52 protein-coding genes (2 of these 52 running past the window's edge) are annotated in these 57,671 nt (G+C 60.1%); 22 read left to right on the top strand and 30 right to left on the bottom strand.

The window, feature by feature from the left end; genetic code table 11:
• The 6 genes from RBH20_RS16760 to RBH20_RS16735 form a co-directional block, all read right to left on the bottom strand.
• Nucleotides 1–339 carry the 5' end (the start) of a hydantoinase B/oxoprolinase family protein gene (locus RBH20_RS16760; RefSeq protein WP_306710742.1) on the bottom strand. Its footprint begins 1,290 nt before the window's first position, so only the first 339 of its 1,629 coding nucleotides appear in the window; its start codon is at nt 337–339; its stop codon lies off the left edge, out of view.
• The gene (locus tag RBH20_RS16755; RefSeq protein WP_306710739.1) at nt 336–2,330 is read right to left on the bottom strand and encodes a hydantoinase/oxoprolinase family protein; all 1,995 of its coding nucleotides are present in this window, start codon (nt 2,328–2,330) and stop codon (nt 336–338) included. Before RBH20_RS16755 ends, RBH20_RS16760 begins: the two co-directional genes overlap by 4 nt.
• On the bottom strand, nt 2,331–3,539 hold the full coding sequence (locus tag RBH20_RS16750) for an Nramp family divalent metal transporter (protein ID WP_306710737.1): 1,209 nt from the start codon (nt 3,537–3,539) through the stop codon (nt 2,331–2,333).
• A 180-nt stretch (nt 3,540–3,719) separates the two neighbouring features.
• Nucleotides 3,720–4,265, bottom strand: coding sequence for a ribbon-helix-helix protein, CopG family (locus RBH20_RS16745; RefSeq protein ID WP_306710735.1), 546 nt, complete (start codon nt 4,263–4,265; stop codon nt 3,720–3,722).
• Nucleotides 4,266–4,365: 100 nt separating this feature from the next.
• Nucleotides 4,366–5,619 (bottom strand): Glu/Leu/Phe/Val dehydrogenase, encoded by a 1,254-nt coding sequence (locus RBH20_RS16740; protein WP_306710733.1) that lies wholly within the window; start codon nt 5,617–5,619, stop codon nt 4,366–4,368.
• Nucleotides 5,620–5,739: 120 nt separating this feature from the next.
• The gene (locus RBH20_RS16735; RefSeq protein WP_306710730.1) at nt 5,740–5,979 is read right to left on the bottom strand and encodes a hypothetical protein; all 240 of its coding nucleotides are present in this window, start codon (nt 5,977–5,979) and stop codon (nt 5,740–5,742) included.
• 396 nt (nt 5,980–6,375) lie between these two features.
• Here RBH20_RS16735 and RBH20_RS16730 point away from each other — a divergent pair, with 396 nt between their 5' ends.
• From RBH20_RS16730 to gdhB, 3 genes are all read left to right on the top strand, one after another.
• Nucleotides 6,376–9,243, top strand: coding sequence for a bacterio-opsin activator domain-containing protein (locus tag RBH20_RS16730; RefSeq protein ID WP_306710728.1), 2,868 nt, complete (start codon nt 6,376–6,378; stop codon nt 9,241–9,243).
• A gap of 127 nt (nt 9,244–9,370) precedes the next feature.
• Nucleotides 9,371–9,514 (top strand): rubrerythrin-like domain-containing protein, encoded by a 144-nt coding sequence (locus RBH20_RS16725; protein ID WP_306710726.1) that lies wholly within the window; start codon nt 9,371–9,373, stop codon nt 9,512–9,514.
• A gap of 2 nt (nt 9,515–9,516) precedes the next feature.
• Complete coding sequence (gene gdhB, locus RBH20_RS16720; RefSeq protein ID WP_306710724.1) at nt 9,517–10,812, top strand: glutamate dehydrogenase GdhB; 1,296 nt, start codon at nt 9,517–9,519, stop codon at nt 10,810–10,812.
• A 76-nt stretch (nt 10,813–10,888) separates the two neighbouring features.
• Here the strand turns inward: gdhB and RBH20_RS16715 are convergent, their stop codons facing one another.
• Nucleotides 10,889–14,788: a PAS domain-containing protein gene (locus RBH20_RS16715; protein ID WP_306710722.1), complete on the bottom strand. Its 3,900-nt coding sequence runs from the start codon at nt 14,786–14,788 to the stop codon at nt 10,889–10,891.
• 231 nt (nt 14,789–15,019) lie between these two features.
• Between RBH20_RS16715 and RBH20_RS16710 the strand changes: the two genes are divergently transcribed.
• On the top strand, nt 15,020–16,975 hold the full coding sequence (locus RBH20_RS16710; protein WP_373567971.1) for an ATP-binding protein: 1,956 nt from the start codon (nt 15,020–15,022) through the stop codon (nt 16,973–16,975).
• Nucleotides 16,976–17,819: 844 nt separating this feature from the next.
• On the opposite strand, the gene RBH20_RS16705 is transcribed toward RBH20_RS16710, so the two are convergent.
• Entirely contained in the window at nt 17,820–18,914 is a 1,095-nt protein-coding gene (locus tag RBH20_RS16705; protein WP_373567975.1) for an ABC transporter substrate-binding protein, read from the bottom strand.
• A gap of 328 nt (nt 18,915–19,242) precedes the next feature.
• On the opposite strand from RBH20_RS16705, the gene RBH20_RS16700 reads away from it, so the two are divergent.
• On the top strand, nt 19,243–20,352 hold the full coding sequence (locus tag RBH20_RS16700; protein ID WP_306710719.1) for a guanosine monophosphate reductase: 1,110 nt from the start codon (nt 19,243–19,245) through the stop codon (nt 20,350–20,352).
• A 60-nt stretch (nt 20,353–20,412) separates the two neighbouring features.
• On the opposite strand, the gene RBH20_RS16695 is transcribed toward RBH20_RS16700, so the two are convergent.
• Both RBH20_RS16695 and fdhF read right to left on the bottom strand, forming a co-directional pair.
• Nucleotides 20,413–20,691 (bottom strand): hypothetical protein, encoded by a 279-nt coding sequence (locus RBH20_RS16695; RefSeq protein WP_306710717.1) that lies wholly within the window; start codon nt 20,689–20,691, stop codon nt 20,413–20,415.
• A 329-nt stretch (nt 20,692–21,020) separates the two neighbouring features.
• Nucleotides 21,021–23,081 carry a formate dehydrogenase subunit alpha gene (fdhF, locus tag RBH20_RS16690; protein ID WP_306710715.1) on the bottom strand — a complete coding sequence of 687 codons (2,061 nt, stop codon included), beginning with the start codon at nt 23,079–23,081 and terminating at the stop codon, nt 21,021–21,023.
• A gap of 205 nt (nt 23,082–23,286) precedes the next feature.
• On the opposite strand from fdhF, the gene RBH20_RS16685 reads away from it, so the two are divergent.
• The 3 genes from RBH20_RS16685 to RBH20_RS16675 are packed head-to-tail and all read left to right on the top strand — an operon-like array spanning nt 23,287 to nt 26,731.
• Complete coding sequence (locus tag RBH20_RS16685) at nt 23,287–25,200, top strand: NosD domain-containing protein (protein WP_306710713.1); 1,914 nt, start codon at nt 23,287–23,289, stop codon at nt 25,198–25,200.
• Nucleotides 25,197–25,922 carry an ABC transporter ATP-binding protein gene (locus RBH20_RS16680; RefSeq protein ID WP_306710711.1) on the top strand — a complete coding sequence of 242 codons (726 nt, stop codon included), beginning with the start codon at nt 25,197–25,199 and terminating at the stop codon, nt 25,920–25,922. Before RBH20_RS16685 ends, RBH20_RS16680 begins: the two co-directional genes overlap by 4 nt.
• Nucleotides 25,919–26,731, top strand: coding sequence for an ABC transporter permease (locus RBH20_RS16675; protein WP_306710709.1), 813 nt, complete (start codon nt 25,919–25,921; stop codon nt 26,729–26,731). The genes RBH20_RS16680 and RBH20_RS16675 overlap by 4 nt, the downstream gene beginning before the upstream one ends.
• Nucleotides 26,732–26,806: 75 nt before the next feature.
• On the opposite strand, the gene RBH20_RS16670 is transcribed toward RBH20_RS16675, so the two are convergent.
• From RBH20_RS16670 to RBH20_RS16650, 5 genes are all read right to left on the bottom strand, one after another.
• Complete coding sequence (locus tag RBH20_RS16670) at nt 26,807–27,334, bottom strand: helix-turn-helix domain-containing protein (RefSeq protein WP_306710707.1); 528 nt, start codon at nt 27,332–27,334, stop codon at nt 26,807–26,809.
• A gap of 70 nt (nt 27,335–27,404) precedes the next feature.
• Nucleotides 27,405–27,971: a nitrous oxide reductase accessory protein NosL gene (locus RBH20_RS16665; RefSeq protein ID WP_306710705.1), complete on the bottom strand. Its 567-nt coding sequence runs from the start codon at nt 27,969–27,971 to the stop codon at nt 27,405–27,407.
• Nucleotides 27,972–28,029: 58 nt separating this feature from the next.
• Nucleotides 28,030–28,350, bottom strand: coding sequence for a hypothetical protein (locus tag RBH20_RS16660; RefSeq protein ID WP_306710703.1), 321 nt, complete (start codon nt 28,348–28,350; stop codon nt 28,030–28,032).
• A gap of 139 nt (nt 28,351–28,489) precedes the next feature.
• Nucleotides 28,490–28,912 (bottom strand): universal stress protein, encoded by a 423-nt coding sequence (locus RBH20_RS16655; protein WP_306710701.1) that lies wholly within the window; start codon nt 28,910–28,912, stop codon nt 28,490–28,492.
• Between the two features lie 171 nt (nt 28,913–29,083).
• On the bottom strand, nt 29,084–29,563 hold the full coding sequence (locus RBH20_RS16650; RefSeq protein WP_306710699.1) for a pyridoxamine 5'-phosphate oxidase family protein: 480 nt from the start codon (nt 29,561–29,563) through the stop codon (nt 29,084–29,086).
• Between the two features lie 283 nt (nt 29,564–29,846).
• Between RBH20_RS16650 and RBH20_RS16645 the strand changes: the two genes are divergently transcribed.
• From RBH20_RS16645 to RBH20_RS16635, 3 genes are all read left to right on the top strand, one after another.
• Nucleotides 29,847–30,749, top strand: coding sequence for a universal stress protein (locus RBH20_RS16645; protein WP_306710697.1), 903 nt, complete (start codon nt 29,847–29,849; stop codon nt 30,747–30,749).
• Between the two features lie 126 nt (nt 30,750–30,875).
• Nucleotides 30,876–31,310 (top strand): pyridoxamine 5'-phosphate oxidase family protein, encoded by a 435-nt coding sequence (locus tag RBH20_RS16640; RefSeq protein WP_306710695.1) that lies wholly within the window; start codon nt 30,876–30,878, stop codon nt 31,308–31,310.
• A gap of 241 nt (nt 31,311–31,551) precedes the next feature.
• Entirely contained in the window at nt 31,552–34,134 is a 2,583-nt protein-coding gene (locus RBH20_RS16635; protein ID WP_306710692.1) for a calcium-translocating P-type ATPase, PMCA-type, read from the top strand.
• A gap of 15 nt (nt 34,135–34,149) precedes the next feature.
• Here the strand turns inward: RBH20_RS16635 and RBH20_RS16630 are convergent, their stop codons facing one another.
• The 3 genes from RBH20_RS16630 to RBH20_RS16620 form a co-directional block, all read right to left on the bottom strand.
• Nucleotides 34,150–35,574: an FAD-dependent oxidoreductase gene (locus RBH20_RS16630; protein WP_306710690.1), complete on the bottom strand. Its 1,425-nt coding sequence runs from the start codon at nt 35,572–35,574 to the stop codon at nt 34,150–34,152.
• Between the two features lie 227 nt (nt 35,575–35,801).
• Nucleotides 35,802–36,161 carry a thioredoxin gene (gene trxA / locus RBH20_RS16625; protein WP_306710688.1) on the bottom strand — a complete coding sequence of 120 codons (360 nt, stop codon included), beginning with the start codon at nt 36,159–36,161 and terminating at the stop codon, nt 35,802–35,804.
• 160 nt (nt 36,162–36,321) lie between these two features.
• On the bottom strand, nt 36,322–36,726 hold the full coding sequence (locus RBH20_RS16620; RefSeq protein WP_306710686.1) for a helix-turn-helix domain-containing protein: 405 nt from the start codon (nt 36,724–36,726) through the stop codon (nt 36,322–36,324).
• 383 nt (nt 36,727–37,109) lie between these two features.
• On the opposite strand from RBH20_RS16620, the gene RBH20_RS21355 reads away from it, so the two are divergent.
• From RBH20_RS21355 to RBH20_RS16605, 3 genes are all read left to right on the top strand, one after another.
• On the top strand, nt 37,110–37,697 hold the full coding sequence (locus tag RBH20_RS21355; protein WP_373567970.1) for a hypothetical protein: 588 nt from the start codon (nt 37,110–37,112) through the stop codon (nt 37,695–37,697).
• A gap of 591 nt (nt 37,698–38,288) precedes the next feature.
• Nucleotides 38,289–38,729, top strand: coding sequence for a DUF302 domain-containing protein (locus RBH20_RS16610; RefSeq protein ID WP_306710682.1), 441 nt, complete (start codon nt 38,289–38,291; stop codon nt 38,727–38,729).
• A gap of 1 nt (nt 38,730) precedes the next feature.
• Complete coding sequence (locus tag RBH20_RS16605; protein ID WP_306710680.1) at nt 38,731–39,291, top strand: class I SAM-dependent methyltransferase; 561 nt, start codon at nt 38,731–38,733, stop codon at nt 39,289–39,291.
• Between the two features lie 92 nt (nt 39,292–39,383).
• Here RBH20_RS16605 and RBH20_RS16600 read toward each other — a convergent pair whose 3' ends face one another.
• The 7 genes from RBH20_RS16600 to RBH20_RS16570 are packed head-to-tail and all read right to left on the bottom strand — an operon-like array spanning nt 39,384 to nt 44,675.
• On the bottom strand, nt 39,384–40,073 hold the full coding sequence (locus tag RBH20_RS16600; protein WP_306710678.1) for an urease accessory protein UreF: 690 nt from the start codon (nt 40,071–40,073) through the stop codon (nt 39,384–39,386).
• Complete coding sequence (locus RBH20_RS16595; protein WP_306710676.1) at nt 40,070–40,654, bottom strand: urease accessory protein UreE; 585 nt, start codon at nt 40,652–40,654, stop codon at nt 40,070–40,072. The genes RBH20_RS16600 and RBH20_RS16595 overlap by 4 nt, the downstream gene beginning before the upstream one ends.
• Nucleotides 40,654–41,553 carry an urease accessory protein UreD gene (ureD, locus tag RBH20_RS16590; protein WP_306710674.1) on the bottom strand — a complete coding sequence of 300 codons (900 nt, stop codon included), beginning with the start codon at nt 41,551–41,553 and terminating at the stop codon, nt 40,654–40,656. Before ureD ends, RBH20_RS16595 begins: the two co-directional genes overlap by 1 nt.
• Complete coding sequence (gene ureG, locus RBH20_RS16585; RefSeq protein ID WP_306710670.1) at nt 41,553–42,176, bottom strand: urease accessory protein UreG; 624 nt, start codon at nt 42,174–42,176, stop codon at nt 41,553–41,555. The genes ureD and ureG overlap by 1 nt, the downstream gene beginning before the upstream one ends.
• A complete protein-coding gene (locus tag RBH20_RS16580; RefSeq protein ID WP_306710668.1) occupies nt 42,173–42,559 on the bottom strand; it encodes an urease subunit gamma in 387 nt (128 codons plus the stop codon). The genes ureG and RBH20_RS16580 overlap by 4 nt, the downstream gene beginning before the upstream one ends.
• Nucleotides 42,556–44,262 carry an urease subunit alpha gene (gene ureC / locus RBH20_RS16575; protein WP_306710666.1) on the bottom strand — a complete coding sequence of 569 codons (1,707 nt, stop codon included), beginning with the start codon at nt 44,260–44,262 and terminating at the stop codon, nt 42,556–42,558. The genes RBH20_RS16580 and ureC overlap by 4 nt, the downstream gene beginning before the upstream one ends.
• Complete coding sequence (locus RBH20_RS16570) at nt 44,259–44,675, bottom strand: urease subunit beta (protein WP_306710664.1); 417 nt, start codon at nt 44,673–44,675, stop codon at nt 44,259–44,261. The genes ureC and RBH20_RS16570 overlap by 4 nt, the downstream gene beginning before the upstream one ends.
• 632 nt (nt 44,676–45,307) lie before the next feature.
• Here RBH20_RS16570 and RBH20_RS16565 point away from each other — a divergent pair.
• From RBH20_RS16565 to RBH20_RS16540, 6 genes are all read left to right on the top strand, one after another.
• The gene (locus tag RBH20_RS16565; RefSeq protein ID WP_306710662.1) at nt 45,308–46,615 is read left to right on the top strand and encodes an urea ABC transporter substrate-binding protein; all 1,308 of its coding nucleotides are present in this window, start codon (nt 45,308–45,310) and stop codon (nt 46,613–46,615) included.
• A 2-nt stretch (nt 46,616–46,617) separates the two neighbouring features.
• Entirely contained in the window at nt 46,618–47,556 is a 939-nt protein-coding gene (gene urtB, locus RBH20_RS16560) for an urea ABC transporter, permease protein UrtB (RefSeq protein WP_306710660.1), read from the top strand.
• Nucleotides 47,557–48,711 (top strand): urea ABC transporter, permease protein UrtC, encoded by a 1,155-nt coding sequence (gene urtC, locus RBH20_RS16555; protein ID WP_306710658.1) that lies wholly within the window; start codon nt 47,557–47,559, stop codon nt 48,709–48,711. It abuts the gene before it with no gap.
• Entirely contained in the window at nt 48,711–49,517 is an 807-nt protein-coding gene (locus RBH20_RS16550) for an ABC transporter ATP-binding protein (RefSeq protein ID WP_306710656.1), read from the top strand. The genes urtC and RBH20_RS16550 overlap by 1 nt, the downstream gene beginning before the upstream one ends.
• Nucleotides 49,517–50,215 carry an ABC transporter ATP-binding protein gene (locus tag RBH20_RS16545; RefSeq protein WP_306710654.1) on the top strand — a complete coding sequence of 233 codons (699 nt, stop codon included), beginning with the start codon at nt 49,517–49,519 and terminating at the stop codon, nt 50,213–50,215. The genes RBH20_RS16550 and RBH20_RS16545 overlap by 1 nt, the downstream gene beginning before the upstream one ends.
• A 176-nt stretch (nt 50,216–50,391) precedes the next feature.
• Entirely contained in the window at nt 50,392–51,807 is a 1,416-nt protein-coding gene (locus tag RBH20_RS16540; protein ID WP_306710651.1) for a sodium-dependent transporter, read from the top strand.
• Between the two features lie 211 nt (nt 51,808–52,018).
• Here RBH20_RS16540 and nth read toward each other — a convergent pair whose 3' ends face one another.
• The gene (nth, locus tag RBH20_RS16535) at nt 52,019–52,720 is read right to left on the bottom strand and encodes an endonuclease III (RefSeq protein ID WP_373567969.1); all 702 of its coding nucleotides are present in this window, start codon (nt 52,718–52,720) and stop codon (nt 52,019–52,021) included.
• Nucleotides 52,721–53,177: 457 nt separating this feature from the next.
• On the opposite strand from nth, the gene RBH20_RS16530 reads away from it, so the two are divergent.
• A complete protein-coding gene (locus tag RBH20_RS16530) occupies nt 53,178–53,804 on the top strand; it encodes a hypothetical protein (RefSeq protein WP_306710648.1) in 627 nt (208 codons plus the stop codon).
• Nucleotides 53,805–53,856: 52 nt separating this feature from the next.
• Here the strand turns inward: RBH20_RS16530 and RBH20_RS16525 are convergent, their stop codons facing one another.
• Entirely contained in the window at nt 53,857–54,546 is a 690-nt protein-coding gene (locus RBH20_RS16525) for a hypothetical protein (protein ID WP_373567968.1), read from the bottom strand.
• Nucleotides 54,547–54,639: 93 nt separating this feature from the next.
• Here RBH20_RS16525 and RBH20_RS16520 point away from each other — a divergent pair, with 93 nt between their 5' ends.
• Nucleotides 54,640–55,113, top strand: coding sequence for a hypothetical protein (locus RBH20_RS16520; RefSeq protein WP_306710643.1), 474 nt, complete (start codon nt 54,640–54,642; stop codon nt 55,111–55,113).
• A 90-nt stretch (nt 55,114–55,203) separates the two neighbouring features.
• Here the strand turns inward: RBH20_RS16520 and RBH20_RS16515 are convergent, their stop codons facing one another.
• From RBH20_RS16515 to RBH20_RS16505, 3 genes are all read right to left on the bottom strand, one after another.
• Nucleotides 55,204–56,232 carry a hypothetical protein gene (locus RBH20_RS16515; protein WP_165897456.1) on the bottom strand — a complete coding sequence of 343 codons (1,029 nt, stop codon included), beginning with the start codon at nt 56,230–56,232 and terminating at the stop codon, nt 55,204–55,206.
• Nucleotides 56,233–56,398: 166 nt separating this feature from the next.
• A complete protein-coding gene (locus RBH20_RS16510; protein WP_306711218.1) occupies nt 56,399–57,307 on the bottom strand; it encodes a permease in 909 nt (302 codons plus the stop codon).
• Nucleotides 57,308–57,607: 300 nt separating this feature from the next.
• A protein-coding gene (locus RBH20_RS16505; RefSeq protein ID WP_306710637.1) for a hypothetical protein crosses the window boundary here: on the bottom strand, nt 57,608–57,671 show its end. It continues 287 nt past the right edge of the window; the window shows 64 of its 351 coding nt (coding positions 288–351); the start codon falls outside the window, past its right edge; it ends in the stop codon at nt 57,608–57,610.

Raw genomic sequence — 57,671 nt, 5'->3', positions numbered from 1 at the left:
GAGCGTGATGTCCGGGAGGTGTGTCCCGCCCGCGAACGGGTCGTTAACGATGAAGACGTCGCCCGGTTTCGGGTCATTCTTGAGGACAACATCCACTGCATCGGGCATCGCGCCGAGGTGGACCGGGATGTGTTCCGCCTGTGCGACCATCCGACCCGACGCGTCGAAGAGCGCCGTCGAACAGTCCTGTCGCTCCTTGATGTTCGGGGAGTACGCCCCCCGGATGAGCACGTGGCCCATCTCGGTTGCGACACTCTCGAGCTGGTTCCTGAGGATTTCCAGCGTTACAGGGTCGATTGTCTCCTGTCCGTCACTCGATGTCGTAGCTTCGTCGTTCATGTGTCGCTCACCGCCGCTGTCAGTGTCCCGTCATCGCGCACCTGGACGTTCCACGTCGGTGGGATGACGATTGTGCTCTCATCGCCCTCGACAATCGCGGGGCCGTCGATGCTATTCTGTGGTTGCAGTTTCGCTCGCTCGTAGACCGGGGTTTCGCGGACCTCGTCGGCGAACACCGCCTCCCGAGAGCCCTTCTGTGGGTCGCCTTCGGCAGTGTACTTGACCGGCGGCGCGCTCCGTTCGACGGTCGTCGTCACGCGACAGTTCACCAGGTCGACCGACTCGTCCGCTCGATAGCCGTACGCGGACTCGTGGGCTGACCCGAAACGCTCGCGGGCGTCCGCGGTGTCGAACGGCCGGTCGACGTCTACGGTAAGTTCGAAACTCTGGCCGGCGTACCGGAGGTCGGCTGAGTGTCGCACTGTCGCTGCCTCGCGGTCGCTAACCTCAGCCAGAAGTTCTTCGGACAACTCCTCGTAGACTGTGTCGACCTCGTCGGGGTCGACCGCGTCGAGCGAGCGCTGATACGTCCGTACTGCGTCGCGCTTCTCGTCAGCTGCGAGCAAACCGTATGCCGACAGCACGCCTGAAGCGCGCGGAATCACCACTCGATCGATATCGAGGCTGTCCGCGATTGCCGCCGCGTGCATTGGCCCGGCACCCCCGAACGCGGCGAGCCCGAACTTCCGCGGGTCGTACCCACGCTCGACGGTCACGGAGCGAATGGCTCTGGTCATGTTCGCGTTCGCGACGCGGTAGACGCCACGGGCGGCTTCCAGAGGCCCACCGAGACCCGCCTCGTCGGCGAGGTCCGCAAGCGCGTCGTAGGCGGCATCCGCATCGAGTGAGAGTTCACCACCCAGACTTGTGCTTTCGCCGATATAGCCCAGCACGAGATTCGCGTCAGTGACGGTCGGCTCAGTTCCGCCTTCCCCGTAGCAGGCTGGACCGGGGGTAGCTCCGGCGGAACGCGGGCCGATTCGGAGTGCGCCCCCGGCGTCGACCCAGGCGATGGACCCGCCACCTGCACCGACTGTTTCGACGTCGACCATCGGTGTCTTGATCGGCCGCTCGTTGATGACGCCCTCTGTCGTCCGTTCCGCTTCACCGTCGCGGACGAGACTAACGTCACTAGAGGTCCCACCCATATCGAACGTGACTAGCCCGTCCTGTTCCTCAGACGCCATCGACCCTGCCCCAACGACCCCGGCGGCAGGGCCCGAAAGGACGGTTGTCACGGCGTTCCGTCTGACGGTAGCAGTGTCGGTGATACCGCCGTTCGCCTGCATAATTCGGGGCTGTGGAACGCCGAGGTCCCGCGCACGGTCGGTCAGACGGCTGACGTAGTGGTCAATCGCCGGCCGTACGTAGGCGTCGACGGCTGTCGTCGACGTTCGTTCGTACTCGCGGAACTCGGCGAGGACTTCGTGCGAGGCCGAGACGGGCACGTCGAGTTCATCCCGCAGGATGTCTGCGACGCGTGTTTCATTTTCGGGGTGTGCGTACGCGTGCAAGAGCGAGACGGCGACAGACTCGACATCCATCTCGCGTAGCTGCTCGGCGATTGCCCGGACTTCGTCCTCGTCGACGGGCTGTTCGATACCGTCGGTGATCGTCCGTTCGGACACTTCGAAGCGGCGGCGGCGGGGAACCAACGGTGTCGGCTTTTCGGCCGACAGGTCGTACAGCGACGGGCGGTCCTGCCGACCGATCTCCAGAACGTCCCGGAACCCGTCTGTCGTGACGAGTGCGGTCTTTGCGCCGTCCTCTTCGAGCAGTGCGTTGACCGAGACGGTCATCGCATGAGAGAACTCGCTCACGGTCTCAGGGTCGATATCAGCCGCTTCGCAGGCCTTCTCGATCCCGGCGATAACGCCCTCGCTCTGGTCTTCAGTGCTCGGGACTTTCGCGGTCACGAGCTCCCCATCGAGCGACAGCGTCACGTCAGTGAAGGTTCCACCGACGTCGACACCGACCCGCCGGCCGCCCATCTACAGCACCCCCGCGACGCTGAGTAGCGTCCGAACCCCGAGCCACACGACGATAAGCGTCACAATCGCGCCGAGGGCGTTCGCTATCGACCCGTTCGTGTACTCGCCGAGGAGGTCCCGCTGGTTCATCGCGTATATCAGGAATACCGCGACGATCGGCAATAAAATCCCGTTGACCACCTGTGCGAACACGATGATCTGGACGGGACTGCCACCCAGCAACACCGAGAGAACCCCGACGCCGAGGATGGTCCCCCAGACGGCACGGAACTGTGTGCTCTGCATATCCGAATCCCAGCCGAGTGCACCTGTTGTCGCCCACGCGCCCGCGAGCGGTGCTGTCGTGGCACTCGTGAATCCGGCGGCGAAGATGCCGATGCTGAAGAACAGTTCGGCGTACGGACCCGCGATGGGGCGCAGCTGTTCGGCCATCCGACCGATATCGCTGATCTGCGTTCCGGGCTCGAATGCTGCGGCCGCGGTCACCATGATCGTAATCGTAATAATGCCGCCCGCAACGATCGACACCACCGTGTCGATACGGGAGTGGCCGATATCGTCGGGACCGCTCCACCGCTCTTGGACGTTACTCGCGTGCAGGAACAGATTATACCCGACGATGGTCGTTCCGATGAGGCCGGTGATGAGGTACAGCGACCCCGAGGGGATACCGGGGACGAACCCCATCGCAATCGCACTGGGGTCGGGACCGATAAGCACCGCCGATGCTACGAACGAGAACGCCATCACGGCGACCAGACCAATGAGCGCTCGTTCGATCAACTTGTAGCGCCCAGTGTAGAGCAGGAGTCCGGCGACGAGTCCCATCACGACCCCCCACACCGTTGAGTCGATACCCGTGATCGTCGCGAGCCCTGCGGCACCGCCGAGGATATTCCCAGCCTCATAGGCGGCGGTCCCGACGCCGATCGCGCCGACAACGAGGAATATACTCACGTACTCGACGATTTGATTGTCGAACCGTTCTCGAAGTGCTTCCCCGAGCCCCTCCCCCGAGACAAGGCCAAGCCGCGCACTCATCTCTTGGAGAACGATCGTTGCCACAATCGAGAAGACCATGGTCCACAGAAGCGCGTAGCCAAACTCCGCTCCGGTGACGCTCGCAGTCGTGACCGTGCCAGGACCGATAAACGCGGCGGCGACCATCGCCCCCGGGCCGACGGCTTTGAGTCGTTCTGTAATGCTCATGATTGTTGGTTTTGATAGCCACTGTCACGGTCCCGGCAGGTAAGGAAAAACATTGTTAAGACCTGTGTGTGGCCGGAACATCGGTCGTATGAACCCTGTGTATACGTCACCAAGTGTGTGAAATAGTAAGAAATACCCAACCCCCAGATTCGAGTCGGTTTGCGTTCCGTGCAGAGGTATTCACGGTTCTCGTTCTCTTAATAGTACTTTCGAAACACTCTCTTCGATTTCAATTTCGAACGGAAGGTCGGCGATGCTACCGCGGATGAACCGAATCATCAACCACCGCACCGATTCGGATGGGAACACCACGTGGAAACTCCCCTTTTCGTCCCGCCGAACGGTCAGGAACCCACACAGTGAGAGCCATTCGAGAACATCTTCGAGCGAATCGAACCGCTCGGCATACTCTTGAGCGTGGTACTGTGCCACCTGATCGATCATATTGAGAACCTCCTCGTCCCGCTCATCCGGGTCAGTAAACTGACGCAGGAGTGCGTGCAGCAGGTCGATGTCCAGCAGGACGTGTTCGCCCGTCGAGAGCATTTCGTAGTACGTCTGGAGGTGATCGCTATCACTTGCGTGCGCCGAGTCGAAGTTTGCCGCGTAGAACGCGATTGCCTCGCGGATCAACTGGCTCTGGCTTTCCCCAGTTCGGTCGGTTAGCCCTTCTAACGTCTCCTTGGTCTCCTCGTCGAGAGAGACGGTGACGCGGTCGGTTGGCATAGTGCCTCTGCTCACTGGATGGTCTTAATATCGTGTCGTTTGGTGACAGAGGGCTCTCAACATGGCAGCGAGAACGGCGGCCGATGTGGTTCAGAACCCGTTACGGCCAAGTGCCGCTCTGCTCGCCGGCGTTCATCACCCGCTGGAGTGCAACGACGTATGCGGCGGTTCGGAGCGAGGAGAGGTTTCGCTCCTCGTAGGCGTCGACGAGGTTCCCGAACTGCTCGACGATAATCGAATCCAGTTCCTCGTTCACACGCTCTCCGGACCAGTAGAAGCGCTGCCTGTTCTGGACCCACTCGAAGTACGACACGATGACGCCGCCCGCGTTCGCGAGGATATCCGGAATGACCAGCGTCTCGCGGTCGCTGAGAACGTCGTCTGCTGCGGGAGTAATCGGTCCGTTCGCAGCCTCAGAGATGACATCGGCAGAGATGTCATGTGCCAGCGACTCATCGATGGCGTTTTCGAGTGCGGCCGGGATCAACAGGTCGACGTCGAGCGTGAGCAGTTCATCATTCGTGAGTTCCTCCGCCGCGTCGGTATATCCGACGACGCTCCCGGTTTCGCGTTTGTAGTCCTTGACTGCGACGGGGTCGAACGACGCGTCGCTGTATATCGCGCCGCTCGAATCGGACACGGCGACGACGTTGGCCCCCATTTCGTGAATGAGTTTCGCTGCGATCCAGCCGGCGTTCCCGTAGCCCTGAACCGCGACCGTCGCGCCTTCGATGTCCTTGTCAAGATACTCGAAGGCTTCACGTGCTGCGACGACCGTCGAACGCCCGGTCGCTTCGACGCGGCCTTCACTGCCACCGCTTGCGAGGTCCTTCCCGGTTATCACGCCGGGCTCTGTCGTGTTTTCGAGTGTCTCGTAGGTGTCTTTGATCCAGTTCATCTCGCGCTGGCCCGTGTTGACGTCAGGTGCGGGCACGTCACGGTCGGCCCCAATCAGTGGCGTCAGTTCCTTCGCAAATGAGCGTGTGACCCGCTCCAGTTCGCTCTCGGAATAGTTCCTCGGGTCGATGACGATTCCGCCTTTGCCACCGCCGAGCGGGATATCGCTCGCCGCCGTCTTGTAGACCATCCACCCGGAGAGCGCCTTGACCTCGTCGCGGTCTACCTGTGGATGATAGCGGATTCCGCCCTTGTACGGGCCACGGTCGCCGTTGAACTGTGACCGATACGCACGGAATACCTCCACCGACCCATCGTCCATCTCAACAGACAGATTCGTTTCCAGTATCCGCTCAGGGGTTTTCAGCCGTTCCAGTTGTCCCTCTGAGATGTCTAAGTATTGTGCTGCTGCGTCGATTTGCGTCCGCAGGCTTTGGTACGGATTTACATCAGACATATATCGACGGGATTCATCGAGATACCAAAAGCTACCCATTTCTACCAGGAAAATTACTATATCATTCGATATAGAAGAGGCTAGATGAGGGGCTTACAACCGCGAATGGGTCCGAATCGTTTATCCTATCTTCACATTTTTGTCGAATTCTGACATAACTACGCTTCCTGTATTGTCCGTCACCCGAACAGTGGTATCCGTATCGAGTGCCACAGCGTCCGCAACCTGTTCCGTTCCATTGACTGGCACGTCGATCCGGTCGACGTCCGGGATCAGACAGTCACGATACCCGTCACGTTCGAGCAAGGCATCTCCGCTGGGAAAATGCCAGACCCGCGTCACAGCTCGGAACACTGGCATCGACGCCGGCGCTTCGACGTGCCTGATAGCTCTCTTCTCCGTCAAGCGACGTTGTACGTCCATCATAGCTGTGCAGAATCGGCAGGAGCTATTGGCTCGCGACTATCTGAACGACGGGCAGGGACCGACCGTGTCGGCGTCTGTGTGATGTCCGTCATGTGTCTTCGCGAGTACCGGCCGTCGACCGATGGCACTCTGCCGAAATAACCGCAGGAATGAGGAAATACTAAACTGTTTAGCAACGAAGTATTTTGAACGCAGGTGTTTATTATTGAACCCTCCATCGAAAACACGGCAACTGAACCACTCCGTTCACGGTAGATGGCGACAACTCGAACGAGTGTCCACGTATCGCGCCAGTGTTCTCAGTGATCACTTCGTGCCCGGGAGCAGCAGATGAGAGACGCCGGGAGCCCATTCGACACGGCTCAGGTTCTCGTTGTTGGTTCTACAGGCTGGACCGAGCCGCTCTCAGAAGCGCTTAGAGCGAGCACAGAGGCTACTATCCTCGCTGCTGAGACGATATCGGACGCCCTCGAGACGGTTCGGAAGCGCTCGGTCGACTGTATTGTCACGAGAAAGACACTCGATGACGGGAGTGGCATTGAACTGACCCGACAGCTCCGAGACTTGGCCCCGGATCTCCCTGTCATCCTCGGGACTACGGACGGAAGCGAAGCCCTGGCGAGTGAGGCAATCGAGGCCGGCGTTTCCGACTACGTACCCCTCGCAGGGACAGACGGCCTGCGGATAGACGAGGTAATTGAGCGAACCGAGAAGACGCTCCAGTCCGCCCGGCGAACGATCACACAGCGCGAACGGGCACGGCAGTTCGACGCCGTCTTTCACGACACACAGACGGCCACGTGGGTCCTCGACCCGGATGGCTCGCTCGTCCGTGTGAATCAGACAGGACGAGCAATGATTGACGAGGACGTGGACACGGCCATCGGTGACCTGTTCTGGACGCTGCCGTGGTGGTCACAGTCCGATGCGACAGAACGCGACATCCGGCAACTTGTCGAGGCTGCACGCGACGGGCAATTCGGCAACGTCGTCGTTCATCAGCCGTCCACGGCCACGGACCGCGTTATCGAGCTGTCAGTTCGTCCGGTCGAGAACGACTTCGGCGATGTCACCTCGATCGTGATCGAAGGGATCGACATCACGGAGCAGGTCACCCTCGATCGTGACCTCCGTCAATCTGAGGAACTTCACCGGGTCACGCTCAGCAATATGACCGACACCGTCCTCATGACGAACGAGGGCGGGGAATACACCTACGTCTGCCCGAACGTCCACTTCATTTTTGGCTACACTGACGACGAGATTTGCGAGCAGGAAACGATCGACACGCTCCTTGGCGAGGACCTGTTCGACCGGGCGGAACTCGCTGAGAAGGGCGTTCTGAAGAACATCGAGTGTACAGTCACCGACAAAGCTGGTCACGAGCACACGTTGCTGGTCAACGTCCGCGAAGTCTCAATTCAGGACGGCACACTGCTGTATAGCTGCCGGGATATCACGAAACGGAAACAGCGCGAGGAAGCGCTGACGACGCTGCAGGAGACCGCACGGAAGTTCCTCTACACGGAGACCAATCAGGAAATCGCCCAACACATCGTCGATGACGTGCTCAGTGTGTTCGACGTCTCCGCGAGCGCAATCTATCTGCACGACGCCGAGACGAACGAACTCCTCCCTGTTGCACAGTCACGGGCGATGACCGAACACCACGGACCGCTTCCGGCTGTCCGCACGAACGATGACACGCTTCCGAGCTACAGTTTCGTCAACGACGAGACACTCGTGTTCGACGATGTTCACACGTCGGATCGATTGGAAAACCGGGCAACTGACCTCCGGAGTGTTATGTTCATTCCGCTCGGCACCCACGGCGTGTTCGTCACCGGGTCGACGGCTGTCGGAGTGTTCGACGACCTGACACAGGAACTCACCGACCTGCTCGCAGCAACTGCCGAGGCTGCTCTCGACCGAGTCGTCCGGGAATCCCAGCTTCGGGAACAGGACCGTGAACTCCAGCGGCAAAACGAGCAACTGACTGCTCTGAATCAGATCAACAACACGATTCGGGAGATAGACCAGACGATCGTCAGTGCGGAAACACAGGAGGAGATCACTCATACCGTCTGCGAACGGCTGACTGACACGGACCGATTCAAGTTCGCATGGATCGGGAGCGTCGACCCGGGCGGTACTACCGTCGAACCGCGAGCCTGGGCCGGCACTGACCAGGGGTATCTCGACAGTCAATCAATCGCCGTTGCGGCCTCCGAGACTGAGCCCGCGGGCCAGACGGCTGCGACCGGCGACGTGACGATGATCCCAAATGTCGCCGCTGATCTCCGGAACGCGCCATGGCGGTCGGACGCGCTCACGCGTGACTTCCTCTCTGTGCTGAGTATCCCACTGGTGTACAACGACCTCAGGCATGGAATCCTCACCATCTATGCCGACACGAAAGACGCGTTCGATGAGACAACGCGCACCGTGTTGCGTGAACTTGGCGAGACGATCGCCTCGGCACTCAGCGCTATCGAACGGAAACATGCGTTGCTCACGTCGTCGGTAACCCGCGTTGAGTTCGTCATCGATGACGAGCGGTTCCTCTTGTCGCGACTCGCTCGGTCGACTGGGTGTACCATTTCCTACGAAGGTGGCATTCAGCACGCGCCGGCCGGTAACAGCGTGTTTGTGGCGGTCGAAGACGCTGACGTGCAAACGGTCGCGGCGGCTGCGGCTGACATGACGACGATCGACGACGTGACACAGATAAGTGATGACGACACTGACAGCGGTGTCCTGCGGCTGGAGCTGTCACAGCCGTTCCTCGCGCTGGAACTTGCTGACCACGGCGCTATCTTCCGGGAAGCGACCGCAGACCCGGAGGGAACGACACTCATCGTCGATGTACCACAGAGCGTCGACGTTCGAAACATCGCACAGTTGGTCGACAGTACGTTTTCCGGCGTCGAACTCAAGCGCAAAGAAACGCTTGAGCGGGGTATCGAGCAGGATCGCAGTTCGGAGTTCCTCAGGGACCTCACGGAGCGACAGCTCGAAGTGATTCAGACCGCCTACTACAGCGGCTACTTCGAGTCACCGCGCACAAAGTCCGGCGAAGACATCGCAACGATGCTCGAGATTTCGCCACCAGCGTTCTATCAGCACGTGCGGACAGTCCAGCGGAAACTGTTCACAGCATTGTTCGAAGACCGGAGCGTTTCGAGTCGGGAGGCGTAAGATGGGGTTCAATAATAAACAACCAAATCCACCCCTGCCTCTTTGTTTAACCTCTGAATATTCCTTTGATGTCCTTCTATTCCTTAATCGAGTACTGGCGGTCGGAAACCGTCACTCGTGAATACACATGAGAGATGTAGAGCAAGACCACGACGAGAAGACACCGTACGAGTGCTTTGCATGTGGCAAAGTCATCACTGCAGTGAGCCAACCGGAGAACTGTCAGGACTGCGGCGGTGAAATGCGCAACCGACTCACTCCGCTGGAATAACGATGGGACCGGAACTGAGCTCCACTTCTCCATCGGGAGACTCGTCGACGTCGTCCGAACCGGAATCCGCGCTCGAAACAGCCCGTTTGCAACTCCACAGGGCTGCGGACCACCTCGATATCGACCCGAACATTGTCGCACGACTCAATCATCCGCAAAACGTCCATGAGGTTACCGTCCCGATTGAGCGGGACGATGGCACAGTGGAAGTGTTCACCGGGTATCGGGCCCAGCACGATAGCGTCAGGGGACCGTACAAAGGCGGGCTTCGCTATCACCCTGACGTGACCAGGGACGAATGTGTCGGGCTTGGAATCTGGATGACCTGGAAATGCGCGGTGATGGACCTCCCCTTCGGCGGCGCAAAAGGGGGTATCGCGGTCAATCCGAAAACGCTGAGCCGAGACGAAAAAGAACGGCTCACCCGCCGGTTCGCGCAGGAACTCCGCGAGGTCATCGGGCCAAACCGGGACATACCAGCCCCGGACATGGGAACGGACCCACAGACGATGGCCTGGCTGATGGACGCCTACTCCATGCAAGAGGGCGAGACGATTCCGGGTGTTGTCACCGGGAAGCCGCCGATTGTCGGTGGGAGCGAGGGGCGTGAAGACGCGCCCGGCCGGAGTGTCGCGATTATCACACAGTTGGTCTGTGAGTACTACGACCAGCCACTGTCGGAGACCACGGTCGCAGTACAGGGCTACGGCAGTGTCGGTGCGAACGCAGCACGGTTGCTTGACGAACAGGGCGCGACTGTTGTCGCGATCAGCGACGTGAACGGGGCAATGTACGACCCCGACGGAATCAATACGGCGACAGTCCCGTCACACGACGAGGAACCGGAAGCGGTCACCGAGTACGCCGACACCGTGATTTCGAACGATGAACTGCTGACGCTGGATGTCGATGTCCTCATTCCGGCAGCGCTCGGAAACGTCATTACCGAAGCGAACGCGGACGACATCGCTGCGGATTATGTCGTCGAAGGGGCAAACGGCCCGACGACGTCCACTGCTGACTCCATCCTCGCTGACCGGGATGTCGTTGTGATTCCGGACATTCTGGCGAACGCCGGCGGCGTCACGGTGAGCTACTTCGAGTGGCTACAGGACATCAACCGTCGGTCGTGGTCACTCGAGCGAGTGAACGACGAACTCGACGAAGAGATGCGAGCGGCCTGGGACGCAGTCCGAACGGAGTTCGAAAACCGCGACATCACGTGGCGCGATGCGGCGTATGTCGTCGCCCTGTCCCGTATCGCGGAGGCTCACGAAGCACGGGGGCTCTGGCCGTAGCACCGGCGTTGCAGATTTCATAACGGGACCCACAACTGTCGCTGTCGGTACCAAGAAACCGCTGCTAACGCTGCCCTCAGTAGCAAAACTCGAACCGTGCCCCGCCAGCAGCGCCTTCCGTCACACGGACAGTCCAGCCGTGTGCTTTGGCGATGTCCTCCACGATGGAGAGCCCGAAGCCAGTGCCTCCCTTGGTAGACGTAACGCCGTGTTCCAGTACTTCCCCACGCTTTGCTGATGGAATCCCATCGCCGTCATCCACGACGTAGAACCCGTCACCGCCCTCTAACTGCCCGACGGTTACCGTGACGGCGTCCCCGCCATGCTCGATAGCGTTTCTGAAGAGGTTCTCGAACAGTTGTGTCAACCGGCTGGCGTCACCAGCCACTGTCGGGACCGTGTCAGCAACCGTCAGCGTTGCTTCAGCGGTGTCGACGTATCCCCAGGCTTCCGTCGTCACGGCCGCAAGATCGATCTGTTTCGTATCCGTAACTGTGGTCTCACCGCGCGCCAGCGTCAGGAGGTCGTCGATCAACCGCTCCATACGGCCATGTGCCGATTCGATTCGGTCCACGTGACTGAGGTCACCTGTCTCTTCGACGATGTCGAGAAAGCCGATAGCGATGGACAGCGGGTTCCGGAGGTCGTGGGCGACAACACTGGCAAACTCATCGAGCCGCTCATTCTGTCGCTGGAGTTCGGTTTCCCGGCTTGCACGGGTGAATGCCGCCTTGACGGTTGCGCCCAGTATCTGGAACAGATCCACGTCTGCTTCAGAGAAGGTCTGTTCCTGTGGCGTTCCGACACCCATAAGCCCGAACTCCCCCAGTGGCACGAACAGACCGCTTCTGAGATTCGTGTCGGCTTCGCCGAGCGATGTCACGGATTTGATGTCGTCGTATCGACGCACTTCTGATGTTTTAAACGCCTCCCAGGCAAGCGACTCATCGGACTGCAACCGTGGTAGTTCACCGAGCAGTTCCCTTGTGGCCGCACTCGTCGTCAGTGGAACAAGCTCGTCTGTCTGGTCGGTGTACTCCCAGATACTGGTGAGTTCGAACCCAAGAATTTCGACAGCAGCCTCAATAGCGATGTCGCCGATTTCGGCACTCGACTGTGCGCCACTGAGCCGCTGTGCTGTTTCCTGCAGTGAGCGGAGCTTCGACTCTAACTGCTTCTGTTCAGTGATATCCTCTAGAACAGCCAGTACGCTCGTTATCTCTCCGTCGGGAGCGGTGATTGGTGCAGCCGACAGGAGCAACTCTAGTTCCTCACCCGCCTTCGTCTTCCGTTGTACTTCCTTCCCCCTGATTTGATCGCCGCTCAAAACGCGCTGTCGGTGGGACTCAAATTCAGCCTGCTGCTCATCCGGGACCATCGGATTGCCCTCGCCAAGCACCTCCGCCCGTGACCAGCCGAACATATTCTCGGCCCCATCGTTCCAGCGGATGACCGTCCCGTCTGTGTCGATTTCCATGACAGTGAGCGGTGTCGCTTCGATGAGTGATTCAAGTCGCTGGTTCGTCGTTTCGAGTTTGCGTTGTCGGTCGACCTGTTCGGTTACGTTGCGGGCGATACCGACGATCCGGACGATCTCATCGCCGAGCATAACTGGTGCGAGGCTCGTGTCCCAGAACCGCGCGTCGTCAGCGATGTCCAGCTCTTCCCGATACGAGATCGGCGCACGCTCCTCGAAACAACGAGTGTAGTTCGCCGCGAGTTCGGCACCACGCTCGTCACCGAAGATCTCCCGTGGTGTTTCCCCTCGAACCTCGTCAGTCGTGAGACCTGTCTGTGACTCGTAGCCGGGGCTGAGTCGCGCAAACTCGAACACTGGATCGTTACCAGTCGTATCGACATCGAGCATGAATATGGCGTCACCTGAACTATTGAGCAGTGCCTCGTACTCCTCAGCAAGTTCCTGATGCGCTCGTTCCTGGGCTTTTCGCTCCGTGATATCCTGAAAAACGCCTCGAAGCACGGGCTCATCGTCCTGTGGGTCGTCGACGCGTTCTCCCCACGCCCGAACGTCGCGCACGTCGCCATCAGTGCGCACAATCCGGAGATCGATGTCGTACGGTTCTCGGTCCGCAATCGTCTGCTCGACTGCCTGCGAAATCTTTTCTCGGTCGTCAGGGTGATAAAAACCAAGCGCGTCATCGAGTGACGGGTCATACTCGTCGTCAACGCCGTGAATCCGACGAACGCCGTCAGACCAGTCGAGGCTGTCTATCGACGGGAAATACTCCCACACACCGATATCTGCGATATTCTGTACCCGCTCGAACAGGAATTCCTGGCGCTTGAGGTCAGTCTGGTCCTGCATCCGCGATATTTCGGCGCTCACGAGCTCCGAGAGTAGCTCCACGAACGTTTGCTCAAGCGCTCCGAAGGGCGCGACTCGCGTTGTCGGACTCGAAAAATTGACCGTCCCGTACCTGACTCCATCGACGATGAGTGGCACCCCGATATACGATTCCAGCTCCAACTCACGATACGCAGGGTGGGTTTCTTTGCCATCAGCGACAGCATCTGCGAACGAGCAGACTGCATCTGTCCCGACCACCTCCGCGCAGTACGTCGATTCGAGGTCGAACAGGTCCCCGGATTCGATTTCCGTATCCGGGGCGTGTACTGCCCTGACCGTGTAATCATTGCCCTGAACGTGTGAGACGATTCCGATGTCGAGCCCGAGCGTCTGGCAGCCAAGTTCGAGCAATTCTTCGAGGCGCGCCTCAGCAGCGATATCACCCTTTGCCATGACAGTCTGGAGTTCCCGAAGTGCATCCCGCTCCTGCTCTAACTGTCGCTTTGCCATGCTCTGTTCGGTGATGTCACGGGCAACGACGAGCACCTGCCGATCATCGTCGCCCCGGAACGGTGTGACGCGGACGTCTAACGTCCGCTCGCCACCGCCGGTCGTCACATCGATTTGCAGGTCTGCGTCGTACAACCCTGTAACGCCACCGTCGCTCTCGATATCAGTGACTGTCGATTCGACCGCCGCTGTGAACCGCTCGGCATCGGACTTGGACATCCGGTCTCCCACGACTGCTTCCAACTGCTGTCCCGTTATCTTGGTCGATTCTTTCCCGGTCACGAGTCGTCTCGAAGCGGTGTTCGCGAACTCGATTGTCCCTTCATCATCGAGAACAAATACAACGTCGTGGATGTTTTCGAGGATCGCTTCACTGCGCTCTAACTCCAGTTCTCGCTCCCGCTCTGCCGTGGTTTCCCGTGAAAAGACGGTCAGACCGTCATCGTCGGGAAAGACTCGTATTTCGACCCAGTAATCCAACGGTTCGCCAAGGTACTGTTCGAACGACACCGGGTCGCCGGTCTCCATCGCGGTTCGGTATTTCTCTTCGAGTTCCGTTCCAACTATCGAGGGGAACTCTTCCCAGATAATCGTCCCGACGATAGTTTCCGGTTCGCGGTCGACGCGCTTTGCCATCTTCTCGTTTATATATTCGATCCGCCACTCGCTATCGACGGCATAAATCCCGTCAGTTGCCCGCTCCAGCGTTCGTTGGAAGCGGTCGGACAGTCGCTCGGCGGCCGCTTGTTTGTGGGCGGCCTCGGTGAGCGTCTGGATGCGGCTCGCGAGCAACTCGAAACTGTTCTGGCCCGCGTGGACCGGAACGTAATCGGAGACCCCCGCCTGTGTCGCTTCGCTTGCAATTTGCTCGCTCCCTCGGCCGGTAAACAAGATCGTCGGTAGTTCGTACTGCTCCGTTCGTAACCGATCTAGGAGGTCGATTCCCGTCCCGCCCGGCAATGAGTACGATGTGACCACGCAATCGATAGCCGAAGTTGCAAGCGAGTCGAGAGCAGCCTCGATACTCCCGACTGTTGTGACGTCAAAGCTAGATGAGATACTCAGGAGCTTCGTCTGCGCTAATTCAGCAAAGTCACCATCATCGTTTACATACAAAACCTGAATGGAATCGGGAGTCCCGCCACCTGCATAGGCCATTGCCACAACTATGTATCGAGCTTTTATGAATCCACTGCGCCAGTTCTTATATGTGATATTATAATAGGCAATAATATCTGTGCCAGCCAACCTAACTACGTCTCAAGCGGCCTGTACGCACTCATTCGGATAGTGCCGAAATTCAACAAATAAATGACGGCCCTATCGGAGTATATATTCTGATACTTGGGTCAGCAACTTTATGGTTCGAAGTTAGGTACAATCGATATTGTGTCAGAGCTGTCGAATATCGTTGTGCTTCATATTGATGATGAACCGGATTTTTTAGATGTGGCATCGGAACTACTTGCACAGCAATCCGATCAACTCAACGTCATAACCGCGGCGAGTGCTGCTAAAGGGCTCGACAGACTTGCTACATGTTCTGTTGACTGTATTATCAGCGACTACCGGATGCCTGAGAAGGACGGCATCGAACTCCTCAAAGCTGTCCGTGCGGAATACCCTGATCTACCGTTTATTCTATTCACCGGTGAGGGAAGCGAAACGGTCGCCAGCGACGCTATTGCGGCCGGTGCAACCGACTATCTCCGGAAAGGGCACGGAACGGAACGATACGAACTCCTCGCGAATCGTATCGAAAACGCCGTCGAACAGTACCGCACCAATCAGCGCGCTACCGAACTTGAACGAGTGCGAGCGCTGGTCAGCAACATTGACCAGGCTCTCATCCGGGCGACCTCGCTATCGGAAATCAAAACACGTGTCTGTGAGATCATTAGCAATTCTGAGCCCTACCGTTTCGCATGGATCGGTGAGCGTAATTCTGAGACAGACCAAATCGAGCCACAGGCCTGGGCCGGCGCCGAGGACACGTATCTCGATACTATTGTTGTCACTGCGGACAACTCCCCGACTGGACGAGGTCCTGCAGGCACTGCCGTCCGGGAACGACGTATTGCGACGTCACAGAATATTCAAGACGACCCGGCGTTCGAGGTCTGGCGAGAGGAAGCACTCGACCGTGGCTATCGAAGCACTGCTGCGGTTCCGCTAGAATACGATGGCACCCTGTACGGTCTCCTGTGCGTTTATTCGTCCCGTCCGTTTGCCTTTGCTGAGGACGAACAGGCATTACTCGGCGAACTCGGGAACAGTATCTCGCACGCCATGCACTCGCTGAAGATCCGAGACGAACTGCGCACAGAGCGGAGCTTTATCAACCAGGCACTCGATTCACTCGCGGACATATTCTACGTCATCGATTCTGCGGGCAACGTCCAGCGCTGTAATGAACAATTCGCAACGCTGGCCGGGTACACTGATGAGCAACTCGCGAATCTTGACGCAGTCAGTCTTTTTCCGGACGACGAACAGGACGCAGTCGCCGGGGCAATAGAGGAAGCACTTTCAACTGGGCATTCGACCATCGAAGCGGAGTTCCGTACCACAGAAGGGAAGCGTGTTCCCCATGAGTTCACTGCTGACCGGTTAACTGATCAGAACGGTGACTTGATAGGGCTTGTCGGCACTGGTCGAAACATCTCCGAACGTACAAGACGTGAACGTGAACTGCAGGATCAAAAAGAACAGCTAGAGCAGTTTGCTGCAACTGTCAGCCACGACCTGCGGAACCCGCTAACTGTCATACAAGGTCGGCTGGAGCTCGTCCAGGCCGAACATTCGAGCGATCACCTTGCTGTGATCGAGACAGCGACCGCACGGATGGAACGCATTGTTGAGGACCTTCTCTGGCTAGCACGGGAGCAACAAGAGATCGGGTCGCTGGAACCTGTTTCGATCGACGCAACCGCTGAGGCTGCGTGGAACCTCGTATCTGACCCTGCAGACGAGGCCGAACTATACTGCGATTACGAGGCCGAGACCCAGCCACTGGTCAAAGCTGATACCGATCAATTTCGGCATCTGCTCGAAAATCTGTTCAGGAACACGATTGATCACGCAGGCCTAGATGTCACTGTCGTTGTCGGAGGGATTTTTGAAGACACCAACGCATTCTATATCGAAGACGACGGCCCTGGAATCCCCGTTGAGGACCGCGAAAAGGTGTTCGAGGCTGGCTACTCGACTTCCGAATCCGGAACTGGGCTGGGCCTCAACATCGTCAAACGAGTCGCTGACGCCCATGGCTGGGATATTCGCGCAACTGAGAGCTCGATGGGTGGGACACGGTTTGAGATCACCGGTCTCGAAGTCGTGGAATAACTCACTATTTACTGTGCTGTCATCCCCCACGCCGTTGCCGCGATTACGGACGCTCAGCGATCGCAGAGCCAATAAAATGGGCCAAAACGTCATAATTGTTATTTCATACCAACTATGAATTATTTGATAGGGTTCTGGTCCCGCGCCACCTCCCCCCACTGAATCCGATCATGTTCATCAAAGGATCAGGGTCCAGAACCCCTCGTCGTGGATGCGGAGTTTGAATGGTGCGGTGTACACCACCCCCGGCTGCCCACCATTCCTTTGCTGTTGAATGGGATGTACTTCTCACGTTATCAGATGGGACTCACGCTGGTGAGAATTGAATAGTTTGCGATCAAACCAACAGACGGCGTGGGGATATCACAAGCATTTTATATACACTCGTATCGGGCCTAGGTGGGTTCTGCGCCCTGCCCAATCGCGCTGGATTCACCCACACGATTGCTCCGGGCTGGAATCCGTCGTCGAAACCGACGACTTCCGATGGTACGTTGCACCCCATCTCTCCCACCCCCACAGCAACGTCCCATCCCTTTCTGTGACCGGTGACGCCGTGCGTTCCGGGGATGACTGCACTGAGTCATTGCGTGAAATTACAACTATGTTAGGAGTTGGCATAAGGCATATCACAAACGGTGCATTACATCTACACGGGTTCTGGTCCCCGCTTTGGGCCGCTTCCTACTTTGCGCCCACTCGCCCCACCCCATGTCTTGGGTCCAGAACCCATCCGTGCCTCTGACTGCAGTGGGTGGCACACCACGGTGCCCATCGCCACCCGTCATCCGCTTTCGCGCAGGCGTGCAAAACTTGCTATCCCTGCTTTTGAGGGGAACTGCTGTTACTGTGAGTCGGCAGCTCTGTTCGTTTCACTGACGATATCCGCGAGTTCCTCGCGGTCGAATAGCTGTTCGCTCTCGGGAATTTCCGGAAGCTCGCCAGCGGTAATCTCGCCCGGCCACTCACCGAATTCGTCTGGATAGAGCTGTTTTCCAAGCATCTCTGTCTGGAAGAGATTGATGATCGGGCCCTGATAGGCTGACCCGCCGACGTAGAGGTTGTCCTCCTGAACGGCGGTGAGTTCCTGCCCCAGCGAACTGTCTCGCATCCCTTCAACTGTCTTTCGGAGCGCATCCTCGCCGTTCCAGTCGCGGTAATTGACGCCGAAGTGGAACACGAGCACGTCGGGATCGACCTCCAGTAGTGCCTCGTAGTCGACTTGGATCCCGGACTGGCCATCGTACTCGCCCTCGAACGCGTCGACAGTGCCGAGATCTCGGTACTGTTTTTTCCCGTATGCCTTGTCGATCTCAGTTCTGGGGTTGTAGGCACGGAAGAACCCCTCGTTGTCGGGGTTTATTTGCGCGTTGAGCAATCCGACGCTCGGCCGGTCGGACGCCGGTGGAACGCGCGACCGCATCTCCTGTAGCGCCTGCTCGTAGAGGGTGTTGATAGCAGCGGCTGTCTCGGACTTTCCGAGCAGTGCTCCGTATCTGCTGACGAATTCGGGGATATCGTAGTAGGGGTAGGACTTATCACCGGGCCAAGTGGGCCAGTCGTCGCCGCGTCTGCGGCGGCTGGCGTTCCCAAAGAAGGGCCCAATCGAATCGTTGATCTCGGAGATATCGCCCTCGTCAGCACCGTAGTACGAAATGAACCGGTTCGGGTCGGTAGCGAATAGGTCCGGGTCGAGTTCGTAGAGAACCTCCGTTCTGAGCGACCAGTCGTCTGTCCGGACCAACTCCAGTGACTCGGGATTAGGGACGTCTACGCCGGGAAGCTGGTCGTAGAAGCCGGTGAACCAGAACTGGTTGCCCTCGGCGGCGACGAGCTTGTCGGCCTCTCCCAGTGCAGTCAGGATGTCCTCCTCAAACCCCCACCCGCCGACAATAGTCTCCGGACTCGATTCAAGTCTGAGGTCGCCGACCGGCGCCATCGTCCCTGAATAGGATCGGTCAGTCTGTGTTTGGGTCTCGTCCGATTCGGTGCCCCCACTCGAAAGCCCAGTACAACCTGCGAGCGAGCCAGTGGTCAGCAGCGCGGTCCCGTACTTTACACACTCTCTCCGCGTCGACCACGTTTTGTCCTGATTAGTCTCCAGCATGAATTTTAGCCCAGCCTAAAATTACAAGTATCCTTCGATTTTTAGCCAGGCCTAAAAATGAGGCAGCCCAGCCATGCGAAACGAGTTGCGGTTGCCGGGACGAGCGGGGCATCTCTAATCCGAGATACTTTTGTGCTAGGAGGGGTTCCATTAGCGGGGTATGAACGAGTTACGCACTGGATTGAGTTATGGCGACGTTCTTCTCGTCCCGAAACGATCACCGGTTGACAGTCGGAGCGACATCGACCTTTCGACGCCGCTTACTCCGACCGTCGAACTGGACACGCCACTCGTCTCCGCTGCGATGGACACCGTTACCGAGGCAGAACTGGCAATCGAGCTTGGACGGTCTGGTGGGTTCGGGGTGCTACACCGGTTCCTGACGCCCGAGGAACAGGCCGAGCAGGTCGAGCAGGTGAAAGAAGCGGGTGAACAGATCGGCGCAGCAGTCGGTATCAACGAGGACTACGTCGCACGGAGCGCGGCCGTGACTGCCGCCGGTGTCGATGCGCTCGTCGTTGATGTGGCCCACGGCCACCTCGACCGGGCACTCGACGCTGTTGAAACCCTTGCAGACGAATTTCCTGACACTGATATCATCGCCGGCAACGTCGCGACACCCGCGGGTGTCAAAGACCTCGCCGCCGCCGGGGCCGACTGTGTCAAAGTCGGTATTGGACCCGGGTCCCACTGTACCACCCGGAAGGTCGCGGGTGCCGGCGTCCCCCAGCTGACCGCTGTCGATGACTGTGCGACAGCCGCCGAAGATCTGGATGTCACCATCTGCGCGGACGGCGGAATCCGCACGTCCGGTGATGCAGTGAAGGCCCTCATGGCCGGGGCAGACACCGTGATGCTCGGGAGCCTCTTTGCCGGCACAGAGGAGGCCCCGGGGGCAGTCGTCGAAGTCGATGGGACACACTACAAGCGCTCACGCGGAATGGCAACCACTGCGGCGGCCGAGGACCGAGATGACAAGCAGAACAACGTCAGCGCCGACGAGGGGGTCGAAGCACTGACCCCGTACAAAGGCTCAGTCGCCGCCGTGGCTGAGGAGTTCTGTGCTGGCATCCGCTCCGGACTTTCCTACTGTGGCGGGCATACCATCGATACGGCCCGCGACAAAGCAGAGTTCATCCGTGTCGCACAGAGTGCGAAGGAACGCGAAGGGTTCCACACGGACCACGACTGGGAAGGCGTCAACGTGGAGAGCGAAGCGACACAGGTCCGCGACGCCGGCACCGAAGCGACAGTCGACAGCGACGACTGAATTGGTTGCAGGCTGTTCCAGAAGCGCGCCTACTCACCACCATCGGTGTAGCCGCCGTCGTTACTCGCTGTCTCCATCAATTGCCACCGGGCCTTCGTCCGTCTCCGCAGCGCTCTGCAACAGAAGATCGGTCCCGGCTGCGGCGACCATCCCGACACCAACTGCACGTAATTGTCGGCGATACGCTGGCTTCACCGTGAGCTGGGACGCGTTCTCGAAGTTCTTCCCGATCATACGCTTGATAAGTTTGACACTGATCTGTGGGAAGAGCGCAGTTACGGCGCCCTGAACGAGTACCACTGCCGCACTGAGTTTCCGGTTCTTTTGACTGCCCATCATACGTATAACTATAGTTGCAAGTGGGATTACCATTGTGCCTAATCCACTGCCGTGAGAAACGTAGAAACTGTTTTATTCTCCCTTACAGCGAGTCGATAGTTCTGGTAATCTGCAGGCTATCTCTACGTCTACCGATAGCCATCTCATAGTGACTGCTGTAGGTCATTTCGGCATCGACCGCACCATGTCGTGCAGTCGTACTGGTACACAGTCACAGCAATCAGGATGAAACCACACCGTCGTCACTCTCTGGGTTGCACACCGCTCGCAAGACCTACGCATCCGATCCGCTCAACTATTTCCAGAGCGTCTCCGGACTCGCTTTCTATCTATGTGGTCGCCGATGACTTCCGTACCTGCACCGCCGAATGCTTGTACTCGGGAATCTTGGCGACCGGGTCGAGAGCATCGCCGGTCAGGGCATTTGCGAGCGGGTCCAGATAGTGGAACGTGCAGAACACGACTCCGGACCGAATAGCCGCCGTCACAGCCGCCGACACCGTCACGCTGTCTCGGTCGTTCTCGACGACGACGGTATCGCCGTCCTCGATGCCCCGAGCGGCAGCGTCGTCCGGGTGGATCTCGAGGACGTCCTCTCCGCGCATTCGCATGAGCGTCTCCGACCGGCGAGTGAGTGCGCCGCTGTTGAAGTGCTGGAGCGCGCGCCCTGTCGTGAGAACGAGTTGCTCCCCAGAGACGGCATCGGCTGGCGGCGTCGGCAAGACCGGGCGAAGCGGAGCGGTTTGCTGGCCCGAAGCGAACGTCTCCGTATGGAGCACGTCGGTTCCGGAATCGGCGTCTGCCGGGAACGGCCACCGCTGGTAGCTCTCACCGATGCCGTCGTAACTCATGCCGGCGTACAGCGGATTGACTCGCGTTAGCTCCTCGAACACCGCTTCCGGGCCGTCGTAGTCGAACGCGTCTGACTGGTTGACCAGCCGCTGACCGAGGTCAGTGAGGATATCAAGGTCACGGCGAGCGTTCCCGGGCAGGTCAGCGTTCGGCCGCATCCGCATCACCCGCCGGTCAGTGTTGGTCACTGTTCCCGCTTTCTCCCCCCAACTGCTTCCCGGGAGCACCACATCGGCGTGGTCGACGGTTGCAGTCTCGAAGAGGTCGATGACGACGCAGAAATCGAGGTCGTCGAAACTGGACCGGACAGAACTGGCGTTTGGTTCCGTGACAGCGGGGTTCTCACCGAAGACGACTGCAGCTTTGACCGTGTCACCGAACTGGTGTGTCGCAGTCGTCTCTGTCAGGCCGGGTTCGCTCGGCGGCTCGACGCCCCACTCGTCTGCGACTCGCTGTCGGGCATCCGGGTCCGTGACGGGTTCGTAGCCGGGAAGCACGCTGGGAAGCGCTCCGACGTCGCCGGCCCCCTGCACGTTGTTCTGGCCACGGAGCGGGTTCACGCCGGTCCCCGGGCGACCGACGTTGCCGGTCAGCAGTGCGAGGTTCAACAGCGCGTGTACGTTGTCGGTCCCGGACGTGTGCTGGCTCATCCCCATTCCGGTGACAATCGCCGCACTATCGGCCTCAGCGTACGCCCGGGCTGCGTCCCGAACGGTTTCCGCGTCGACGCCGGCCACGTCGGCACCCGACCCGACGTCGACATCGTCAAGGTGTGCTGTCAGGTCCGCGTAGCCGGTCGTCCGTTCCTCAACAAAGGACTCGTCGACGAGTTCCTCATCGAGGATGACTTTCGCCATCGAATTGAGGAGCTGGATATCGTATCCGGGGCGAACGTCGAGGTGGATGTCGGCGGCATCGGTCGTGTCTGTCTCGCGCGGGTCAATATGAATGAGCGTGCCACCGTTGCGAATTGCCGGTAAGAAGTACGAACGGAAAATGACTGGATGCTGTTCGGCCGGATTTGCGCCGGTGACGAGCAGACAGTCGGTTTCGGCGAGGTCATCGAGCGTGTTCGTCATCGCCCCGGCACCGAGGCGCTCGCTCATCGCGGCCACGGTCGACGAATGACAGAGGCGGGCGCAGTTGTCGACGTTGTTGGTGCCGAGCATCCGCGCAATCTTCTGAAAGACGTAATTCTCCTCGTTCGTACAGTTCGACGAGGCAAAGAACTCGACGGCGTTCGGCCCGTGCTGGTCGATGATTTCGGTGAGTCGGTCGGTCACGCGAGCTAGGGCAGCCTCCCAGGATGCGGTGACGAAGCGACTGCCCTCCCGGACGAGTGGCTCGGTCAGCCGGTCCTCGTGTTCGACAACGTCGAATGCGGCCCCTCCCTTGGGACAGATCTCTCCCTTCGTGTTCACTGGCCCCGCTGTGCCGGTTGCCTTCCCGTTGCCCGCGTACTCTATCGTACAGCCGACGCCACAGTACGGACAGACTGTCTGCTCGGCCCGGGGGTTTCGGTCCTGATTGGTGCCCATCTGTACATTGGATGATAGGAACGCAGCTACAAGTAGCCCATCGGTAAAACGTAGGCGGGTTTATCAGCGTGAGGATACTGGCGCTATTCGAACGGTGCCAGAGGTGGGTTGCGGACTGATGTCGTTGGCCCCGCGTGCGGGTGCGCCGCCAGTTTCGAGAGCCACACCACATACTGTAATGGGACATCGCTCGTAGTGCCGGTAGATGCGACCAGCTCTGACGACTGTACAAGTCTTTACGCTACTGGCGGTAGTTCTCAGCACACTGGTCTTCGCCGCGTCGTTTGCCGTCGACACCACCAGCGCCCGCCCCGAACCGGTGGTGTTCGATACCACTGTGCAACGCGGTGTTACGGCGGCCGACGAACAGATCGCCCGGAATCGGAGTATCAGCGTCCCGCGCGCGCAAGTCTTCTACTCACAGTACCGCTACGTCGTCGGCTACGTCGGCATCGGTCAGGCTGTGACAGCGCTCACCGAGCCGGGACACGAGCAGCAGTTCGGGTATCCACTCGTGGTGTACGTTTCCGACTACAGTGACCGGCCGGTCAGGTGCGGCGACGACGGCTCTCTCCGGACCGCCACACCGCCCGACTGGGTCGAAGCCAATCAGGCCCACTACGTCGTCGATGGCTCGGCGCGGGTCCCGTCCGGGCCGGCGGTTGTGCCCTTTGCCGACCGGGACGACGCCGCGGCGTTCGCCGAGACGTGCGGCGGGCAAATCATCGACTGGGACGCGCTCAGATCCAGATCGTTCGCCCTCGAACAGGCGGCGGCAGTCCGAGAACAGGTCGGCCCGCGACGAACCGATGCGAACGCCACCGTACAGGCGGCTCGCCAGCGTCGAAATCGGCCCGTCTCGGTCAAAGTCGGAACTGATGCCCCGACGGTTCAGGCGGCCGTCGATGCGGCACCACCGAACACGACGGTCGTTGTTCCGGCCGGTACGTACGACGAGCAGGTGACGATAGACAAGCCACTCACCCTCAGTGGCCCCGGAGCGACGCTTGACGGTGGAGGGAACGGCACTGTCGTGACAGTGACTGCCGACCGCGTCGGTGTCACCGGGTTCGAAATTGTCGGCGTCGGCAACACGACGGTCGGCGACCCGACGCAGAGCAACGATAGCGCTTGGGACGCCACCGTCACGACCGCCTATGGCAACAGCGACGCCGCCGTGACCGGTCGGAACGCGTCCGGACTGTACGTTGCGAACCTCAGCGTCGAGACGCCCGCCAGCGGCGTCGTTCTGCGGCGGACACCCGGCGCAGTCGTCGAGAACGTCACGGTCAACGGGACGGCAGACTGGCAAGATGGGTTCATGGGCGTTATCGGGATGCACGGGTCGGTTGTCGTGCAGGACTCGGTGTTCAACGGCGGGCGTGACAGCGTGTACCTCCACCGGGCCGACGGGACCGCTGTCCGGAACAACACGTTCCGGGACAACCGCTTCGGCGTCCACCTGATGTACACCTCTCGGTCGCTCGTTGCGGACAACGTCGCCAGGGGACAGGAGTACGCTGGCGTCGTTGTCATGACGAATCCCGTGGCGAATGCCATCGTCGGGAACGACGTGCGCCACTCCGGGAGCGGCGTCATGTTAGCCGGCTCCCGGAGCTATATTGCACACAACGTGGTAGTCGACACTACGCAGGCGATGTCCACAAACGCCGACCGGTCCCTGTACGAGCACAACGTACTCTACGGGAATGACATCGGTGTGCGGGCCTCGACCGTCGTCCCGTCGAACATCGTCACCGAGAACGATTTCATCGCGAACGACCGCCACGCCATCTCGGGACCGGGGCCGCTACGCGTGTACACGCACGACGGCAGGGGGAACTACTGGAGCGGCGCGTACGACCTCACTGGCAGGACTGGCCCGGTGTTGGCCAACTCCTACTCACCCACCGATTCTGTCGACCGCCGTCTCCATCAGACCGACGCTGCGGTCGTCCTTAGGTCGGCACCGAGCGTCCGTGGCCTCCGGGCGCTTCGCGGCACCACGCCTGGATTCCGCCGGGGAAGCATTGTCGACAGGGCACCCCTGACAGACCCTGCGAATCCCGAGACCGTCAGGCGTCTTCGAAACGAGACATCGATGGAGGGGGCAGCATGACTGGCGAGACGTACCTCACGGCGGACGAAATCACGAAACAATACGGTGATGTGACAGCCGTCTCGGAGGTGTCACTCGACGTGCCGTCCGACGCCGTGACCGGGTTCATCGGCCCGAACGGGTCCGGGAAAACGACGCTCCTGCGCATGCTTCTGGGCATCGAGCGACCCACCAGCGGGACTGTCTCATACGGTGGGCCTGAGGCCAAACGCCAGCTGGGCTACCTGCCACAGCGGCCGACCTTCCGGCCGGGGTTCAGCGTCCGGGAGACTGCTGCGTTCTACGCGGACCTCGTTGACGACGACCCGGCTCGACTGCTTGAACGTGTCGGCCTCGAAGAAGTGGCCAGCCGTCCCGTGTCAGGGCTGTCCGGGGGAATGACGCGCCTTCTGGGAATCGCACAGGCACTGGCCGGCGACCCGCCGATTGTGATGCTCGACGAACCGGCAAGCGGGCTTGACCCGGCGATGAGTCGACTGATATTCGACATCGTCGAATCGATTGCCGACGCCGGCCGTGCCGTGGTTCTTTGCTCGCACGAACTGCCACTCGTCGAGGCGACGGCTGACCGACTGGTAGTACTCGAATCCGGCCGCCTCGTGCGGACCGGGTCGGTAGAATCGCTTCGGGAACAGACCGGCGGGCCGCTTCACGAGACGTTCACAGCGCTTCTGGAACAGGACAGAGCCACTATCGCTGCACCAGAGGGGACACAGCCATGATAGACGGTACCGGTTTCTGGACAGTTTTCGTGCGGGAGGTCCGTAGTGCGGTCAGGACACGAACCTATCTCGCGCTCGGACTGGTCACGGGAATTGTCCTGTTCGGCCTCGCCCATGCCGGTGGCGGCCCCGCCGGCGGTTACGTTCCGACCGTCGTCGATACGCTCGTCGCCGTCGAAGTCCTCGTGCCGACGCTTGCCTTCGCCGTTGGCTATCGCGCGATTGCCGACCCCGCTGTCCGGGGAGAACTCGACATACTTGACACCTACCCACTCTCGACGTGGTCGTACGTCGGCGGGGTGTACGCGGGACGTGCCCTGCTGTTGCTCACTATCGTTGTCGTCCCGTTGCTGGCGCTGGGCATCAACGTGGCGACGACCGCAGGACCGGAGACGACGGTGTTTGCGAGTCACCGTGGCGTCGACTCGCCGTTCCTGTTCATCCGATTCATCGCGCTGACCGTCCTGTACGCGCTCTCGTCGCTGACTATCGCGTTCCTGCTGTCAGCGCTCGCCGGCAGCCGGGGCCGAGCGCTCGTGCTCGCACTTGCCGGGCTGCTGGTCCTCACTGTCGGAAGTGACCTCGCGGTGTTCGCAGCGCTTGACACCGGCGTCACCACGGGCACACTTGGCGGCGCGCTCGCCATGACGCCGGCCGGGGCGTACCGCGGCCTCGTGTTCGATAAGGTCCTGTACGTCGCTGTTCCGGGCCGGTCAGCGTTCGTCCCGACGTGGGTCGCCGGCCTCTCGCTCCTGTTCTGGTGGGGACTCACGTTTGTGGGGGCGATGCTTGCGACGGATGCGGCCTGATACTGCCGGCTGTAAGCCCGCTCAGAATCATTCTATCCCGAATATCTTACAATAGGTACAGCCGACAATATCTCCTCAGTCGTCGTCCGCCGCGGCCGCGAGCCCTTCGTCGACCAGCCGTGTGAACCGGTCGATGAGACGGTCCGTAAGCGATGGCCGGACCGCCGCGAGCAGTCGCTGTGTTGCGTCCGGATCGCTCAGCGCCACGACGACACGCCCCCGCTCGCCGTACGACTTCTCAAGTATCTCTGCGTCGGCCAGTGCCGAAACGTGCCAGGAGACTGTACTCCGGGCGATGTCCAGTCGGGCGCCCAGTTCGTCTGCTGACAGGGACTCAGCTTCCAGCAGATGCAGGAGAATCGTCCGCGCAGTCTCTCGCCGGGCAAAGGCGAGTACACGTCGTTCCCAGGGGCCGTACTCCTGACTATAATAGTGCGTTTTGCCCTGAATCTCTTCACCAACGATATCGCCGGCACGGCGCAGTTTCCGCAGGTGATACTGTGCCTGTCCGGTCGCGATATCGAGGTCTGCCGCAAGCGCGTTGAAATGGACTCCCGGTTTGGACTCGACATGGGAACGCACTTGCTCAGTAACCGTGGACATGGTCTTCAGAACAGCCTTCCACCTACCAAGACAACAGGGTATCGAGCGTTCTCACTGCGTGGGAACTCGTCTACATCCCGCCAACCAGTTCTCTCGATATGTCCTCCGCGGGGAGGGTCTGGCCGCCGTACTCTTCGGCAAACGACTCGGCGTCCGCGCTGTCGCTAAACGGAACGATAGCCGTCCCCATCGCGCCCTCCACGTCGGAGTTCGCAGCGACGGTGAGTTGCCCCACCGGCGCGAACGCCTCGGCCTCCAGATGCCGGGAGATAATTGTCTTGCCCCCGTCGGTCCGAATCTCGTAATCGGTTGTGCTGTAGTCGGTCAGGAACGTCTCCGCGGGGGTCCACCCCGCTTGCTCCTTGGCGAATCGGTGGCGATACGTGCAGGTCGTACTGCAGAACCGTGCCGGTGAGTCGTGCCCCTCGGGCGTGTTATCTTGGTAGTACGTCTGGCCGACCGGACCCGGGTGCTGGTCGATGACCATCCCACACTGGTCGCAGCTCTGGCCGCTTTCGATGCTGACCGGGTCGATTTCTTCACCGTTCCCCAGGCATCCAGAGAGTGACACGACTGCCACAGTCCCAGTCCCGGCTAGGAAGCATCGTCGTGTGAGGCCTGTTGCATGTTCAGACATACTAGATGCTACGCTGAACGACACCAAATGGTTCATGGTGCGACCGTCGAAACGCCGGTCAGTCAGGGACACTTGGCGGCGCGACTGAATAGATCGCACTCAATACCAGCAGCGCGATGAGGAAGTCGAACCCGTGTTCAGTGAGATGGTGTACGACCATTGGGACAGCACCGAGGACGGTCCCGATGCCGACCACGGACCGAAATACCAGCAACCCGATAGCGACGGTCAACAGCACGTACGGCCGTGACCGGCGGCGGTATGTACTGACCGCTGCGACGGAAAACAGCGCCAGCGTTCCAAGCGCGGAGAGGCCCAGCACGGCGATCAACAGTGCCGTTTGACCGGGACCGATCCAATCAGCCGTCGGTTGGAGCATCTCTCAGGCTTGTGTTTCGAGTGGTCGCACTGGAATCGGTTTCGGTCGCAGTCGCTGTCGCGCCCGCATCTCAGTCCGAGGTGTATACCCGAATACCGCTTCGCCAGTGAACATCTGTTCGAACGGGTATGTGACCCTCTCAGGTAGCCACCAGAACCGGTCGGCCCGCGTTCTGGACGACCCGGTCGGTCACACTTCCGATCTGGTCGCCTTCGCTGTGGGAATGCCCGTGGTATCCGAGCACGATCAGGTCGGCGTCGACCTCGTCGGCATAGCTGATAATCTCCACGTACGGTTTCCCGTGGCAGCATCGGGTGGTGACCTCGACGTCAACTGCGTCGCCTCTCTCGGCGACTTCTGCGAGTTCATCGTCCCCCCATTCCTCAACCTCGATGGTTTCCAGTTCCATACTGCTCAGGGCCGGCTCCGCGTGTCGGTCTGTATTGACAACGAAGACGGCGTGAAGCTCGGCACCGTGTTGCTCAGCCTGTTCAAGCGCGTGTGTCGCTGCGCGGTTCGCGTCAGCGCTCCCGTCGGTCGCAACCACAATTGTGTCGTACATGCTAGAATAGGGGACGCCATCCTATTTCAATCCGCTGACCATTCTCAAATGATAGTAATCTGTTATCACATACTGTGGTCGTCCACAGATCAAACGGACAGACTTTGATAGGATATCGTCAATCGAGCTTTCACGGGCGTAACCAGCTTTCCTTGCCACAAGCAAGCGAAGTCACGGCTCGATGTTTTCCCGAAAGTCGGGTGCTAATCCGGTTTGCCGGATACCGGCAAGCTCCGTTATCTCGAACTCGTAGAGTGCGACTCCGCCGGAGGTGGTGGCCGTCTGGAGCGTGTTGGGTCGCCAGGCGTTCTGTGTCATCGCCGTGATCTCCGACCATTCGTCTTCCGGCACATTGCTGATATCGCCAGCAAGCATCACGCTCTGCCACTCAAACGCGGTTTCGATGTCGTAGACGAGAAACCGGCCACGACCGGCTCGCTCAGTTAGTTCCGCTTTCTGACTCGATTCGCCCAGCAGGTAGGTGAAATAGAGGCACGCCCCGCCGTCAAAGCCGTACGATAGCGGCAGCAGATACGGAACATCTGTCGTCGGAAGCCCCAGAACGCCGGTCGAGTGTGCGGAGAGAAAGTCCTGAATCTCTTCGTCATCCATCTGTTCGAGTCCGTACTCCTCTAGTTGATCAACTGTCATAGGTCGCGTCTGATCATCCAGTTACGTATCATGAATGTAACCCCACAGTAAAAAAGGTAGAGCGGGCTTCTCAGGGCAAGCAGCCGTTTCGAGTACGAACAGATACGGGCTCATCTCCGAACAAACTTGGTACTCATCACATACTGTAGGATATCTGCCACCGAGAACTGCTGGCAACTCGGTCAAAATATTTGCGCCGTCGCTCTCAACCGCCGGATTTCTAATAGCGTGAGAATCGCGACTGCCGTTTATTTACTGACAACAACGAGTTGTAAACACAACAATGCTCGATTCCATTCTGATCCCGACTGACGGTAGCGAACACGCGACCCGGGCCGCTGAACACGGGGCAGCGCTTGCGCGTGCGTTCAGCGCGAGCCTGCACGTCATGGCTGTCATCGATACGCGAACGGCAGGCGGGCCATTCAGCAGTGGTGATCTCGACGACGAGACACCCGACCGCATGACGGCTGACGCCGAAGAAACCGTCACAGCTATCACAGATGCGGTAGACGCCGCTGGAGCGATACAGACGACTATCCGCACGGGCAATCCAGCAGCGGAGATATGTGCATACCGTGACGACAACGAGATAGACCTGATCGCAATGGGAACGCACGGTCGCACAGGTGTCGGGCGATATCTCGCCGGGAGCGTGACAGAGAGCGTTGTCCGGCAGGCCGATGTCCCTGTCTTCACTGTCCGTGCCACCGAACAGAGTCGAGAGACTGACTCCTACGACGATATTCTCGTTCCTACGGACGGAAGCACGTCCGCAACGGCCGCTGTCGAACCGGCCTGCGAGATTGCGGCGAAGTTCGATTCCCGCGTTCACGCTCTGAACATCGTCAATCTCGGCGATATTTCGACCGGAGCGGAATACACGCTGCCGAAAGACCTGATCGACACCCTGGAATCACAGGGTGAGAAAGTCACCGAGCGGATTGCAGCGCGAGCCCGCGAAGCCGGCGTCGAGACTGTCACACAGGTCATCGATGGATTCCCGGCGGCAGATATCCTCGATTACGCCGAGGAGAACGACATCGATCTGATCGTCATGGGGACGGCCGGCCGAACCGGGCTCAATCGGTTCATTATGGGAAGCACGACAGAGCGGCTCATCAGACACGCCGATATGCCTGTGCTGGCAGTCAACGCCCGGGATCAGCATGCCAACGAGGGCTGAAACAGGGACACGCGTTCCTGTCTGTCAGCCTCCGGCTGCGTACGGCGTCCGCCATGTGCCCAGCGAAGTGGCAGGCAGATACGACCCGACCATGCACTTATTGTTGTTCCTGTCGTGACAATAACTATGTCCGCGGAAAACCCGGTTACGATGACCGACGAGGAACGGGACGCGCTTCTGGACAACGGGGGGACGGGCGTCCTCTCACTTGCCGCCGGCGACGCGCCGCCACACTCAGTTCCGGTTTCGTATGGGTACGACGCGCCGACCACCACCTTCTATTTCCGTCTGGCTGTCGGCACTGAGAAGTCGAAAGGCGAACTCAGCGACCGCCCGGCTACGTTCGTGACCTATCACGAGACGGAGACCGGATGGCAGAGTGTGGTCGCCAGCGGTCGACTTGAAGACGTCGAACGGGAGGGAATCGAGACTGAAACGCTAGCGGGGCTTGAGCACGTCGAAATTCCGTTGATTGACATCTTTGAACGCCCACTCCGCGAAGTGACCTTCGAATTCTACCGCCTCGTGCCGGATGACCTAACGGGCCGAACTGAACCTTAGAGCGAGACGGTCCCTTACAACACCACTCGAGACGGTCCCTTACAACACCACTCGAGGCTCCATTACACGATTTCGGAATCACCGCTCACGCCGGTGTCTCGAACCTCGTTTTATATGCTCATTTGGTTGCGATTGTCACGAGTCAGACACGACCGTTCCACCGTCGAAACCAGCGTCTCAAAGAAGAACCGCCGTAGTGTGGAGGCAAACACATATCAACACTGCGGTAGATCAGACTTCCATGTCCGAGGCCGCCCACACGCAACCAACTACCGACGTTCTTTCGGGGCTTGACAGCGAGTCTGATGGGCTGTCGGCATCGGAAGCCCGAAATCGGCTCAGCAGGCACGGCGAGAACGAAATAACGCAGGGGAGCAAACGGACACCACTCGACATCGCTGTCGCCCAGTTCGATAGCGCTCTTATCTGGGTTCTTGTTGCGGCTGCGATACTGTCCGTGTGGGCGGGCAACGCTGTTGACGCAGTGCTGATAGCCGTCATTGTGGTCGGGAACGGACTGTTCGGCTTCGTTCAGGACTACCGTGCAGAGGACACGCTCGAATCACTGCGAGAACTGACCGCACCGACAGCGACAGTCAGACGCGACGGACAGTCTGTTGCGGTCGACGCGACCGAACTCGTCCCGGGCGACGTTGTCGAACTGGAGAGCGGCGATGTCGTTCCAGCGGACGGTCGGCTAATTGACTGTCAGTCTCTGGAAGTCGACGAAGCAGCGCTCACTGGTGAGAGTACTCCGGTCGCGAAGGAAACTGAACCGGTGGATCCTGATGCACCGCTTGCGGAGCGCAAATCGATGGTGTACAAGGGGACGAATGTCACGCGTGGTTCGGGCGTTGCCGTCCTCACGGCCACCGGGATGGATACCGAGGTCGGGGCCATCGCTCGCCAACTCGCGAGCACGGAGGAAACAGACACACCGCTGCAGACGGAACTCGACACGCTCGGGCGGACGCTCGGTGTCGGCGTGATGGTGCTTGCTGCGTTTGTGGTTCCACTCCTCGTCTTCCAGGGGACCGAACTGGTTCAGGCGGCACTCACCGCAATCTCCCTCGCTGTGGCCGCGGTTCCCGAGGGACTACCAGCGGTTGTGACGCTAACGCTGGCCCTCGGTGTCCGGAAAATGGCTGATGAGAACGCGCTCGTGCGGCGCTTGCCTGCCGTCGAGGCGCTGGGCTCCGTCGATGTCATCTGTACGGACAAGACCGGAACGCTGACCGAGGGGCGGATGTCAGTCAGTCAGATCTGGGTCAACGACGCTGTTGTCGACAGTGACGAAATGGACGGAGAAGCCCTGCCTAACCGCGTTGCCACGGTGCTCCGCGCAGGGACACTGTGTAGCGATGCGACGCTCGAAGCGGGCGACCCGACAGAGCAGGCCATCGTCATGGCGGCTGCCGAGTCTGGAATCGACGTCGAACGCCTCCGTGAAGAGCACCCGAGAACGGACGAGATTCCGTTCTCGTCGGAGCGCAAGTGGATGGGCACCGTTCACGATGACACGGTCTACGTGAAAGGCGCGCCTGAAGTCATCCTCTCGAAGTGTGCCCGCGTTCTTACCGATACCGGTCCGACTGACCTGACGCCCGACAAAGCCGAGCAGATCAGGGAACAGGTCGGCGCGTTCGCTGACGACGCGCTTAGGGTGCTCGCAGTGGCGTACACAGAGGATGTCGACGTGGTGGAACGCGATGACACTGGCGAAGCCGACGATGTCAGTGACGACCTGATCTTCGCCGGGCTGGTCGGTATGATGGATCCGGCCCGAAAGGAAGTCGCCGACGCGATCGCGGCAACTGAGCGTGCAGGCGTTGGCGTGAAGATGGTAACCGGTGACAATGTTCGGACCGCCGCAGCCATCGCCAGCGAACTCGGTCTGGGCCAGCGCGTGATGGAAGGTGGTGATGTCGAGGATTGTTCCGAGGACACGCTCCGCGACCGTGTCGAGTCTGTGGACGTGTTCGCACGCACGTCTCCGGAGCACAAAGTCCGGATTCTGCAAGCACTGCAGGCGAACGGTCACACTGTCGCAATGACAGGCGACGGGGTCAACGACGCACCGGCGCTGAAAAACGCCGACATCGGCGTCGCGATGGGCGCCCGTGGGACTGACGTGGCCAAACAGGCCAGCGACGTTATTTTGCTGGACGATAACTACGCGACAATCGAGCGGGCCATCGAGCGCGGGCGAGCCATCTTCGATAACGTCTGGAAGTTCGTCGGCTACCTGCTGAGTGCCAATGTGGCCGAAGTCGCCATCGTCTTTATCGCCTCGCTCTTTGGCTACCTCGTCCTGCCGGCAGTCCAGTTGCTGTGGATCAATCTCCTGACGGATGGGCTGCCAGCACTGGCACTCGGAGCCGACCCGAAAAGCGATGACGTGATGCAGCGACCGCCCAGAGATCCGGATCGCGGTATCGTTGACCACGATATGCTCGCGCTCATCGGGGGAACAGGGGTCATCTCAACAATGGTAATGCTCGGCCTGCTACTGGTCACGCTTGCCGGCGCACCCGCAGTCACGCCCTACGCGATGACGATGGTATTCACCGGGTTCGTGTTCCTCGAATTCGAAAAGCTGTACGTGATCCGCTGGCTCCGGGAGACACCGACGCTATCCAATCGCTGGCTGGCGTCCGCAGTGGGTGGGTCGATACTCCTGCAACTCGCCGTTCTGTACAGCCCCCTCAACATCTACTTCGGGACGGTCCCACTCGGACTCTCCGACTGGGGATTGCTCGGTGGCGTCCTCTTACTCGCCTTACCGCTGTATCTCGCTGTTGCCAGCGGGGTGAAGCGATTGTGACGCTTCGGACCGCCCTTATTCCAGCTGTCCGTTGAGCACTTTCGCGGCGACCAGCACCGGGTCCCAGACGGGGCTGAATGGTGGTGCGTACGCCAGGTCCAGCCGTTCGAGTTCATCGATGGTCATGCCCGCTTCGATGGCCGTCGCGAGCGTGTCGATACGTATCGCCGCCCGGTCTGCCCCAACGATTGCGCCGCCCAGCAGGCGACCACTCTTCTGGTCTGCGACCAGCGTCACGTCGGTGTCGTCACCGCCGGGGTAGTACCCTGACCGGGAGCCGGCCGTGACTGTCTTCGACACCGGGTCGAAGCCGTTAGCGCTGGCCTGCTCGTGGTCGAGGAGGCCGACGCGACCGCATTCGAGGTCGAACGCCTTCACGACGGCTGTCCCGGCGATGTTTCCGACGGGCGAGGGGTCGCCAGCGACGGTCTGCCCGATCGCGCGACCGGCCCGGTTCGCGGTCAGTCCAAGAGGAACCCAGTCAGGATCGCCGGTCACGGCGTGGCGGTCTTCGGCACAGTCTCCAGCGGCGTAGACTCCGTCGACGCTTGTCGCCCCGTACTCGTCGACTGCTATCGCTCCGGAGACCCCGAGGTCGACCGGTGTGTCTTCGACGAGGGTTGTGTTCGGCCGGATGCCGATACCGACCAGCGCGAGGTCTACGTCGATGATACCGCTGTCGTGAGCGACCGATGCGACGTACCCGCTCTCGTTGCCGACGAGTTCCTCGACGGCGGTATTCAGATGTAGCGTCACGCCCTGTTTCCGGAGGTGGTCGGCAACGCGCTCGCCCACTGCTTCCCCGAACGGCGGCAGGAGGTGGCCCGACCGCTGGAAGAGGTGCGTTTCGACATCGTGCGCCCGGAACGCTTCGGCCATTTCCACGCCGACGTAGCCGCCGCCGACGATAGCGACTCGCTCCGGTGGCTCCCAGTTGGCGTACTTCTCGACGAGCGTCGTATCGACGTATTCGATGCCCGTGTCGACGGCCGAGTCACCCGCATCGGACAGCGCTGCGCGGACCGCGGCAGCCGAATCAAGCCCGTGCATCGTGAACGCGCCGTCGTGTTCCGCCCCCGGTATCGGCCCGGTCACCGCGTGTGCGCCCGTCGCGACCAGCAGGTCGCCGTATGGCTGGCTGAACGTCTCGCCGTCGTGGGCTACGGTGATCGCTTCTGCGTCGGTGTCGACGCCGACGACCTCGTGGTTCCGGCGGAGGTCGATCCCCCGTTCGACCGCCTGCTCGGGCGACAGCGAGAGGAGGTCCGTCAGCCGCTCGACAGTTCCCTTCACGTAATACGGCGTCCCGCAGTGGGCATAGGAGACCCACTCGCCTCTTTCGAAGACAATCACGTCACGGTCCGGTGCCTCGCGGGCGAACTTGCTTGCAGCGCTTAGCCCGGCTGCGTCACCGCCGATGACTGCGAACGGGTCCGTCATACAGACTCTCGTCTCGCTATGGTACTAATGATTGAGTGAGATGTGGGTACCCCGTGCCGCCGTAGCTATTGACTGTGCCCGACACAGATTCGACGCTGTTCGTCGCCCTCTCACCCCCCAAAAACTGCCTTTCTCCAGTTGTCACGACTGAATGGGACTGGGAGGTGCTTCCAACTCTCACGCGATCCTAGAGCCGGCGATGACAAGACCCTGTGCGTCTCGGGCCCTTACTCGGCGTAGGATTCGATGAGTGTCCGGAGGTCTGCCTCGCCTTTGACGCCGACGACTTCTTCGACCTGCTCACCATCGGCGAACAGGATGAGCGTCGGCACGCCACGGACGCCGTACGACTGTGCGAGTTGCTGGTTGGCGTCGACATCGACTTTGGCGACGGTCGCGGCGGTCTCTGCGGCCAGCGTCTCGACGATCGGTTCGAGCATCTGGCACGGGCCACACCAGTCGGCATAGAAGTCCGTCAGGACGACATCGTACTTACTGACGACATCATCAAGCTGGTCTGCGCCGTCGATGTGAAGTGGTTCGTTTGTTGCGGTGGTTCCGGCGTCGGATGCAGTATCAGTTGCCATCACCAAAATGTACGCGGCAGCGACAAATAAGGTTTTGCCCACAATACACAATACTATGAAATACTGGCGGCTGGTAGAGATAGTAGATGGTTACCGCTTCACGGGGAGAAATCTGCTCGGCTCGGAAGCGACAGAGTATGATAGAGAGAAAGACGCGGCGTTAGCTTTCGACGGTCGGGGCTGCAGACTCGGACTGTTCGTACTTATTCTCGAACTCCTGAATGAGCTGGCCCATTTTCGCGTACCAGTCGTTAAGCATCCGCTGCATCTCGTCTGCAATCTGTGACGGGTCCGTCGGCGAGTAGACGTGGTAGTAGCCGCCCTGATCGTAGTTGATCTGATCCTTCTCGATAAAGCCCGTTTGGAGGAGCCGCTGGACGGCGCGGTACGCGGTTGAGCGCTCACGATCGACTGCATCGGCGAGTTCGTCGACGGTCAGTGGTTCCTCGGCTTCGACAAGCGCTCGAAAGCATTCCTTGTCGAGTTCCTTGAGCCCGTGGAAACATTCTAACAGACCCTCACACTGCATGTCCCGACGGAGCTGTTCAGACATCGAATCTGGCATCGTTATCACCTTTTTGTACCCGCTACGCAGTTATAAGACTTGTGTACGGTTCGCACAACTGCACGCAAAAGCTGCCAGCTAACGGGCGGGCATGGTTTCATGACCCAACCGACACGGCCCCATCGTCCGGGTAGTCTCTACTCGTCGCGGTTGTAGCGTACATCTCACCTCTCGACCTCCATGCCTCCGTTGTTGCTCACCCCGCCGCTCAAAGCCAGCGAGCCGTTCGCTGGAAGTTTTGGCTGTCTATAGCACGAGCAACATAAAGTATTTCTACGGTAGCTACATCCTCCCTGACAGAAATAGAAAACGAGGCTCTCGGAAATGATATCTGATCAGGACACTGCTTTGGCAGCCACGCAACACACGCGGCCCAATGAGGTATGAGTCGTTCTGAACCTGGGACGCCTTTTCCGGACGTCACAGGGTTACTCAAGAGTGCGATCCGCACAGGTATCGCTGTATGCTTCGCCGAGGGGATCAGAAGGCGGAGCCCTGGGGCGGTTGTGAACGCACTCATCGCCTTCGGAGGAGCGTCTCTGCCAGACATCTTGGAACGGCGTTGTGCCGTTGAATTTCGGCCGTGGCAGCGGATCTATGTAGAGACAGCGATGCTGACACACGCTGTCGGGATGCTCGGCCCGTACGACGATATCTGGTGGTGGGACAATCTGACCCATATTCACTCGGCGACGGTTCTTGGTGGGCTGATTCACGTACTCTCGCGGCGGTTGGGCGTAGACCCGGAGCAGCGGGTCATTACCGGTGTCGCCACCATGGGCATCCTCTGGGAATTCATGGAGTACATCATTCACGCCTCGTCGCGACGACTCGGTCTCGAACCGATACTCGTCTCCTACGGAAAGACTGACACGCTGCTCGACCTCGTCTCAGATCTTGTCGGCGCAGTTCTCGTTCTCGTCTTCGGCGACGTCCTTCTCGGGAACCTTGTTCGACGCGAGAACGGATGAGTGTCTTCTCCCGTAGAGCGACCTATGTCCTCTCCGTGTTGAATAATCACCACCCTCACCTGACCGCACCTGAAGATTGGTGACTATGCGGCCTGTATTCACCACGCCATTCCTATCAGCTCTGGAGGGTTTCAACGGCGTCACGTAACCGTATCTCCGGCGTTACTCAGGGACCCGATACTTTTGCACATTATTCACACTATTGGGTTACATTGAAAGAGTTAGCTTGGGGTTCGAGAGCGAAGCGCCTTTGACCGCGGACTCCCGGCCTCGGCGTCACGAGCGTGAACTCCTCGAACGCTGAATGAGATATCCAGTCCGATGTAAGCAACTACGGAAGTGTGCGGGGTTCCACGGACAGACCTGGCTCAGTACCCATGAAAGCGCTCGCTAACAGCGTCGTTTCCGTACCAGTCTATACCTGCAGCGCTCCTGAGGGCTGGGCAATAGTCCATATTCAGCCCACAGGCTACAGCTACATCCTCAACGCTTAGCGGGTTTTCTGTTAGATTCAGGATTTGCGAGATTGCGTCACGCTACCAACAGCATATCCGAAGAGACTTTGCTCTGTAGGCACAATATAATACACGAATGACGCTCCCAATCGACCCGAGTCAGATTGATCCTGAAGACATCGGCGAACAACAGGCGACGCTCGAAATGAGCCACGAGGACGCGATCGAACACGTCCGGGACGTGTTCACTGACGCCGGATTCGGTGTCCCCGTCGAGTTCTCGCCCTCCGAAATGCTCAACGAGAAGATCGACGCGGACCGTGACCCGTACTACGTGCTGGGGGCCTGTAATCCCGAAGTTGCCGACCGTGCCCTCGATGCGACGGACAACAGACTCGGTGCGCTCATGGCCTGCAACGTCGTCATCTGGGAAGAAGAGCCCGGGCAACAGCGTGTCTATCACGTCTCGATTATGCGTATCGCTCGCCTCGTCGGGATGGCACCCGACAACGAGGAGATGGCAGATATCGTCGCCGACACCGGTGAAATCGTTGACGAGGCGTTCCAGAACCTCTAACATGGGCTATCACACCTTTGATGCCGGCCGGGCCGACAAGCTCGAAGATGCACAGCAACGGTACCGTTCTCTCTCTGCGGAAGAACTCCGCTGGGCGCTGTCGGCCAGTCGTGACGAGACGGTCGCGGATCTCGGGAGTGGGACCGGCTTCTACACCGACGACGTTGCACCGGCCGTCGACCACGTGTACGCTGTGGATGTGCAGGAGGTGATGCACGACTACTACCGGGAGAAAGGTGTCCCCGACAACGTCGACCTCGTGACGAGTGCGGTCGACGACCTCCCGTTCGATACCAGCAGTCTCGACGCGGCGTTCTCGACGATGACATACCACGAGTTCGCTAGCGACGGGGCGCTGAGCGAGGTTGCACGGGTGCTCAAGTCCGGTGGGACGTTCGCCATCGCCGATTGGGCGGCTTCTGGAAGCGGTCGCAACGGCCCGCCCGTCGATGAACGGTTTTCGGCTGATGAGGCGACGGACGCGCTCCGCCAGCACGGGTTCACGGTTGAGTTCGAGGCTGTGCGACCGGAGACGTTTCTGCTCGTCGTGAGTGCTGAATAACGGGTCAGCATTGACCACTGGACACGCTCCGTTTCTCCGAGAGTCGGTCCGAGAACAGGAGTGCCCTACTCTGCTCTCAAACGTGCTTGGCGTTAACTGGCGAACAGCCGTCGCTCCGCCCGTTCGTGCTCGGTGGCCAATACGTCAACCAGTGGGGCGAACGGAGTCATCTCATCTACTCCTTGGCCCGCGCTATCGTCGACTGCGGCCGCCATCACCGGCTGTAGTTCGTCCAGAATTCGCTGGGCATCCGTGTGGCCGAGCGACAGGAGACGCTGGGCTGCGCCCAGGAGTCCGGTGACGAAGCCGTGACAGCACAGCAAACAAGCCTCGCGGACGGCCACGTCCGCCAGCGCCGTCGTAACGCCGAGTACGACGGCGTAGTTTCCGGGTGCTTCGTCGGCGTCGACGCGCTCCGCGTAGCGGTTCAGGAGCGCCTCGTCACGTAGTTCGGTCTGGAGCGAGAGCAGCCGGTCGCCGGACTGCTGGGCGCTCTCGCGGAACTCTGCGGCCAGCGTCACGGCCGACAGGCGCTGGTCGGCATGGCAGATCGCGTCGATATCACCGTCGGTCGCGGCGGCGTGTGCGGCCCGGAGCGCGACGAGTTCGGCGGGGCCGATTTGCCGTCGGAGATACGTCGACAGGAGCGCTTCGAGGTCTGCCGCATCTTCGACTCGGTCGTCCTGAATGAACTGTTCCAGCCCGTAGGAGACGGTGTAGGTCCCGACCGGCAGGAACGAATCTGCGAGCCGGAACGATTCAAGCGTTGCAGTGTCGCTCACTGGTCCCCTCCGTCGATAGTACGGACGCCGTGGTTGTGGGCGTGGCCAGCGCCGCCGTGACTGTGGTCACCGTCATCATGTGTGTCGGTACCGTCACCGTGGGTGTGATCGACCCCGCCATCGTCGAACGTGGTCGGCGGCACGTGCTCGTACCGCGTCGGCACGTCTGCAGGGAGCAGGTCGGCGACCGTGGCTTCCATCCGTTCCTTCGAGTCGGTCACAGGGAACAGGGCTTCTTGCTCGCGGACCGCGAGGTTCCAGTGTTTGTTCCCCACCGCGTGGCCGAGCTCCAGCGCCGTGGCTGGTGAGATATCTCTGTCGGCGAAATCGAGCACGAGGGCCTCGATTTCGGCGAGTTCGACAACGACGAGAGTGCCGTCCTCAGCTTCAAGTACGTCGCCGTCCGCGAGGTCACGGGCAACCACGATACCGAGGTCCCGGCCGGCTGTCGTTTCAGTCCGGACCCGCGAGCGCTGGCGTTCGGTGTCCGAGAGCACGACAGTGGCGTAGTCCGATGCATCGACGGCCTCGGCGACAGCATCGTCGTCGCGGTGGCCGAGATAGGTGTCTGCGACCAGCATCAGTACTTCCTCCCGGATGGCGCAGGCGCGTCCAGTAGCTCGATGCGTGCGTGGTCCCAGGCCGCATGGAGCGTCGACTGGACGGTCTCGGCGCGGTCGCCAAGGGCACGGACCGCGACCCCGGCACCGTTCGGCAACGCTGTCGCACCGGCTCGCGCCTCACCGTCGGCGACGACTGCGTGGAGTGCGTCGCTCAGTTCGGCCTCGTCACGGTCCGGTGCGAGAACGAACGTCATCCCGTAGACGGTGAACTCGCCGAGAACGCCGGGTGCCGTGGGATCCTCTTCCTCTGGCCGCAGATGTGTCGCGTCCTCGAACAGGAGCCCATCGGGGCCGGTCCCGCGTACCCGGGAGAGGTATCGTTCAAACTCGAAGCGCTCGCCTCTGGCAAGACGACCCGGGACGACCACGTCGCTGACCACAGCAGTCGCACTTGGGCCCAGATCGACCGAAAGCTCCTGCAGGTAGCGGGAATCGGCGTGGAGTATCGTCGGCTCGGGCACGTAATCAAGGTGGCCGCCAGCGCCGACGCTGAGGGTCGTGTCGGCGGCCGCGTAGTTACACGTCATCGTCTGGACCTTCGTCGAACTCTGGGTCGAGACGTGCGCGACGGCCTCGTCCCCGACGGTTATCGACACGTCGTGGCGGTCACCCTGGGCGACGCCGCCGGTCGGCGACTGGATGAAGACGGTGTCGGCCTCGGGGAGTGGGTCGTAGCCCAGCGTTCCCGAGATGTGGAATGGGACCGTCGCGTAGTCGTGAACCAGGGTCGTTCCCTCAGCCGTCCGCTCGAAGGTCAGTTCGAGCACGCCGTCTTTCCCGGGGGAGCCCACAGCGGCCTGTGGCACGGCCTCGGTCGCATACCCCTCGAACGCCGGATGGGGCGCGTCGGCGGCCATCAGGCGAACAGCACCCCGTCGCGGACGTGTGTCAGCACCTCGTCGATATTCGTCTCCTCTTTGCAGTTGGTGAAGACGACGGGGCCGTCCCGAACCTCGGTAGCGTCCCGTTCCATCACGTCGAGGTCGACGCCGACGTGGGGCGCGAGGTCAGTCTTGTTGATGACGAGCAGGTCACAGTCGACGACCCCCGGCCCGCGTTTGCGAGGGATGTCTTCCCCTTCCGCGACCGAGATGACGTACAGCGAGTAATCGGCGAGTTCGGGGTTGAACGTCGCCGCGAGGTTGTCGCCGCCGCTCTCGACCAACACCAGGTCCAGTTCCGGGTGGTCGGCCAGGAACGAATCGATCTGCTGGAGGTTCATCGACGGGTCCTCGCGGATGCCCGTGTGCGGACACGCCCCGGTTTCGACGCCGGCGACGAGGTCCTCGGGCACGACGCCGGCGAAGCGCTCGCGGAGCACATCGGCATCCTCCTGTGTGAGGATGTCGTTGGCGATGACACCCACATCAAGCCCCTGGTCGCGCAGTTCGGGAACAAGCGCGGTCAACAGTGAGGTTTTCCCGGAACCGACCGGACCGCCGATACCGACCGTCGCCACGTCGCGGTGTGTGAGACTCACTCGTCTGTCCCCGCTGAGTCTCCGCCGTCAGTCGCCGCCTCCGATTCCGTCGGTTCGTCGTCGGCCGACCCGACGCTGTCGGAGCGAATCGGGTCGTGAACCGTGACCAGTTTCGTCCCGTCGGGAAACACTGGCTCGACCTGGATCATATCTATCATCTCCGGGACGCCGTCCATCACATCCTCGCGGCCGAGCAGTTTCGACGCGCCGGAGCGGATTTCGGCGACCGACTGACCGTCCCGGCCCCGCTCGATGCACCAGTCACTGATGTAGGCGACAGCTTCGGGGTGGTTCAGCGGGACACCGCGTTCCTTGCGGCGTCGCGCGACCTCTGCGGCGGTAAAGACCGTGAGTCGCTCCTGTTCTTTGGCTGTGAGTTTCATAGCAGGTATCGCTGCGCGAGTGGGAGTTCTGAAGACGGTTCGCAGGTGACGTGGTCGCCGTCAACCCGGACCTCGAAGGTCTCCGGGTCGACCTCGATGTCGTCCGGACAGTAGCTGTTGTGCACCATGTCGTCCTTGCCGGGCGTGCGTGCGCCCTCAATCGGGACGACACGGGAGTCGAGCCCGTACTTCTCGTCGATGCCGGCTTCGGCGGCCGCCGGAGAGACGAACGACAGCGAAAGGGCGTGTTTGGCCTTGCCGACCGCACCGGCGCGTTCGCGCTGAAGAATCGGTTCGCAGGTCATCAGTGACCCGTTGGCTTCGCCCATCTCCGAGTGGACCGGGAACCCACCCTTGAACGTCATCGCCGGCTTGACGCCGAAGAAGGCGGGGTCCCACAGGCAGATATCGGCAAGCTTGCCGGGTTCGAGTGTCCCGACGTGCTCTTCGATGCCGGCGCTGATAGCGGGGTTGACGGTGTATTTGGCGATATAGCGCTTGATACGGTGGTTGTCCGCGCCGGTCCCTTCGTCCTCGGGCAGCGGGCCACGCTGGGATTTCATCTTCGAGGCCGTCTGCCATGTCCGCGGGATGACTTCGGCCATCCGGCCCATCGCCTGGGAGTCCGAGGTCATCATTGAGATTGCGCCCATGTCGTGGAGCACGTCCTCGGCGGCGATGGTCTCCGCGCGAACGCGGGATTCGGCGAAAGCCACGTCCTCCGGCACGTCAGGGTTGAGGTGGTGACACACCATCACCATGTCCAGATGCTCGTCGAACGTGTTATCGGTATACGGCATCGACGGGTTTGTCGACGACGGCAGCATGTTCGGTTCGCCGACCATCTCCATGATGTCCGGCGCGTGGCCCCCGCCCGCACCCTCGATGTGGAACAGATGCATGGTCCGGCCGTCGACAGCCCCGAAGGTGTTTTCGAGGAATCCGGCTTCGTTCAGCGTGTCCGTGTGCATACACACCTGCACGTCCTCGTCCTCAGCGACGTTGAGGCAGGTGTCGATTGTCTCTGGCGTCGACCCCCAGTCCTCGTGCAGTTTCAGCCCGCAGGCACCGGCCCTGACCTGCTCGCGGAGCGGGCCGGGGTCGGAGGCGTTACCCTTCCCGTAGAAACCGACGTTGACCGGCCACGCCTCGGCGGCCTGCAAGAACCGCTTGACGTTCTCTGGCCCGGTCGTGCAGGTGGTTGCGCCGCCGCCGTACCCGCCGCCGAACATCGTCGTGATACCGCCCGACAGCGCGTGTTCGTGAAGCTGTGCAGAATTGAAGTGGACGTGGATGTCGAGGCCGCCGGCGGTCGCTATCTTCCCTTCGGCCGGATAGACGTCCGTCGACGGGCCGACGACCATGTCGACGCCGTCCATCGTGTCGGGGTTGCCGGCCTTCCCGATACCGGCGATTTCCCCGTTGCGAATCCCGATGTCGGCGGCGACGATACCCAGTATCGGGTCGATAATCGTCGCGTTCGTCAGCACCCAGTCGAGCGCGCCCTCTGCCTGTGTGACGCCGGGAGCCATTCCCAGCCCGTCTCGGAGCGTCTTCCCGCCGCCGAACACCGCCTCGTCGCCGTGGGTCCGCAGGTCCTCTTCGACCTTGGCGAACAGCTCCGTATCACCCAGCCGGACTTTGTCTCCCGTCGTCGGCCCGTACAGTTCGGCGTAGTTCTCGCGGTCGATGTCGCGTGTCATCGGTCGGACTCCGCGTCGCCGTCGTCCGTTGCGGTCTCGGCCGTGTCCCCGAACCCTGCCGCCCGCATCCGCTCGACTGCGTCGCTCGTGTCGCCGTCGACGCTCCCGTTGACCAGTCCGTTCATCCCGTGGGCGCGTCGCTTCCCACCGATTTCGACGAGTTCGACCGTCTGCTCGTCGCCGGGTTCGAACCGGACGGCCGTGCCGGCAGGAATATTCAGCCGCATCCCCATGGCCGCTTCGCGGTCGAACTCTAGGGCCGCATTGGCCTCGAAGAAATGGAAATGCGACCCGACTTGCGAGGGTCTGTCGCCGGTGTTCCCGACAGTCACTTCCGTCGTCTCCCGGCCTTCGTTCAGCGTCACTGTCCCTTCGCCCGGGATGACCTCGCCGGGCACGAGTCTATCACTCATCGCGCCACCGCCCCGAGTATTTCTGACTGTTTGTCTATCATCTGCCCGTCTCTTTGAATACACATACTAAAATGATTGCTCTCTGCGCAAGTGACGCCTCTATATCGAGAACCGGATTAAATGCTAAAGTTTCAGACCTACATAAAGGGGTTCGACTATCGAACTGTCCTACTTCCGGGAGTCAACACGACTCACGTCCAGTCTGCCGGCGGTCTCGATGACCGGCGACACTGACAGCGCGGGCGAGCATAGAACGGGTGATTTCGGGCCGCAGAAGCCAGATTTGACTGACAGCGGCTGTACAGGTCACTGCACCGGAACAACGCCGGCAGTTTGTTCTTTTGTCCCATTGACCGAGAGCGACACAAAATAGCGGAATAGTTCAAATTTCACCAGCAGTACTACTGCTTTGGCTGACTATTCGTCATATCCTTTGATGACCTTATACTATCAAGACTGTGTGATGGACAATATAAGATAAGAGTGGTAAACCTTATTTGCCACCTCCCAGACGGCAACACTGTGAACGACATCATGGACGAACGTTCGGATATCGTGAGTAAAGAACGAGAGATGACCAAAGATGATGGAAATATCAATCCTAACAAAAACCTAGTATCGGAGGTGGAAGCATGAGCCGGTCCCCCCTCAGTCGCCGGCAATTCCTCGGCGCGAGCGGGGCCGCACTCGCCACCGGCCTCGCCGGCTGTTCCGCCGGCGAAGGCGGCACCTCGACGGACACCGCGAGCAGTACTGATACGCTCAAAATTGGGGTTTTAGAGGACCAGTCTGGGAACTTCGCTCTCGTCGGCGACCCGAAGGCAAAGGCGTCGATGCTCGCCATTGAGGAAATCAACGCCAACGGCGGTATCGACGGGAAGCAGATTGAGACGTTCCAGCGTGACCCCCAGTCTGACAATCAGCGCTATCAGGAGCTGACTCGCACGGCGATCAACGAGGAGAACGTTGACGCGCTGTGGGCCGGCTACTCCTCGGCAACCCGGGAGGCGATACGTCCGATAATCGACCGCAACGAACAGCTCTACTTCTACACCACGCAGTACGAGGGCGGCGTCTGTGACGAATTCACCTTCGCGGTCGGGCCGACCGCCCGCCAACAGCTCGGTATCGTCCTCCCGTATCTGGTCGAGGAGTTCGGCCCGGACATCTACACCATCGCGGCCGACTACAACTTCGGCCAGCTCTCCGCGGACTGGGTGAAGGTGCTGGCAAACGAAAACGACGCAAACGTCCTTGGTGAGGAGTTCATCCCGCTCAGCGAATCCTCTTTCGGCTCGACGATCAACCGAATTCAGGAGGCCGACCCGGACTTCGTCATGTCGATGCTCGTCGGGGCGAACCACACGTCGTTCTACGAACAGAAGGCCTCGGCCGGCCTCGACGTGCCAATCGGCACCTCGACGGCGATGGCACAGGGATATGAGCACCGACGGCTCGACGCCCCGGCGATGGCCAACATCTACGCGGGTGTCAACTACATGGAGGAGGTGCCGACCGACAGCAACACGGGCGACGGCGGCTTCGTCGACCGGTACTTCGAGATGTACCCCGACGCGCCCTACCTCAACGAGGAAGCTGAGACCAACTACTTCTCGACGTACATGTACAAGAAAGCCGTCGAGCAGGCCGGGACCACCGAACAGCCGGAAGTCGTCGACGCCTTGGAGTCGGGCATCGAACTCGGCACCGAGGAGGCACCCGAAGCACCGGAAGGTGAGACGATCCGCCTTGACGGTGCAACCCACCACGTCGACCACCACATGTGGATTATGCGCGCCGACGACGAGCACAACGTCGAAGCCGTCGAAAACCGCCAGATTCCCGAAACGTTCCTCTCGGAGACGGCCGGCTGTAACCTCCCCGAGAACCCGGAGCAGACCCAGTACACCCCGGTGGACTACTACGAGGAGGCCGAGTAGGGATGGTAAACGGGATCAACCTCGCGCTTCAGTTCCTCGATAGCTTCGCGTTCATCGTGCTTGCCGCGGCGGGGTTGGCCATCATCTTCGGGATTATGGGCGTCATTAATCTGGCACATGGGGAGTTCATCCTCATCGGTGCCTACACCGCGACGCTGGCCGTGACGCAACTCGGCCTCCCGCTCGTCGTGGCGATGCTCGTTGGCGGTCTGGTCACCGGCCTCTTCGGGATTCTGACCGAGCGGGTGATTATCTCCGGAGCTTGGCCTAATTACATCAGTCAACAGACGCTGGGCCGCGATATCATCGAACCGCTGTACGACCGACTGGCCGATTCGATGGTCGCCACGTTCGGGCTCAGCCTGATACTGACCCAGGGGGCCCGAATTCGCTTTGGCAACTCAATCGACCAGATAGCGACGCCGTTCGGCGCAATCTCGTACGGGGCGTTCTCGTACTCGACGTACCGGATCGTCCTGGCCGGCGTCAGCATCGGGCTGCTCCTGGCTACCTACTACCTGTTCACCCGGACGGACTTCGGGATGCGCGCCCGGGCGACGATACAGGACAAGGAAACGGCACAGGCCATGGGCGTCAACACCGACCGGATGTATATGCTAACATTCGGGTTCGGATCGGCGTTGGCCGGGCTGACGGGCGCGCTGTTCGCACCAGTCATCACGATGCAGCCGACGCTGGGCGACCAGTTCCTAGTTGAGGCGTTCGTCGCCGTCGTTGTCGGGGGGCCGAGCGTCGTCCTCGGGACCGCGCTGTCGGGGGGCGTTCTTGGGGCGATTCTGGCCACGTTCTCGAACCTCTACGGGACGTTCATCGGCCGTATCGCGTTGCTCGTCGCTGCGCTCATCGCCCTCCGGTTCCTCCCCGACGGCATCACCGGGTTCATCGAACAACTGCGGAAACGGAGACAGGAGAGCGACTAGATGTCGAAAAACAGTGCAAACGGCGAGGAGAACAGGTCGCTCCCGGGTCGGTTTCGCAGCCGGTTCGAGGGGCCAAACACTATCGGGGAATCGCGTGGGTTCTGGGTCGGCTTCGCCGTCGCCGTCGCGGCCCTTGTCGTCTACCCGGCCTTCGGTGACGGCTCACAGCTGTCGCTGTTCATGGTGCTGGCGCTGCTGGGGCTTTCCCTGTCAGTCGTCTGGGGCTACTCGGGCGTGCTGAGCTTCGGGCAGGTCGTATTCTTCGGCATCGGGGCCTACACGTTCGGTGTCGTCTCGATCAACTATGCGACTCCGGGCGGTATCACGGCCGCTGTCGTCGCCGGTATCGTCGGCGGTGGCCTCAGCGCGGCGATACTGGGCTACTTCATGTTCTACGGCGGGGTGCGGGATGTCTACGTGACTATCATCACGCTCGTCTCGACGATAGTCATGCACACGTTCATGGCCCAGACCGCCGGGTCCGAGTGGGCTATCGGCGAGGCGGCGCTTGGCGGCTTCAACGGAATGCCGGACATTCCGGTGTTGACGCTTGGCGTCGAGGGGGCTTCCTACCAGTTCATGTACAACCCGTTCCCGATGCGGGTTATCGGAATCGGATCGTTCGAGATCAGCCCGTTCTACTACCTCGTCCTCCTCCTGCTGGTCGGGACGTACCTCGGGTTGCGGGTCCTCGTCAACTCGGACTACGGGCGCGTGATGGTCGCCGTCCGAGAGGACGAGGACCGCACCGAGATGTTCGGCTACAACGTGACCCGCGTCAAGTTCGTCGTGTTCACGCTCGGCGGAGCGCTGGCGGGTCTGTCCGGCGTACTGTACGCCGCACGGAACGTCTACATCGACCCGACCGTGTTTTCGCTGCTGTTCGCGACGCTGCCGGTCATCTGGGTGAGTATCGGCGGTCGAAAGAGCCTGCTTGGGGCCGTCGTCGCAACGCTCGCCATCGAATACCTCCGCATTTCGATGGCGGGAGAGCTGGCGCTGGTCCTGCTTGGCACTCTGTTGCTGGTGACGATTCTGGTCCTTCCGAGCGGCTTCGTTCCGTGGCTCCACGATCAGATTGTCGAAACTCGACTCAGCCCGGGTGAAGCCAGCGGAGCCGACGCACCCGACGCGCCGAGTGAGGTGAGTGACTAATGAGTGATACTGAAACTGAATCCGACATCGACTCTCTCGGACCGAATGTTCGACAGACTGCCGCGGAACTGGCAACAGGTGACAGAACCGACACACTGCTACAGACCGACGGGCTCGTCAAGCAGTTCGGCGGATTCACTGCCACCGACGACGTGGACTTCTCGGTCGCCGAGGGAGAGCTCCGCTGTCTCATCGGGCCAAACGGTGCAGGCAAGTCGACGCTGCTGAACCTGATTACCGGGTCCTACGAGGCGAGTGACGGCAGTATCTACTACAACGGCCACGACATCACCGACCTCGACCCACACGAGCGGGTCTCCCGTGGTATCAGTATGAAATTTCAGGTTCCGTCCGTATACGGTGACCTGAGTGTCAGAGAGAACGTCAGGCTCCCCGTCCAGCAGTTCGCTGACGGGGAGAAGCGACGGCGGCTGGTCGCCGAGGCCATTGAGGCTGCGGGCCTTACCGGCTATGAGGACGTTGCTGCGTCGCAGCTCTCACACGGCCAACAACAGCAGCTGGAAATCGGGATGGCCGCCGCGCTCGAACCCGATCTGCTCCTGCTGGACGAGCCGGTTGCCGGACTTGACGTGGCCGAGCGCGAAGCTATCGCTGAGCGGATCAGGCGGCTCAACGAGGAGGAAGGGATTGCCTTCATCGTCATCGAACACGACACCGACTTCGTCGCAAGCATCGCCGAAGAAGTGACCGTCTTGCACAACGGCGAGGTGTTCCGCGAGGGGCCGATTGAAGAGATCGAATCCGACCCGGCGGTCCAGCGGATATATCTGGGAGGTGAGTCGTGATGCTTGAACTCGACAACGTTTCCGCTGCCTACGACACGACACCGATACTGCGGGACGTGGATCTCTCCGTCGAGGAGGGGGAAATCGTCGGCGTGATGGGGAAAAACGGCGTCGGCAAGACGACGCTCCTGAAAACGGTGATGGGACTGCTGGAACCAAGCGAGGGAACTATCAGCTACGACGGCACTGACGTGACCCACGCGAGTGCCGACGAACGCGCCCGGGCCGGCATCGGCTACATCCCGCAGGGTCGGGACGTGTTCCCCAAGCTAACCGTCGAACAGAACATCAAGATGGGCGAGACCATCCGGTCGGACAGCGACGAAACGCTGTACGACCAGATATACGACTACTTCCCCGTGCTTGAAGAACGAGCCAGTCAAGAGGCCGGGACGCTCTCAGGCGGGCAACAGCAGATGCTTGCCATCGGCCGCGCACTGGTGTCGAACCCCGATCTGCTCTTGCTCGATGAACCGTCCGAGGGCATCCAGCCCTCGATCGTTGACCAGATCAGCCAGGATATGCAGACGATCAACGATGACCTCGGGACAACGATTCTGTTCGTCGAACAGAACCTCGGAGTCATCCGTGAGATGGCCGACCGCTGTTACGCGATGGAGCGGGGCACGGTCGTCGATGAACTCGGCCCGTCCACGATTGCCGACGAGGACGCGATCGCGGAGTACCTCGCGGTCTGAGACGGACTCTCAGCTGTATCGCGTCTCTGGCACCCACCTGCGGGCGGTCGCCTGTGGAACGACGGACGGCAGTTCGGACGCGGGCTGGACTGTCGGCTACCTAATTCCTTCCTGATTACACGCAAGCAACCGAATCAACAGGAACTTGAGTACCCACTGAACAGACCTGTACACGAATGTCCGATCGTGACTCATGGATATCGAACCTCGGTTTCGTGCTTGCCGCCGTCGGCGGTGCGGCGGGTCTGGGGAACATCTGGCGGTTCCCGTGGCTGACCGCCGGAAACGGTGGCAGCGCGTTCCTCATCGTCTACCTGCTTGTCGTCGTCGGCATCGGCGTCCCGGGACTGCTCGCTGAGTTCGTCCTCGGACGCTGTGGCCGGCAGACACCAACCGCGGCGTTGCGCTCGCTCACCGGCTCCCGCTGGGGGTCGTGGCTGGGCGCGTTCAACGTCCTGACGACCTTGGTCATCCTCTCGTTCTACTCTGTCGTCGGCGGGTGGATTCTCCGATACACACTGGTCTCGCCGGTTGGGACGTACTTCGCGCAGCCCCAGCAGTACTTCGGGGCAATGAGCTTCGGCCTCGAAGCGGTCGCCTTTCACCTGCTGTTCCTCGGTATCGTTGCCGCCATCGTCTTTTTCGGCATCAGCAACGGTATCGAACGCGTCTCGAAGGTGATGCTCCCCGGTGTCGTGATTATCCTGCTCGGCCTCGCCGTGTGGACGGCCACCCAACCGGGGACGGCCGCCGGCTACGCGTTCTATCTCAGTTTCGACGCCGAATACCTCGCCGCGAACTTCCTGAGCGTCATCGGGCCAGCGGCGGGACAGGCACTGTTCACCCTCTCGCTCGGCGCCGGAGTCATGCTGACGTACGCCTCGTACCTCGACGACAACGCATCGCTCCCGCGGGATACACTTGTCATCGCAGTCTCGAACACGTTCATCGGTGTCCTCGCTGGACTGGTCGTCATTCCGCTGCTGTTTTCTCAGGGTGTCGACCCCGGACAGGGCGGCCCCGGTGCGCTGTTCGTCGCGCTCGCGACGGCATTTGCGACGCTCCCGGGCGGTGAACTCGTCGCGACTGCGTTCTTCGCAACCGTGCTGATGGCTGCGGTGACCAGCGGTATCAGCCTGCTTGAGACGCCGGTGGCAACGCTCGTCGACAGCTTCGGCGTCCCACGACGTCGGGCCACAGTGCTGGTCTCGGTCCTGCTTGCGGCCACTGGGAGCGGGCTGGCACTCACAAGCTCGGTGTTCCAGTTCGTCTCCGGCACGCTCGCAGACCTGATGTTGACCGTCGGGCTGTTCGCGTTCACTGTCATCGTCGGCTGGCTGCTGCGTGGGGAAGCGCTGGCCGAGTTTCGCGCTGGAACTGACCGTTTCGAATGGGTAGCAAAGCCGTGGCTTCTGACCGTTAGCTGGGTTCTCCCCGTCGTCGTGCTGTTCCTGTTGACAAACACGCTCGCGTCGCTCGCCGGGATGTCGCTGGGACTCGGCGGCCGAGCGATTATCGCTGTCATCGGCACCGTCGCGCTGGCTGTCATCGTTCGAAGTGGAAGCCGGAGCGACCGGCTGAGTTCGCACTAGCGTCCTGATTTCGTTCATCTCCAGAAGCCGTCTAATCGGTGTCCGTCTCACGCACAACTACGGGCCACGACAACCTCGACCCACTCGCCTGAAACGGCGGTGAAATTATCTCCCGATCACAAGTTGATGACTTTGTCTGTCACCAGCTTACCGTTGAAAATCAGCACTAGCCCATACAATGTGTTCCGACATTCTGTGCCGTCGTCCGGCGCTAACACTCTTCGCAACTGCAGTAGCGCTCGCAGACGGGGTTAGCACAGTCGGGATTACGTGCTGAGCAGAACTCCCGGCCGTGGGTAATCAGCAGGACGTGCAGCGGGTAGGTCAGCTCGTCGGGAATGAGTGCGCCTAGCTCGTCGTGGGCGCGCTTGTTGGTTGCCGACTCGGTCACCAGCCCAAACCGCTTGGAGACCCGCTCGACGTGGGTGTCGACAGCCATTGTCGGCTTCCCGAAGTGGAAGTTCAGGACGACGCTGGCGGTCTTTGGGCCGACGCCCTTGATGTCGGTGAGCCAGCCTTTCGCCTCGTCGGTAGGCATGGCGTCGAGGAAGGCAAGCGAGTAGGCCCCACCGGTTTCCTCGCGGATGGCCGCAAGCGCCCGCTGAATGCGGGCGGCCTTCTGGTCAGGGAGCCCGGCGACGCGGATAGTGTCGGCCAGTTCGTCGTGGTCTGCGGCTTCAATAGCCGCGAAGTCGCCGTATGCCGTGAACAGTGCCTCGGAAGCGCGGCGTGTGTTCTCGTCAGCTACGTTCTGTGAGAGAATCGTCGTCACCAGCTGTCGAACTCCCTCGCCAGGGTCGGCGCTGGCGTCGGCGCCGTGGTCGCTTGTGCGTTCGACCGGGCCGTGCAGCGAGACGAGGTCGTCGTGCAGGTCACGAACACTGGCGGCGTCCCACTCCTCAGTCATCGACATATCCCTGCCAAGGCCCAGACCGACTTCAAGACACCGACCTCGTTCGGTTTTGACCCGCGCTGGTCCACGCCGACTCTATATTTTGCCTGAGACGCCTTCCGACGGAGCCATACCACTCACTGGACTGTGAGCAGGGAGCAGCAAGATCGCTATCGGGGCTATCTACCCGGGCAAGTTCCCCGTCAGTATCAGCAACTGCATTTAGCGATCACAGTCATAGACGGCTTCGCCTGAGCCTACCGAGATATAGGTGTCATTGAGTGTGAATACCTTCTTACCTACACGAAGTAAATGGCCATGCATGGGGATGCGCTGTGAACTATTTGGACATGAATTTGGAGATTCGAAAATAGAGGAGTCGTACGATGAAGGCGAGCGCGGCACTGTTCTAACCGTTCGGGAATACAGGTCTTGCCAGCGATGTGGACATATCCGCCATATCTCTGAGAATCGAGGCTTGATATCCAACATAGCGGAATCGACAGCAAATGACGAGCGGTCGGACGATGCCGAATACACAGCCGAAACCGAGCGGCAAGTGGGACGGAGAGAGAATGCAGAGGGCAAGACCGAGGCAACAGACACGGGTCAGGCGGCGGAAACGGAATCAACCGATGCTTCCGAACCGACGGCGGACGCTCTGGACACGGTCGCAGACCCATCCTCGGATGCAGAAATGAGTGATGCATCCACGGCGGTGACCGCATCGACACCACCGGAGCGGACCGACGATGCTGTGATCCTGTCTGAATCAGCGACACAAGAGCCAGATGATGATGACTCTACGCCACCGAATAGCGATGATGCAGTCATCATTGACGATGCTTCAGACACTGTGCACCCGTCGTCTGAAACTTCTGAAGAATCAAGTACTGAAAACAGCCGAGACGAGAGTTTGCACACAGCGGACGACTTAGAGAGTACAACAACTGACTCAGATCCCACATATCGGTGCCCAAGATGTGAGTTCGAACTCCCTGTGAGTGAATCGTCGTACTTTCCCGGCGATGTCTGTCCACAGTGTCGAGTCGGCTACCTCGAGGACACATCCGACGGCGAGTCGCAAGCCTTCGACGAGACGTGACCCCATAGAGAGATGGTCACCGTGGAATAGTAGTGTTACAATGAGTGTCCGCTCAATAGTTCTGGAACAGCAGTTTTCGTACGTCATCTTTTGTCCGTGCGCTCACTGTTGAACCGTCTGGGAGCGTGACTTCGTATGGTTCGTCGGTTTCATCTGACCGAGTCCACTTTTCGTCATGTTCAGTCAGCAAACGGTTAGCGACCGACAGGGTGTCTCCCGGGGCGTTATTGGCCGTCTCGTTGGGCTTGGTTGCATCACCTGTTTCGCCGGTATCGGGTGCTAGACCAGCCTGTCCCGACGTATCGCTTTGTGTCTTATCGTGTCCGTCGCCGGGCGCATCCGCCGAGTTATTTGGACCAGTAGCCGCTTCTTCATCACCTTTGTCCGCCTTCGTCTCGGGTTCGACATCTGCAAGGCGAGTCGCAAGTTCACCTGTCCCGAGCGCCGAGAGCAGCTTCCCTCGCATTTCGTCGGCTTCAATACCGCTTCCGGGAACCTCCGACACCTCAGATGCGATTCGCTGGAGTTCCGGATACTCAGCTGAGGCGATTCGCTCGTAGTCGGGACGGCTCAGGCCTTGCTCGCCTTCGAGCTGCTCCGGCGGTCTGTATGTATCGAGGAGGTAGTCAACCACATCTTGCGTACGAATATGACCGTATGTCTCGATGAATGCGTCTTCAAGGTCCTCTTGAATTGCCGTTAAATCCGCCTGTTGTGTGTCCGTAATCTCGATCTCCGGCATTGCCTTCAACATCGGTCGCCCAACTCATAACTCGTTCCCTAGAGGGGGAGAACTGACGGAACCATTGTATAGCAGAGACACGCATGATCTTATATGCGGTGTCCCCGCTGCGACTCCGACCTCAGCACGTATACGCTTGCTACCGGTAACCAGACGGCGATTGTCTGTGAATCGTGCGGCTTCGCAGACCTCTCTACGTCTCATCACAACGAGGCACCTTCTCCAGAGTCCTGGGAATTCGCCTTTGCCCGGTTCAACCAGCATCCTGATCCTACCCCCGGTAAACCCGAGAATACTGGCCGGACACCCAGTGTCCCGATTCCAGAGAGTGACGAATCCACAGACCGACCAGAGTTCTCGCTTGAACAGGCTGGTGTTGCGGTCGGCATCTCTCTGGGGTCTGATGCTAACAAGTTCCGACAGGACGCTGCTGACGAATTGAACCGCGTTATCGACGAGAGCGAAAGTGAATCAAGCGAGGAGGGTACAGCCAGTTTTGACGAGAACGATGCGGACAGTCAAAACGGGGACACTGAAGCCGACGAAAACGGAGACGAAACTGAGTAACATTCAACGTCAGTTGTGTCATCTGGAACGAGGACCAAGCGAAGATACTGGTTGATGCCGGCGAGCAGTGCTTCGATGCGGGAGTACCCGTTACTCAGCGGAGGCGTCTGGTTCTTCGGGCTGCTCGGTTTGCCCTTCGCGCTCTTCTTCCGACCGCGCTGCAACGAGTGCTCCCTGCGCAACGCTATACAGTGGATTCTCGGCCTGGCGGACATCGCTAATCGAGAACGGTATCTCGGAGTCATTGATCCGTTCGGCGAACAACTCTTCAAAGCCATCAGGACTCGATGTTCCGCCAGTCACAACGACCGGGACATCCAATCCTTCCTCGACGTCCTCCTCATCAACTTCACTGATGATGTTTTCGATGACATAGTCGAGGAGATTGTCGTAATAGATGCTCAGCGCCCCCTCGATACCACCGACATCCGTCTCAAAGTTGAGTGCGAAGTCTTCTTCCTTGACAGAAGTAACCTTATCGACGGGCGTGCCGGTCGCCTGTGCAGCTTGCTCGTCGATCCAGTCACCACCGCGTGCGATGGAGAACTTCATTACGGGGACTGCATAGTACGACAGACAAACGTTGGTCATCCCAGCGCCAAAGCTGATGCCGAGACCAGTGAACTCACGATTTGCAAGTTCCGAGTAGATGACGGCCATCCCCTCATTGATCGGCTCTGGGCTGTATCCCATATCAGTAAGGAGAGACTCAACCGTCTTTTGATGATAAAGCGTTGAAACATCAGCGTCGATGGGGTCTGCAGGAACTGAGAAAAACAGACGCTCATTCGGGTACTCCGGTTGCCCAACCACCTGCTCAGTAATGAGCTTAATCATCGGAATGGCTGATTGCTCGTCGCTTGAGAGAATCCCGGCCTGCATCGGTCGGCGTGTCTCCTCGCTGAAGATGTTCGCGAAATTCAGAGCGTCATCGCCAACGATATAGACCCGATCATCCTTGCGAATGTGGAGAACGTCACTTCTCGACAGCATTTGTTCGGCCATGTCGCTGTAGTCAATTTCAACAAAGGAGTTCCGCTGCTGCACGAACACTGTCTCGTTCCCATCTTGACGTGCAGACAGGAGGTTCATCGTACCGACATCGAGACCTTGGGGCATACGGTTGTATTCCTCCCACCAAGTTGAAAAAACTAGCCTATACTATAGAACAAATTACAACTTACGTACCAACTTTGGAGCGAAGAAAGTGTAGGGGGATACTAACATGGTAAAACCAACCCAACGAAACTGCCACAGTAGACGGCGTAGGGACCAATTAGACTGTTTATTCGAAGAACAATGACTGAAGACGGCTCATAAGGCCCTTTTGCTCTTCGACACCAGTTTCCACATCATCGTCTTCGGCCTGCTCATTCCGGAACTCGGTAAGAGCGTTGACCTGCTCTTCGGTTCCAGTACTTCGATCCGTCTTTGATTGGCCACCTTGCAACTGCCTGAGTCCATCTACTGCGTCGTCAACATCGTTGCTGTCGGCCCGTGTCGTGGTCGCCTCGGAGTTCTCGATGGCCGTCTGGTCGAGGTCGGAGTCTGTGTCCGGCATATCCAGATTCAGCCGCTTGGTCTTGGGCTGTTGTTCGACGCCGCCCCAGGATAGCTCCGCCCCTTCCATCGCTTGCTCTATGTCGCTGTCTACGTCTGCTTTGCTGACTGACTCTGACTCACTCTCGGCCGAGTCAACCGGCTCGGCTGACTCAGCTGGCGTTGTCGCGCGCTCGAGGTAGTGTGCGACCAGTGCCGCTCCTGTCGAAGCGACAAGTGTAACTAGGCCAGTAGCGTAGACGCTGATCGTCCAGACGCTCCCGTTGATTCCCTCACTGGTCGTCCACCCGTACGGAAAAACGTCAACCAGAATCACAGTTGCAGCGAGACAGAACACTGTGCCAGCGGCACTGATAACTCGGGTCTTCAAACCCACTGGGAGGAGCACGACGACGCTCAATAGCACGGAGGGCAGTCCGATGAATCCGACGACGAGTGCGACCTCTCGGATCTGCCAGTACAGCGTACTCCCGGATTCCAGAGCGTTACTGTACAAAAAGAGGCCGAATCCGACAACGGCCAGGGTGACTCCTGCGAAAAAGAGGCCAAACCCGATATAGATGTCTCGCTCTTTATCCGGTTCGCCGATATAATCGCGATAAATCGACCTGAGCCTGTCGCGATAGCCCGACACAGGATCGGCAGATTCAGGGGACCTGTTCGATGTAGATGCAGGGCTCATTCAATTTGTTATTTTGTTCGGATGGGTGTTAAAGATGAGCTAACTCAATCTTAGTTACGATAACTCGAGGCGAAACCGCCTTTCACGGCGGGAATAAAGCTGACAATTGGGATTCGTACCACGCCTGTTCGACAAGTATACGGGCGGAGTATGCCCGCGAGAACAGGTCGTTTCTGGACCCCCTGTCCCACCGTGGGACTCCTCGCGCTTCAGCGCGGAAGTACTTCGAGTAGGACGAAGCGACAAGTCGGTTCAGTGACTCGAGGGAGTCACTCCTTGTTCAATGGTGAGCCTGTCGTTCTGAATGTGGATGAAG

The sequence above is a fragment of the Haloarcula sp. H-GB4 genome, from assembly GCF_030848575.1.
Taxonomy (GTDB): Archaea; Halobacteriota; Halobacteria; order Halobacteriales; family Haloarculaceae; genus Haloarcula.
Note: the sequence above shows the minus strand (reverse complement) of the source record. Positions and strands in the feature narration are given on the sequence as shown.

Bases quoted from the DNA above. Each gene is read 5' to 3' on its own strand.
- RBH20_RS16755 (WP_306710739.1), bottom strand. From the start codon at position 2,330: ATGGGCGGCCGGCGGGTCGGTGTCGACGTCGGTGGAACCTTCACTGAC.
- RBH20_RS16750 (WP_306710737.1), bottom strand. From the start codon at position 3,539: ATGAGCATTACAGAACGACTCAAAGCCGTCGGCCCGGGGGCGATGGTC.
- RBH20_RS16745 (WP_306710735.1), bottom strand. From the start codon at position 4,265: ATGCCAACCGACCGCGTCACCGTCTCTCTCGACGAGGAGACCAAGGAG.
- RBH20_RS16740 (WP_306710733.1), bottom strand. From the start codon at position 5,619: ATGTCTGATGTAAATCCGTACCAAAGCCTGCGGACGCAAATCGACGCA.
- RBH20_RS16735 (WP_306710730.1), bottom strand. From the start codon at position 5,979: ATGCCAGTGTTCCGAGCTGTGACGCGGGTCTGGCATTTTCCCAGCGGA.
- RBH20_RS16730 (WP_306710728.1), top strand. From the start codon at position 6,376: ATGAGAGACGCCGGGAGCCCATTCGACACGGCTCAGGTTCTCGTTGTT.
- RBH20_RS16725 (WP_306710726.1), top strand. From the start codon at position 9,371: ATGAGAGATGTAGAGCAAGACCACGACGAGAAGACACCGTACGAGTGC.
- gdhB (WP_306710724.1), top strand. From the start codon at position 9,517: ATGGGACCGGAACTGAGCTCCACTTCTCCATCGGGAGACTCGTCGACG.
- RBH20_RS16715 (WP_306710722.1), bottom strand. From the start codon at position 14,788: ATGGCCTATGCAGGTGGCGGGACTCCCGATTCCATTCAGGTTTTGTAT.
- RBH20_RS16705 (WP_373567975.1), bottom strand. From the start codon at position 18,914: ATGGCGCCGGTCGGCGACCTCAGACTTGAATCGAGTCCGGAGACTATT.
- RBH20_RS16700 (WP_306710719.1), top strand. From the start codon at position 19,243: ATGAACGAGTTACGCACTGGATTGAGTTATGGCGACGTTCTTCTCGTC.
- RBH20_RS16695 (WP_306710717.1), bottom strand. From the start codon at position 20,691: ATGATGGGCAGTCAAAAGAACCGGAAACTCAGTGCGGCAGTGGTACTC.
- fdhF (WP_306710715.1), bottom strand. From the start codon at position 23,081: ATGGGCACCAATCAGGACCGAAACCCCCGGGCCGAGCAGACAGTCTGT.
- RBH20_RS16685 (WP_306710713.1), top strand. From the start codon at position 23,287: ATGCGACCAGCTCTGACGACTGTACAAGTCTTTACGCTACTGGCGGTA.
- RBH20_RS16680 (WP_306710711.1), top strand. From the start codon at position 25,197: ATGACTGGCGAGACGTACCTCACGGCGGACGAAATCACGAAACAATAC.
- RBH20_RS16675 (WP_306710709.1), top strand. From the start codon at position 25,919: ATGATAGACGGTACCGGTTTCTGGACAGTTTTCGTGCGGGAGGTCCGT.
- RBH20_RS16670 (WP_306710707.1), bottom strand. From the start codon at position 27,334: ATGTCCACGGTTACTGAGCAAGTGCGTTCCCATGTCGAGTCCAAACCG.
- RBH20_RS16665 (WP_306710705.1), bottom strand. From the start codon at position 27,971: ATGTCTGAACATGCAACAGGCCTCACACGACGATGCTTCCTAGCCGGG.
- RBH20_RS16660 (WP_306710703.1), bottom strand. From the start codon at position 28,350: ATGCTCCAACCGACGGCTGATTGGATCGGTCCCGGTCAAACGGCACTG.
- RBH20_RS16655 (WP_306710701.1), bottom strand. From the start codon at position 28,912: ATGTACGACACAATTGTGGTTGCGACCGACGGGAGCGCTGACGCGAAC.
- RBH20_RS16650 (WP_306710699.1), bottom strand. From the start codon at position 29,563: ATGACAGTTGATCAACTAGAGGAGTACGGACTCGAACAGATGGATGAC.
- RBH20_RS16645 (WP_306710697.1), top strand. From the start codon at position 29,847: ATGCTCGATTCCATTCTGATCCCGACTGACGGTAGCGAACACGCGACC.
- RBH20_RS16640 (WP_306710695.1), top strand. From the start codon at position 30,876: ATGTCCGCGGAAAACCCGGTTACGATGACCGACGAGGAACGGGACGCG.
- RBH20_RS16635 (WP_306710692.1), top strand. From the start codon at position 31,552: ATGTCCGAGGCCGCCCACACGCAACCAACTACCGACGTTCTTTCGGGG.
- RBH20_RS16630 (WP_306710690.1), bottom strand. From the start codon at position 35,574: ATGACGGACCCGTTCGCAGTCATCGGCGGTGACGCAGCCGGGCTAAGC.
- trxA (WP_306710688.1), bottom strand. From the start codon at position 36,161: ATGGCAACTGATACTGCATCCGACGCCGGAACCACCGCAACAAACGAA.
- RBH20_RS16620 (WP_306710686.1), bottom strand. From the start codon at position 36,726: ATGCCAGATTCGATGTCTGAACAGCTCCGTCGGGACATGCAGTGTGAG.
- RBH20_RS21355 (WP_373567970.1), top strand. From the start codon at position 37,110: ATGAGTCGTTCTGAACCTGGGACGCCTTTTCCGGACGTCACAGGGTTA.
- RBH20_RS16610 (WP_306710682.1), top strand. From the start codon at position 38,289: ATGACGCTCCCAATCGACCCGAGTCAGATTGATCCTGAAGACATCGGC.
- RBH20_RS16605 (WP_306710680.1), top strand. From the start codon at position 38,731: ATGGGCTATCACACCTTTGATGCCGGCCGGGCCGACAAGCTCGAAGAT.
- RBH20_RS16595 (WP_306710676.1), bottom strand. From the start codon at position 40,654: ATGCTGGTCGCAGACACCTATCTCGGCCACCGCGACGACGATGCTGTC.
- ureD (WP_306710674.1), bottom strand. From the start codon at position 41,553: ATGGCCGCCGACGCGCCCCATCCGGCGTTCGAGGGGTATGCGACCGAG.
- RBH20_RS16580 (WP_306710668.1), bottom strand. From the start codon at position 42,559: ATGAAACTCACAGCCAAAGAACAGGAGCGACTCACGGTCTTTACCGCC.
- ureC (WP_306710666.1), bottom strand. From the start codon at position 44,262: ATGACACGCGACATCGACCGCGAGAACTACGCCGAACTGTACGGGCCG.
- RBH20_RS16570 (WP_306710664.1), bottom strand. From the start codon at position 44,675: ATGAGTGATAGACTCGTGCCCGGCGAGGTCATCCCGGGCGAAGGGACA.
- RBH20_RS16565 (WP_306710662.1), top strand. From the start codon at position 45,308: ATGAGCCGGTCCCCCCTCAGTCGCCGGCAATTCCTCGGCGCGAGCGGG.
- urtB (WP_306710660.1), top strand. From the start codon at position 46,618: ATGGTAAACGGGATCAACCTCGCGCTTCAGTTCCTCGATAGCTTCGCG.
- urtC (WP_306710658.1), top strand. From the start codon at position 47,557: ATGTCGAAAAACAGTGCAAACGGCGAGGAGAACAGGTCGCTCCCGGGT.
- RBH20_RS16550 (WP_306710656.1), top strand. From the start codon at position 48,711: ATGAGTGATACTGAAACTGAATCCGACATCGACTCTCTCGGACCGAAT.
- RBH20_RS16545 (WP_306710654.1), top strand. From the start codon at position 49,517: ATGCTTGAACTCGACAACGTTTCCGCTGCCTACGACACGACACCGATA.
- RBH20_RS16540 (WP_306710651.1), top strand. From the start codon at position 50,392: ATGTCCGATCGTGACTCATGGATATCGAACCTCGGTTTCGTGCTTGCC.
- nth (WP_373567969.1), bottom strand. From the start codon at position 52,720: ATGTCGATGACTGAGGAGTGGGACGCCGCCAGTGTTCGTGACCTGCAC.
- RBH20_RS16525 (WP_373567968.1), bottom strand. From the start codon at position 54,546: ATGCCGGAGATCGAGATTACGGACACACAACAGGCGGATTTAACGGCA.
- RBH20_RS16520 (WP_306710643.1), top strand. From the start codon at position 54,640: ATGCGGTGTCCCCGCTGCGACTCCGACCTCAGCACGTATACGCTTGCT.
- RBH20_RS16515 (WP_165897456.1), bottom strand. From the start codon at position 56,232: ATGCCCCAAGGTCTCGATGTCGGTACGATGAACCTCCTGTCTGCACGT.